The 57,671-nt window shown below is 41.3% G+C and carries 38 protein-coding genes (1 of these 38 running past the window's edge); 21 read left to right on the top strand and 17 right to left on the bottom strand.

The features are described 5' to 3' along the window. The 17 genes from AB8M93_RS05845 to AB8M93_RS05765 all read left to right on the top strand — a co-directional run. Positions 1-876: the 3' portion of a glycoside hydrolase family 88/105 protein gene (locus AB8M93_RS05845; protein WP_373056639.1), read on the top strand. The gene continues 378 nt to the left of window position 1, outside the view; the window shows 876 of its 1,254 coding nt (coding positions 379-1,254); the start codon falls outside the window, past its left edge; its stop codon occupies positions 874-876. A gap of 15 nt (positions 877-891) precedes the next feature. Then, positions 892-2,514, top strand: a complete 1,623-nt coding sequence (locus AB8M93_RS05840; RefSeq protein ID WP_373056638.1) for a glycoside hydrolase family 43 protein — start codon at positions 892-894, stop codon at positions 2,512-2,514. Positions 2,515-2,530: 16 nt separating this feature from the next. Continuing rightward, a complete protein-coding gene (locus AB8M93_RS05835; protein ID WP_373056637.1) occupies positions 2,531-5,335 on the top strand; it encodes a right-handed parallel beta-helix repeat-containing protein in 2,805 nt (934 codons plus the stop codon). Positions 5,336-5,378: 43 nt separating this feature from the next. Then, entirely contained in the window at positions 5,379-7,283 is a 1,905-nt protein-coding gene (locus AB8M93_RS05830; protein WP_373056636.1) for a pectinesterase family protein, read from the top strand. Beyond that, positions 7,280-8,053 carry a rhamnogalacturonan acetylesterase gene (locus AB8M93_RS05825; RefSeq protein WP_373056635.1) on the top strand — a complete coding sequence of 258 codons (774 nt, stop codon included), beginning with the start codon at positions 7,280-7,282 and terminating at the stop codon, positions 8,051-8,053. Before AB8M93_RS05830 ends, AB8M93_RS05825 begins: the two co-directional genes overlap by 4 nt. A 6-nt stretch (positions 8,054-8,059) precedes the next feature. Then, a complete protein-coding gene (gene pelA, locus AB8M93_RS05820) occupies positions 8,060-9,163 on the top strand; it encodes a pectate lyase (protein ID WP_373056634.1) in 1,104 nt (367 codons plus the stop codon). A gap of 216 nt (positions 9,164-9,379) precedes the next feature. Beyond that, positions 9,380-9,715: a cupin domain-containing protein gene (locus AB8M93_RS05815; protein WP_373056633.1), complete on the top strand. Its 336-nt coding sequence runs from the start codon at positions 9,380-9,382 to the stop codon at positions 9,713-9,715. Positions 9,716-9,724: 9 nt separating this feature from the next. Continuing rightward, positions 9,725-10,636, top strand: a complete 912-nt coding sequence (locus AB8M93_RS05810) for an alpha/beta hydrolase (protein ID WP_373056632.1) — start codon at positions 9,725-9,727, stop codon at positions 10,634-10,636. A 60-nt stretch (positions 10,637-10,696) separates the two neighbouring features. Continuing rightward, complete coding sequence (gene uxuA, locus AB8M93_RS05805) at positions 10,697-11,893, top strand: mannonate dehydratase (protein ID WP_373056631.1); 1,197 nt, start codon at positions 10,697-10,699, stop codon at positions 11,891-11,893. Positions 11,894-11,903: 10 nt separating this feature from the next. Then, the gene (locus AB8M93_RS05800) at positions 11,904-12,710 is read left to right on the top strand and encodes an SDR family oxidoreductase (RefSeq protein ID WP_373056630.1); all 807 of its coding nucleotides are present in this window, start codon (positions 11,904-11,906) and stop codon (positions 12,708-12,710) included. Between the two features lie 13 nt (positions 12,711-12,723). After that, on the top strand, positions 12,724-13,962 hold the full coding sequence (locus AB8M93_RS05795) for a tagaturonate epimerase family protein (protein WP_373056629.1): 1,239 nt from the start codon (positions 12,724-12,726) through the stop codon (positions 13,960-13,962). A gap of 24 nt (positions 13,963-13,986) precedes the next feature. Further along, positions 13,987-14,991, top strand: coding sequence for a class 1 fructose-bisphosphatase (gene fbp, locus AB8M93_RS05790; RefSeq protein ID WP_373056628.1), 1,005 nt, complete (start codon positions 13,987-13,989; stop codon positions 14,989-14,991). A gap of 173 nt (positions 14,992-15,164) precedes the next feature. After that, positions 15,165-16,190 carry a sugar kinase gene (locus tag AB8M93_RS05785; protein WP_373056627.1) on the top strand — a complete coding sequence of 342 codons (1,026 nt, stop codon included), beginning with the start codon at positions 15,165-15,167 and terminating at the stop codon, positions 16,188-16,190. A gap of 161 nt (positions 16,191-16,351) precedes the next feature. Next, complete coding sequence (locus tag AB8M93_RS05780) at positions 16,352-17,026, top strand: bifunctional 4-hydroxy-2-oxoglutarate aldolase/2-dehydro-3-deoxy-phosphogluconate aldolase (RefSeq protein WP_373056626.1); 675 nt, start codon at positions 16,352-16,354, stop codon at positions 17,024-17,026. A 410-nt stretch (positions 17,027-17,436) separates the two neighbouring features. Beyond that, a complete protein-coding gene (locus AB8M93_RS05775; protein WP_373056625.1) occupies positions 17,437-17,799 on the top strand; it encodes a hypothetical protein in 363 nt (120 codons plus the stop codon). A gap of 267 nt (positions 17,800-18,066) precedes the next feature. Then, positions 18,067-18,426: a hypothetical protein gene (locus AB8M93_RS05770; protein WP_373056624.1), complete on the top strand. Its 360-nt coding sequence runs from the start codon at positions 18,067-18,069 to the stop codon at positions 18,424-18,426. Positions 18,427-18,656: 230 nt separating this feature from the next. Further along, positions 18,657-20,120 (top strand): aldehyde dehydrogenase family protein, encoded by a 1,464-nt coding sequence (locus tag AB8M93_RS05765; protein WP_373056623.1) that lies wholly within the window; start codon positions 18,657-18,659, stop codon positions 20,118-20,120. A gap of 47 nt (positions 20,121-20,167) precedes the next feature. On the opposite strand, the gene AB8M93_RS05760 is transcribed toward AB8M93_RS05765, so the two are convergent. The 11 genes from AB8M93_RS05760 to tamL all read right to left on the bottom strand — a co-directional run bounded on the left by AB8M93_RS05760 (position 20,168) and on the right by tamL (position 33,927). Next, positions 20,168-21,148, bottom strand: coding sequence for a YpdA family putative bacillithiol disulfide reductase (locus AB8M93_RS05760; protein WP_373056622.1), 981 nt, complete (start codon positions 21,146-21,148; stop codon positions 20,168-20,170). Continuing rightward, on the bottom strand, positions 21,135-21,797 hold the full coding sequence (gene rpe, locus AB8M93_RS05755) for a ribulose-phosphate 3-epimerase (protein WP_373056621.1): 663 nt from the start codon (positions 21,795-21,797) through the stop codon (positions 21,135-21,137). The genes AB8M93_RS05760 and rpe overlap by 14 nt, the downstream gene beginning before the upstream one ends. Positions 21,798-21,839: 42 nt before the next feature. Next, a complete protein-coding gene (locus AB8M93_RS05750) occupies positions 21,840-22,250 on the bottom strand; it encodes a BLUF domain-containing protein (RefSeq protein ID WP_373056620.1) in 411 nt (136 codons plus the stop codon). An 86-nt stretch (positions 22,251-22,336) separates the two neighbouring features. Beyond that, positions 22,337-23,770: a phytoene desaturase family protein gene (locus AB8M93_RS05745; RefSeq protein WP_373056619.1), complete on the bottom strand. Its 1,434-nt coding sequence runs from the start codon at positions 23,768-23,770 to the stop codon at positions 22,337-22,339. Continuing rightward, the gene (locus tag AB8M93_RS05740) at positions 23,770-24,639 is read right to left on the bottom strand and encodes an SDR family oxidoreductase (RefSeq protein WP_373056618.1); all 870 of its coding nucleotides are present in this window, start codon (positions 24,637-24,639) and stop codon (positions 23,770-23,772) included. The genes AB8M93_RS05745 and AB8M93_RS05740 overlap by 1 nt, the downstream gene beginning before the upstream one ends. 221 nt (positions 24,640-24,860) lie before the next feature. Beyond that, a complete protein-coding gene (locus AB8M93_RS05735) occupies positions 24,861-25,724 on the bottom strand; it encodes a sigma-70 family RNA polymerase sigma factor (protein WP_072552879.1) in 864 nt (287 codons plus the stop codon). Between the two features lie 712 nt (positions 25,725-26,436). Further along, the gene (locus tag AB8M93_RS05730; RefSeq protein ID WP_373056617.1) at positions 26,437-28,677 is read right to left on the bottom strand and encodes a polyribonucleotide nucleotidyltransferase; all 2,241 of its coding nucleotides are present in this window, start codon (positions 28,675-28,677) and stop codon (positions 26,437-26,439) included. 231 nt (positions 28,678-28,908) lie between these two features. Then, positions 28,909-29,178: a 30S ribosomal protein S15 gene (rpsO, locus tag AB8M93_RS05725; RefSeq protein WP_373056616.1), complete on the bottom strand. Its 270-nt coding sequence runs from the start codon at positions 29,176-29,178 to the stop codon at positions 28,909-28,911. 104 nt (positions 29,179-29,282) lie between these two features. Beyond that, positions 29,283-30,140: an acetyl-CoA carboxylase, carboxyltransferase subunit beta gene (accD, locus tag AB8M93_RS05720; RefSeq protein WP_373056615.1), complete on the bottom strand. Its 858-nt coding sequence runs from the start codon at positions 30,138-30,140 to the stop codon at positions 29,283-29,285. 104 nt (positions 30,141-30,244) lie between these two features. Further along, positions 30,245-31,312 carry a class II fructose-bisphosphate aldolase gene (fbaA, locus tag AB8M93_RS05715; RefSeq protein ID WP_373056614.1) on the bottom strand — a complete coding sequence of 356 codons (1,068 nt, stop codon included), beginning with the start codon at positions 31,310-31,312 and terminating at the stop codon, positions 30,245-30,247. Positions 31,313-31,356: 44 nt separating this feature from the next. Next, on the bottom strand, positions 31,357-33,927 hold the full coding sequence (tamL, locus tag AB8M93_RS05710; protein WP_373056613.1) for a translocation and assembly module lipoprotein TamL: 2,571 nt from the start codon (positions 33,925-33,927) through the stop codon (positions 31,357-31,359). Between the two features lie 37 nt (positions 33,928-33,964). On the opposite strand from tamL, the gene AB8M93_RS05705 reads away from it, so the two are divergent. After that, positions 33,965-34,708, top strand: coding sequence for an RNA methyltransferase (locus AB8M93_RS05705; protein WP_373056612.1), 744 nt, complete (start codon positions 33,965-33,967; stop codon positions 34,706-34,708). Here the strand turns inward: AB8M93_RS05705 and porT are convergent. Further along, a complete protein-coding gene (porT, locus tag AB8M93_RS05700; protein WP_373056611.1) occupies positions 34,695-35,402 on the bottom strand; it encodes a type IX secretion/gliding motility protein PorT/SprT in 708 nt (235 codons plus the stop codon). The two genes, AB8M93_RS05705 and porT, sit on opposite strands and share 14 nt — an antisense overlap. Positions 35,403-35,483: 81 nt before the next feature. Continuing rightward, on the bottom strand, positions 35,484-36,212 hold the full coding sequence (ubiE, locus tag AB8M93_RS05695) for a bifunctional demethylmenaquinone methyltransferase/2-methoxy-6-polyprenyl-1,4-benzoquinol methylase UbiE (protein WP_373056610.1): 729 nt from the start codon (positions 36,210-36,212) through the stop codon (positions 35,484-35,486). Positions 36,213-36,350: 138 nt separating this feature from the next. On the opposite strand from ubiE, the gene trkA reads away from it, so the two are divergent. Beyond that, positions 36,351-37,700 carry a Trk system potassium transporter TrkA gene (gene trkA, locus AB8M93_RS05690; protein WP_373056609.1) on the top strand — a complete coding sequence of 450 codons (1,350 nt, stop codon included), beginning with the start codon at positions 36,351-36,353 and terminating at the stop codon, positions 37,698-37,700. Continuing rightward, complete coding sequence (locus tag AB8M93_RS05685) at positions 37,700-39,196, top strand: TrkH family potassium uptake protein (RefSeq protein ID WP_373056608.1); 1,497 nt, start codon at positions 37,700-37,702, stop codon at positions 39,194-39,196. Before trkA ends, AB8M93_RS05685 begins: the two co-directional genes overlap by 1 nt. A gap of 292 nt (positions 39,197-39,488) precedes the next feature. Here the strand turns inward: AB8M93_RS05685 and AB8M93_RS05680 are convergent, their stop codons facing one another. Further along, on the bottom strand, positions 39,489-40,682 hold the full coding sequence (locus AB8M93_RS05680) for a pyridoxal phosphate-dependent aminotransferase (protein ID WP_373056607.1): 1,194 nt from the start codon (positions 40,680-40,682) through the stop codon (positions 39,489-39,491). 23 nt (positions 40,683-40,705) lie between these two features. Next, positions 40,706-41,812: a fatty acid desaturase family protein gene (locus tag AB8M93_RS05675; RefSeq protein ID WP_373056700.1), complete on the bottom strand. Its 1,107-nt coding sequence runs from the start codon at positions 41,810-41,812 to the stop codon at positions 40,706-40,708. A gap of 106 nt (positions 41,813-41,918) precedes the next feature. On the opposite strand from AB8M93_RS05675, the gene rsmG reads away from it, so the two are divergent. Next, positions 41,919-42,548 (top strand): 16S rRNA (guanine(527)-N(7))-methyltransferase RsmG, encoded by a 630-nt coding sequence (gene rsmG, locus AB8M93_RS05670; protein ID WP_373056606.1) that lies wholly within the window; start codon positions 41,919-41,921, stop codon positions 42,546-42,548. 36 nt (positions 42,549-42,584) lie between these two features. On the opposite strand, the gene AB8M93_RS05665 is transcribed toward rsmG, so the two are convergent. Together AB8M93_RS05665 and AB8M93_RS05660 are read right to left on the bottom strand one after the other, a co-directional pair. Continuing rightward, positions 42,585-49,547, bottom strand: a complete 6,963-nt coding sequence (locus AB8M93_RS05665) for a DUF8693 domain-containing protein (protein WP_373056605.1) — start codon at positions 49,545-49,547, stop codon at positions 42,585-42,587. A 135-nt stretch (positions 49,548-49,682) separates the two neighbouring features. Beyond that, positions 49,683-57,671, bottom strand: a 7,989-nt coding sequence (locus AB8M93_RS05660; protein ID WP_373056604.1) for a DUF8693 domain-containing protein, incomplete at its 5' end; no start/stop codon positions are given.

Raw genomic sequence — 57,671 nt, 5'->3', positions numbered from 1 at the left:
CTGGATATGCTAAATTCCGGGAATGTATTATTGTTTCTTTATCCAAAAACAAAAGAAGGAAGATTTCTGGAAGCTTTAAGGTTGCTAAGAAGCCAGATAGATACTCAACCTCGCACTAAAGAAGGTGGATTTTGGCATAAAGAGCGTTATACCCAGCAAATGTGGCTGGATGGCTTGTATATGGCTGAACCCTTTTATGCGCATTACACCCAAATGTTCAGCGAAGGGGAAAAGGCTAAAGAAGCTTATAATGATATTGTGCATCAATTTGACCTTATCCAGGAACATACAAAAGATGAAAAAACCGGACTGCTCTATCATGGCTGGGATTCCAGCAAACAACAAAAATGGGCAGATAAGGAAACCGGGACTTCTCCTAATTTCTGGTCCCGCGCAATGGGCTGGTATGGAATGGCTATGGTAGATGTGCTGGATTATCTTCCGGAAGATCATGAAGGTCGTGAAAAAATTGTAGACTATTTAAATGAATTTGCTGAAGCCATTACTAAAGTTCAGGATGAGGAATCCGGCCTTTGGTACCAGGTTTTGGACCAGGGGGACCGGGAAGGCAACTACCTGGAAGCTTCAGGTTCTTCCATGTTTACCTACACGCTTGCTAAGGCTGCCAAAAAAGGCTATATCCCTCAAAAATACATGGAGGTAGCTGAAAAAGGATATGAAGGGATTCTCAATAATCTTATTACTGTTGAAGATAACGGAGTGGTAAACCTTAACCAGGTTTGCGCAGTCGCCGGACTCGGGGGCGATCCCTACCGTGACGCTTCCTACGAATATTATGTAAATGAAAAGATAAGGAGCAACGATCCTAAGGGAACAGGCCCTTTTATCCTGGCCAGTCTGCAACTCAACAGATAGGAAGAAACAATAGGAATGAGAAGCTTTTTGATCATCTTTTTTTCAATGTTCGCGCTGGATAATTGCGCTCAGGAAAAATATATTTCTGAAGTATGGGTGGCAGATAATGAAGATGGCACTTATACCAATCCTATTCTGTACGCCGATTATTCCGATCCTGACGTGACAAGAGTTGGAGATGATTATTATATGACTGCTTCTAGTTTTAACGCGGCGCCGGGTTTGCCCATTTTGCATTCCAAAGACATGGTGAACTGGGAGCTTATCAATTATGCCCTCCCCAAACAGGTGCCGGAAGAAACCTTTAAAATTCCGCAGCATGGTAATGGCGTTTGGGCGCCAAGTATCCGCTCCCATAATAATGAGCTTTACATTTACTGGGGCGATCCCGACCACGGAATTTATATGGTAAAGACAAACGATCCTTACGGAAACTGGGAAGAGCCGGTACTGGTAATGGAAGGCAAAGGGCTTATAGATCCTTCTCCGCTTTGGGATGATGACGGCAAAGCTTACCTGGTGCATGCCTATGCCGGTAGCCGGGCGGGAGTAAAAAGTTTACTATCTGTAAATAAAATGAATGCTGAAGGCACCAAAGTCCTGGATGCCGGGCGCCATATTTTTGACGGGCATGACGACCAGCCCACCATAGAAGGTGCAAAATTTTATAAAAGAAACGGCTATTACTACATTTTTGCCCCTGCCGGCGGAGTGCCAACCGGCTGGCAGCTGGTACTAAGGTCAAAAAATATTTATGGGCCTTATGAAGAAAAAATTGTCCTGGAACAGGGCAGTACTAGTATTAATGGTCCGCACCAGGGCGCCTGGGTGCAAACTCCGGGGGGAGAGGACTGGTTTTACCATTTTCAGGATGTGGAAGCCTATGGCCGTATTGTGCATTTACAGCCAATGGCCTGGAAAAACGACTGGCCGGTAATGGGCGAAGATAAAGACGGCAACGGCGTTGGTGAGCCGGTAAAAACTCATCAAAAACCGGATGTAGGAAAAAGTTATACTGTAGTTACTCCGGTGGAATCTACCGAATTTGAAGGCGATAGCCTGGGATTACAATGGCAGTGGAACGCGAATCCTGAAATGGTTTGGCATGCAAAACTGCCGGGGAACGATTATCTCAGGTTGTTTTCCATTAAAACTCCTGAAGATGCTCCTAACCTCTGGATGGCTCCTAATTTGTTACTACAGAAGTTTCCTGCGCCAAATTTCACTGTCACCACAAAAATCAGCCTTTTTCCGCAGGAAGCTGAAGAAGGCAAACGTGCCGGGCTAATTATAATGGGAATGGATTATGCCACTCTCACATTAACACATGATGAAGACGGATTCATCATTAAGCAAACGCAGGCTATGGATGCCATAGATGGCAAAGAGGAAGTTGCAATCGCAGAAAAGAGGATTGATTCCAATGAAATCGTTTTTCGTGTTAAAGTGAATGCGCCAGATGCCATGTGCAGGTTTAGCTACAGCGAAGACGGGAAAAACTTTACAGAAATCGGTGAACAATTCCAGGCGCAGCCGGGTAAATGGATTGGAGCCAAGGTGGGCTTGTTTAGCGTGAGTACCCGGGAAGCCAAAAGGGGCGGTTATGCCGATGTGCAGTATTTCAGGATTACCAAATAATATTTAAAAGCAACGAATGAAAACATTCACTAAAATATTCCTGTCGGTTTTTACGCTTTTGTGCTTCGGAATTCTGACCGCGCAGGAGAATACCGATTGGCTTTATGAGGATATCGAATTTGGCATGCCCAGGATACAGGAGCCGCAATTTTCGGATTATGAAGTGAATATTCTCGATTTTGGCGCGGTGGGCGACGGACTTCAGAAAAACACTGAAGTTTTTAAAAAAGCCATTGCCGATGTTGCCGAAAATGGCGGCGGGAAAGTAATTGTGCCAAGAGGGATGTGGCTTACCGGGCCTATCCACTTCCGCAGCAATATTAATTTGCATCTTGAGGACGGGGCGCTTATCATTTTCAGCAAAGACATGAGCGATTATGAGCTTACCAAAACCAGTTTTGAGGGTTTAAATACGGTGCGCAACGAATCGCCCATTAATGCTATAGAAGTTGAAAATATTGCCATTACCGGAAAAGGCGTGATCGATGGCAGCGGCGGCGCCTGGCGGCCGGTTAAGAAAGGAAAAATGACGGCTTCCCAATGGGACGATCTGGTAGAATCCGGCGGGGTTTTATCTGAGGACGAAAAAATGTGGTTTCCTTCAGAAAGCTCAAAAAAGGGCTATAACAACACCTCCAATTTTAATGTTCCCGACCAGGTTTCAGAGGAAGAACTGCAGTCGGTCAAAGATTTCCTGCGGCCAGTGATGGTGAGCATTGTGAACAGTAAAAAGATTTTGCTGGACGGGCCTACTTTTCAGAATTCGCCCGCCTGGAACATCCATCCGCTAATGAGCGAGGATATTACCCTTCGCAATCTCACTGTCAGGAACCCCTGGTATTCGCAAAACGGCGATGGGCTTGATCTGGAATCCTGCAAAAATGTGGTGATCTATAACAATTCTTTTGATGTGGGCGATGACGCTATCTGCTTTAAATCGGGTAAAAACGAGGATGGGCGCAAACGGGGAATGCCTACCGAAAATGTTATTGTAAAGAACAATATTGTTTACCACGGGCATGGCGGCTTTGTAGTTGGCAGCGAGATGTCCGGAGGGGTGAAAAATGTGCATGTCTCCAATTGCACTTTTATGGGGACCGATGTGGGCCTTAGGTTTAAAAGCACCAGGGGTCGCGGGGGCGTGGTGGAAAATATCTATATTTCTGATATTGATATGATCAACATTCCTACGGAAGCCATCAGGTTTAACCTTTTTTACCAGGGAAATTCTCCAATTTTAGAGGAAGATGAAGATGAGGCAGATGAAGAGCGTGATGAAACTATTGTTCCTGTTACTGAAGAAACCCCTTCCTTTCGTAATATTTATATGAAGAACATAACGGCTACAAGCTCTAATACTGCAGCTTTTTTTATGGGGTTGCCGGAAATGAAGCTGGAAAATGTTCAGCTTAAAAATTCCATTTTTGAAACTGAAGAAGGGATCACGATAATTGATGCAAACAATATTGACCTCGAAAATGTAAAAATCCTTCAGAAGAACGGCCCGGCACTGGTTATCTATAATGCTGCAGACGTTCAGTTGAAGGAAATTGAATATCAGAAAAATAAAAAAGGCGCTTCGGTGCAGGTTTTAGGAAAAAGTAAAAACATAGATTTTTCAGAAAGTAAAATATCGAAAGAAGATATTCAGCAAAAAACTGCTGCTGTCCAGTCAAAAAATAAGGCGGTTAACTTTGTTGAAGTTAGTACTGCCAGCCAGTTGGTTGAAGCAATTGATGCTGCAAAACCAGGTGATTCTATTTTTGTCCATTCCGGGAATTATGCGCTAAAAGAGCGGCTTTACATAAATGATTCCGGTACTGCTTCAAAAAAAATTTATCTCATTGGTGATACTTCAGGGGAAAGGCCCATGCTGGATTTTTCAGCAATGGAAGAAAACTCTTCCCACCAGGGAATTGTGCTTAAAGCCGATAACTGGCATATTAAAGGACTTCAATTCTACAAAGCCGGCGATAACGGGCTGCACGTGAGAGGAAATAATAACCTTATTGAATTTTGCAGTTTTTCAGAATGTGCCGATACCGGCCTTCAGCTGGATGACGGGGCTTCAAATAACACCATTTTGAATTGTGATTCTTTTTTTAACGCCGATTCCAAACTGGAAAACGCAGATGGTTTCGCGGTAAAAATGGATGTTGGCTCGGGGAATAAATTTATTGGCTGCCGCGCCTGGAACAACCTGGACGATGGCTGGGACGGTTACCTTCGGGAAGCCGATAATATCAAAACCACCTACGAAAATTGCTGGGCTTTCAATAACGGTTATTTAAAGGACGGCACTAAAGGAAAAGGCGATGGAAACGGTTTTAAAACCGGCGGAAGCGATGATAAAACCCGAAAGCATAATGCCTCCTATTACCGCTGCATAGCTGTAAATAATGTTAGCGATGGGTTTGATCATAACAGTAATCGCGGGACGGTATCCATAATTAACTGCTCTGCCACCGGGAATGGCCGTAATCTTGCTTTCGCGGAAAAAAACGGGCTCGAAAAAATCACTATTATCAACAGCCTGGTTTTGGGAGAGTTAGGGAAATACAATGCCCAAATAGAAGAAGTGAAAAATAACAGCTGGCAGATGGATTTTACTGTTTCAAAGAATGATTTTGTTTCAATGGATACTTCAGAATTGGCGGCACCAAGAAAAAGCGATGGCAGCCTGCCGGATATCAATTTTATGCGTCCTGCGGAAGGAAGTAAGCTGGTAAACGCGGGCATCAGGCTGGAAAAATCTTACTCAGGAAAAGCACCGGACCTTGGGGCGCTGGAATCTGAACCAATGGAGTATTATCAGCCATGATTAAAAATTAAAAAGCCGGGTAAAAAATGAATTCAGCATTAAAATGAACTTAAAGAACCATTTAATTATACTGGTGATAATTAGCTTTTTCGCTATTCCTATTCGTGCCCAGGAGCACGAAATAAAACCCTACACCATCCAGGGAACTTATGAGAAGCTAAAAAAGGATTACCCGTTTATTAGTCCGGTGCAGCCGCTTTCTTCTGAAGATATTATTGCTGAAGAAGACGTGATTTATAAAAAAACACCTGAAAAAGATTTAAAGGCCGATGTTTATATGCCGAAGGCCGAGAATGGCCAAAAATTTCCTGCCGTTTTGCTTATCCATGGTGGCGGTTGGCTTACCGGAAGCAAGGAAAATGAGCGCGTAATGGCGCAGCACCTGGCAGATAAGGGTTATGTGGCCGTAACCGCTGCTTACCGCCTGGGAACTGAAGCTACTTACCCTACAGGTGTTCTTGATTTAAAGGACGCGGTGAAATGGATGCGGCAAAATGCGGCAGAATATCATATAAACCCTGATAAAATCGCGGTTTTGGGAGCTTCAGCAGGAGCGCAACTGGCCACATTGTTGGGCGTAACACCTGATGCTGAAATGTATAATACAGAAAATAATAATTATTCAGATAAAATTCAGGCTATAGTGAATATTGATGGAATAGTTTCTTTTATCCATCCCGAAGCAGAAGAAGGCTGGATGGCGGCCACCTGGTTTGGCGGTTCCAAAACCGAAAAACCAGAATTTTGGAAAGAGGCTTCCCCGTTGGAATATGTAGATGAAAATACCCCACCAACCTTGTTCATCAACAGTTCCTATCCCAGGTTTCACGCAGGAAGGGACGATATGACCAAAATTTTGGGGAAAAATAATATTTATTATGAAGTCCATACGCTGGAGAATTCGCCGCATTCCTTCTGGCTGATGCATCCCTGGTTTGAAGAAACGCTAAATTTAACAACGTCTTTTTTAGATAAGGTTTTGCAGAATTCCTCTTCGGCTAAAAAAGCTTACCGGGAGATCACTGTGGCACAGGATGGTTCCGGCGATTTCAGGAAAATCCAGGAGGCCGTCAATTCTACCCGCGACCTTGGACCCGGCGAAGTGATCATTTACATAAAAAATGGGACCTACAACGAAAAAATGGAAATCCCCAGCTGGAAACATCAATTGTCACTAATAGGGGAAAATAAGGATAAGACCATTATTGTCAATAGTGATTACTCCGGAAAGGTAAATCCGCAAACCGGGAAAGAACATTCCACTTTTACCTCTTACACGGTATTGGTACGCGGCGATGACATTAAAATTGAAAATCTAACTATAAAAAATGCTTCCTGCGGCGAAGGCCAGGCGGTGGCGCTGCATGTGGAAGGTGATCGGTTTGTGATTAAAAATTGCAATATTTTAGGCTGTCAGGACACCATTTACACGGCTACGGAAGGGAGCCGGCAACTTTATCTTGACTGTTATATAGAAGGCACGACCGACTTTATTTTTGGCGAAGCAACGGCTGTTTTTAAGAATTGCACAATTAAAAGTCTGCGTAATTCTTACGTTACGGCGGCGGCCACTCCCCAAAACCAGGAATTTGGGTATGTGTTCATCAATTGCAAATTGATTGCTGCGGAAGGGGTGAATGAAGTTTACCTGGGCAGGCCCTGGCGCCCTTATGCTAAAACGGTCTTTATCAATACACAATTAGGAGAACATATTGTGCCGGAAGGCTGGAATCCATGGAAAGGAGATGAAATGTTTCCAAATAAAGAAAGGACTGCTTATTATGCTGAATATAACAACTCCGGACCGGGCGCTTCTCCAAATACCCGTGTAGAATGGTCCCATCAGTTAAATGATAAGGAAGTAGAGAAATATACGCTAAAGAACATTTTCAGCAGTAAAAAGGACTGGTACTGGGCTTCAGTAAATAATAAAACCGATTTAAAATGAAAAATCTTATTCTTTGCTTTTTCATCCTTTGTTCTGTGGCAGTTTCAGTACAGCAAAAACCAACCTTATATCTTATAGGCGATTCCACCATGTCTGATAAAAAGGATCCTGAAAAAAATCCTGAACATGGCTGGGGGCAAATGCTGCCGGAGTTAATGACTTCAGATATAAATATTGAGAATCACGCTGTAAATGGCCGCAGTACGCGGAATTTTATTACTGAAGGCCGCTGGCAGGAAGTCAAAGAAAAACTGAAACCCGGAGATTTTGTATTTATTCAGTTTGGGCATAATGACCAGAAAGTGAAGGACCCGGAGCGGTACACCAATCCGTTGACACAGTATCGTGCAAATCTGGAAAAATTTGTAAAAGAAGCCAGGGAAAAAGGAGCCACTCCAATTTTAATGAGCTCCATTGTGCGAAGGAATTTTAATGAAGAAGGAACGCTTGTGGATACCCACGGGGAATATCCTTCAGTGACCCGTATGGTCGCCAAAGACCTTGAAGTGCCTTTTATCGATATGCAGCTGTTAACCGAGCAGCTGGAAATCGCTTATGGCCCTGAAGATTCGAAAAAGCTTCATCTTCACCTGGAGCCCGGAGAAGATCCCTACGAACCGGACGGCCGCCATGATGATACTCATTTATCTGAAAAAGGAGCAACTATAGTGGCAAGTCTTGCCCTTCAGGAAATTGCAAAGCAGGGCCTGGCTTTAACGGAATTTATAAAACCTGAAATTTTAAAGAGAGATTTAATAAAGAAATATTAAGAAGAAATGGGAAAGAAGATCAAATTTAACCGGCACCTAAAAATTACCATTTTAGGTATGGCATTTCTGTTTGGAATACTACAGCCGTTAGTAGCACAGGAAGGTGAAAATTTATGGGAAAAGGCACAGCACCAGGATAAAGAATGGTATGCTTCTGCCGAGGCACAGCGTATTGCAGACAATGTTTTGCTCTACCAGCATGATAATGGCGGCTGGTATAAGAATATAGACATGGCAGATGAGCTTAATTCTGCTCAAAAAGACAGCCTTAGAAAATTAAAATCTGAAAATGTGGGCACCACCATAGATAATGGTGCCACGCATACCCAGTTAAGGTATCTGTCCAAAGTTTTTGAAGCCACAGGTGAAGAAAAATATAAAAATGCTTTCCTGGATGGGGTGGATTATTTGTTGAAAGCGCAGTATGACAATGGAGGATGGCCTCAATTTTATCCAATTAAAGAGGGCTACTATGAGCATATCACATACAACGATGGGGCGATGATAGGCGTGATGGAGCTTCTGAGGAATATCGCCAAAAATAATAAACCTTACACATTTGTGGATGCCAGCCGCAGGAAGAAAGCGCAAAGAGCTATAGATAAAGGCCTTGAAGTGATTTTGGCCACCCAGGTAAAAGTAGATGGAGAACTTACCATCTGGTGCGCGCAGCATGATAAGGACGATTTTAGCCCGGCAAAAGCAAGGGCTTATGAGCTTCCGTCGCTTAGCGGAAAGGAAAGTGCGGGAATTGTAGAATATTTGCTGAAGCTGGAAAATCCTTCCAGTGAGGTGAAAAAATCAATAAGAAGTGCAGTGCAGTGGTTTGAAGCGCATAAGGTAATGGGAGAAAAAGTGGTTTGGGTAAAAGATACTACTTATGTTGAAGGTTTTGACCGGGTAGTGCTAAAGGATGCTGAAGGCGGGCCTTTGTGGGGAAGGTTTAATGATATTGAAACAGGAACCCCAATTTTTGTAGGACGTGACGGGATTATAAAAAAGCATCTTGCTGATATTGAGCAGGAGCGTCGTGTGGGTTATAATTACATAGACAATTACGCCGAAGAATTACTGAAAAAAGATTACCCGGAATGGGAGAAGAAGTATTGAAGACCATAGACCGACCGCTTCGCTGAAAGACATAAGAATAAAGACTAAAGACCGCCAGGCTGAAAGAAAAAAGACCAAAGACCGCTTTGCCGAAAGAGAAGAGAGAATAGATACTGGCCCAATAAAGATTCGTAAGCCTGGATTTTTTTGGTTCGTTTTTTCATGAATGAAAAAAATGAACAGATGTAATTAAACAAACAGTTCAAAAAGTAAAATATGCTACAGGGAAAAACTTTTTTAAAAGAAAAACAATCGGCATGGGAAGAAGCCGGAGAAGGCATTACCAGAAAGATTACAGGTCATAACAGCCAAATGATGATGGTAAAGGTGAAATTTGAAAAAGGCGCGACCGGGTATGTACATGATCATTTTCACACGCAATCTTCGTATGTTGCTTCCGGAAAGTTTAAAATCACCATAGACGGGAAGTCGGAAATCCTGGAAACAGGAGATACATTTTTCGTGCAGCCAAACTTAAAACATGGTGCAGAATGCCTGGAAGCAGGAGTTTTAATTGATGTCTTTAGTCCGGTGAGAGAAGATTTTCTGTAAGAGAGCGATATGAAAAAAGCAATTCTGGCATTTATATTCATTTTTACGGCAGGCTTTGCCATGGCGCAGGAGTTTACCAAAATATGGCCCACAGGAAAAATGCCAAATTCCAAAGGTATGCAGCTGGAACAGATTGAGGAAAACCAACGCATCACGCAGGTTTCGGAGCCTGGGTTTTATACTTTTCTTCCCGCCCCCGAAGAGAATAAAGGCGCTGCGGTTTTAATCCTGCCTTCCGGTGGTTATCATCACTTAACTTATAACTGGGGCGGTTTCCAGGTGGCAAAATGGTTTAACACGCTGGGCATTTCAGCTTTTGTGCTTAATTACCGGTTGCCCACATCTCCAGATTTAGAAGTCAGTTATAAAGGTCCTATCCAGGACGCGCAGCGAACCATGAAAATAATAAGGGCCAATGCTGAAAAATATAAAATTGATCCGGAGAAAATGGGAATTTTTGCAACTTCGGCTGGAGGACACCTGGCCAGCACTTTAGGAACACATTCCGAAGATTTTTCAGTTATTGAAAATGATACATTGAATGGATATTCTTTCAGGCCGGATTTCCTTGTTTTGGTTTCTCCTGTAATCAGTTTTGGGAAATATGCTCATGAAGGGAGCCGGGATAATTTTCTTGGTGAATCCCCTTCCGAAGAACTATTAAATAAATATTCCAATGAATTGCAGGTAACCAGCGATACCCCGCCTGCGTTTTTGGTACATGCGCAAAATGATAATGTGGTAAACCCTTTAAATAGTATTATGTTTTATGAAGCCATGATAGAAAATGGGGTAAAAGGGAGCCTGCATATTTTTCCGAAGGGGCAGCACGCAATAGGAATTGGCAATGATTCAAATTTGACAGAACTGTGGAAAGAATTATGTGAAGAATGGCTTAAAGAGGAGCAGGTAATCAAGTGAATTTACAGGACTCTTAAAAACAATTAGTAACTTATAGTTTTTGAAAACAGAAAGAATTTTATGAAAAATATATTTGAACAAAGCTGGAGGTGGTATGGGCCACAGGATCCAGTTAGCTTGAGCACCATTAAACAAGCCGGTGCAAATGGCGTAGTGACCGCCTTACATCATCTTCCCGTAGGTGAGGTGTGGACGGTTGAAGAAATAGAAAAACGCAAAAAGCTGTTGGAAGACAGCAATAAAGAGCATCCTTTCCCGCTGCACTGGAACGTAGTGGAAAGCCTACCCGTGCATGAGCACATTAAACAGGCGCGGCCGGACAGGGAAAAATATATAGAAAATTATAAGCAAAGCCTTCGTAACCTTGGAAAATGCGGGATTACCCGGGTTTGCTACAATTTTATGCCGGTGCTGGACTGGTTGCGTACCAACGTGAGGTATGAGCTGGAAGACGGCAGTACGGCGCTTCTTCATAACCTGGAAGATCTTATTGTTTTCGACTTGTTTATTCTGAAGCGTGAAAATGCTGAAGCAGATTATGATGCGGAAATGGTTGAAAAGGCCAAAGCAAAGCATGCTGAAATGAAGGAGGAAGAATTAGAGGTGCTGAAGGCAAGTTTATTAATGGCACTTCCAGGCGATAAAAAAGGTTTTACCCTTGAAAAGCTAAGAAATGGCCTGAAAGATTATGAAGGGATTTCAGCAGAAAAATTACGGGAAAATTTAGTAGAATTTTTAAAAGAAGTGGTGCCCGTAGCTGAAGAAGCCGGGGTGGTAATGGCGATTCATCCAGACGATCCGCCATGGCCGGTACTTGGGCTGCCTAGGGTGGTGAGCAAAGCTTCAGATTTGGAATATATTTTCACCGAGGTGCCGCAGAATGCGAACGGACTCACCTTTTGCAGTGGAAGTCTGGGTGCTTCAGCAAAGAATAATATGCCTGAAATTATTGAAAAATTCTTTGAACGGATTCATTTTGTGCATTTACGATCTGTTCAGCTGGAGGAAAATTCAAGATTCTATGAAGCCAATCATCTGGAAGGAAGCGCTGGAATGTACAAACTGGTAAGGAATTTTTATGAACTTCAGAAGAAAAATAACGGAAAGCCTTTACCCATGCGGCCAGACCATGGCCATGAAATGCTGGACGACCAGGGGAAACCTTTTTACCCTGGTTATTCCGCAGTAGGCAGATTGAGAGGTTTAGCCGAATTACGCGGACTCGAATTTGGAATTTTAAACACGTTGGAAAAATAATCATATAAGAATGGGAAATTTAAAGGATAAAGTAGCCGTAGTCACCGGTGGGAATGGAGTTTTAGGGGGTGCAATAGCTATGGGGCTGGCAAAAAACGGTGTGAAAGTCGGCATCATGGGCAGGAGCGAAGATACCGTGCAGGAAAAAGTACAGGAGATCAAGCAGGCCGGCGGAAAAGCTGTAGCATTGGTTGCAGATGTCCTGGATAAAGAAAAGCTTACCGCTGCCAGGGAAGCCATAGAAAAGGAATTCGGTACAGTGGATATCCTGGTGAATGCAGCGGGAGGAAACATGAAAGGCGCCACCATCACTCCGGAACAAAGCATTTTTGATCTTGACATTTCAGATTTTGATAAGGTTAGTCAGCTTAATTTCAAAGGGACGGTGCTACCCACAATTATTTTTGGAAAAGGAATGGTGGAAAAGAAGAAGGGCAGTATCATTAATATTTCTTCTATGGCCGCGCAAAGTGCTTTAACCAGAGTAATGGGCTATTCGGCCGCCAAAGCTGCCGTAGATAATTTTACGAAATGGCTGGCTGTGGAAATGGCGCAAAAATACGGCGATGGCATACGTGTAAACGCCATTGCTCCCGGCTTCTTTATTGGGGAGCAAAACAGGAGTTTGTTGCTGAATGAAGATGAAAGCCTTACCTCAAGAGGGCAAACAATAATTAATCAAACTCCCATGAACCGCTTTGGAGAACCTGAAGAATTACAGGGCGTCGCAAACTGGCTGGCAGGGGATGAGTCTTCTTTTGTTACCGGGGTTGTAGTGCCGGTAGACGGAGGATTTGGCGCTTTTAGCGGAGTATAAAAATTAGAGTATTATGGCAAGATTAGGAAAATATTCGTTCGGCACCGGAGACCGGTTTGGAAAAGAAGGAAAAGCGCAGCTTAGGGCAGTGCTTAAAATGCAGGAAAAAGGAATCAATGTTATTCCTGTGTGGAATAAATCCAACCGGGAACACTTAACCGTGGGCACTAAAGCCCCCGAAGTTAGAAAAGAGGCTGATGCAGCAGTTAAAGCACTGGAATATAAAGGGGATTATCTTGTAGATGCCGATCATATTGGTTTAAAAACAGTAGAGCCTTATCTGCCGGTAAGTGATTTTTTTACCATAGACGTTGCCGACTTTATTGGAAAAAAAGCTTCGGAAAAAGAAGAACAGCAATTTCTGCAGTTTTTTGAAAAATATCTGGGAGATTTTAAAATCCCCGGGATAGAACACAAAATAGAAATATCCAAAATGCAGCTTCAGGAAATGCTGGACAATTTCCTGCTGGCCATGCAAAAAGCCGGAGAAGTTTACCGACTTATCGCTTCAGAAAAAACAGAAGAATTTTCTACTGAAGTTTCCATAGATGAGGTGGAAAATCCTCAAACTCCTGTAGAACTGTTTTTTATTCTTGCCGCTTTGGCTTTTTATGAAGTTCCGGTAAATACCATCGCGCCCAAGTTTACCGGCGAATTCAATAAAGGGGTGGATTACCGCGGAGATCTTCAGCAGTTTGAAAAAGAATTTGAAGAAGATCTTTTAGTGCTGAAGTATGCCGTGAAAGAGTTCGGCCTTCCGCAGAACCTTAAACTCAGCGTGCATAGTGGCAGCGATAAATTTTCTATTTATCCCGTAATGCAGAAGCTTATCAAAAAACATGATGCCGGGCTTCATCTTAAAACCGCAGGCACCACCTGGCTGGAAGAATTAATTGGCCTTGCCGAAAGTGAAGGCGATGCTTTTAAATTTGCAAAAGCAATATATGCGGAAGCTTTAGAGCGTTATGATGAGCTTACCAGGGATTATGCTGAAGTACTTTCTATAGATAAAGGTAATTTGCCTTCCGCAGACGGTTTTTCCAGCGGAAAAGAATTTGCAGATGCCTTGCGCCACGATCAAAAATCAGATTCTTATAATCCCAATTTCAGGCAATTATTGCACTGCGCCTATAAATTGGCTGCTGAAAAAGACAATTTTCAGGGATTATTGGATAAACATCGCACCAAAATAGAAGAAAACGTCACTTACAATCTTTATGAACGCCATCTAAAGAATATTTTTCCTTCTTAACCAGGCATCTTAAAAGCAAAATCTATGGACAGACACATTACACTTGGAGAATTTATCATTGAAAATCAGAAGGATTTTCCATACGCCAAGGGGGAATTAAGCGCTTTGCTGAGCTCCATAAGGCTGGCTGGAAAAGTGGTTAATCAGCAAATCAACAAGGCCGGCCTGGCTGAAATTCTTGGTAAAGCCGGTAAAGAAAATGTGCAGGGTGAGGCCCAGGCCAAGCTGGATGTTATGGCAAACGAAGTATTTATTAGCACCTTGCGAAACCGTGGGGAGATTTGTGGCCTGGCTTCGGAAGAACTGGAAGATTATCTCGCTTTTGAAGATGATATTCATAAAGAAGCAAAATACATTGTCCTTATAGATCCGTTGGATGGATCTTCCAATATTGATGTGGATATTACCGTAGGCACGATTTTTAGTATTTACAGGAGAATTTCTGAAACCGGAACCACCGTGACCATGGAAGATTTTCTGCAACCCGGAAAAAACCAGGTTGCCGCAGGTTATTTAATCTACGGGACTTCTACTATTCTGGTGTACACAACCGGAAATGGTGTAAACGGATTTACTTTCGACCCGGGAATTGGTTCCTTTTTTCTTTCCCATCCACAAATTAAATTTCCTGAGAAAGGAAATATTTACTCCGTAAATGAGGGAAATTATGTGCATTTTCCTGCCGGTGTTAAAAAATATATCAAGTGGGTGCAGCAGATAGATGAACAGGATAAGCGTCCTTTTACCTCCAGATATACTGGTTCGCTGGTGGCCGATTTCCACAGGAATATGCTATTGGGTGGAATATACCTGTATCCCCAGGGTACTACTTCCCCCAACGGAAAACTTCGATTGCTTTATGAATGTAATCCTATGGCTTTTTTAACGGAACAGGCCGGCGGAAAAGCTTCAGACGGGTATAGGAGAATAATGGATTTAGAGCCCAAAGAGCTTCATGAAAGGGTTCCTTTTTTCTGCGGAAATAAGGATATGGTGGAGAAGGCTGAAGATTTTATGAAAGAAGGATAAAAGCAGCACGATTGAAAAATCTAAGTATGTGTAAGCATTAGCCTATGTTCCTAGCTCATACAAATGAACAGGAATTTGCAGTAAACCCGTATTGGAGGTATAACAATAAAAATATGGATATATTAGTAGCAGATTCATCTAAGTCTTAGTTTTAAAATATATCCAAAAATTTAATGCAGGAACAGGAAAAAGATAAAGGAAAAACGGTCACTTATGGAGAAGTGATTATGCGATTATCCCCGTCAGAAAACTGCAAATTACAGCAATCCAATAAAATAGATTTCTTTTTTGGCGGGACTGAAATGAATGTTGCCGCTTCGCTTTCCTATTTCGGTTTGAAAACACAGCAGGTGAGCAATGTCTCGAATGATCTCGTTGGAGATGCCGCTTTAGCTGCGATGAAGCAGTTTGGGATAGATGTTTCTGCAGTAAACAAGGTCGACCATCCTTTAGGATTATATTTTTTGGAAGTCGGCTCTTCCATGCGCCCCGGAAAAATTGCGTATAATCGTTTGCACGGTGCTTTTGCCAATATTAAACCGGAACAGGTGGATTGGGAAAGTGTTCTCGCCAATTGCAGTTATCTGCACTGGACAGGGATTTCTCCGGCCATTTCAGAAGGTGCTTATTTAACCTTAAAAGAAGGCCTTGAAATCGCAAATCAAAAAGGAATTACAATTACGGCAGATCCTGCCTATCGCAGCAACCTTTGGAAATATGGAAAAGACGGCCACGAAGTTCTAAAGGAACTCACCGGTCTTTCCACCATTTTTATTGGCGGGGTAAACGAGATCAATGAAATCTTGGGAACCGACTTTTCTTTTGAAGAAGAAGGTTTTATTGCCGCTGCCAAAAAGCTGATGGAGGAATGCCCTAATATTGAGAAAGTCTTCGATAAAGTAAGAACAGGAGTAAGCGCTTCCTGGCAGAAGATATACGGTAGGGCCTGGACCGGGAAAGAATATCTTACAACCGAAGAACTGGAAATTACCAGCGTGGTAGACAGGATCGGAACCGGAGATGCCTATGCGGCAGGCCTTATTTATGGGTTGCAAAACTTTGATGATAAAAAAGCCTTAGGCTTTGCCAATGCGGCATGTGCTTTAAAACATACTATTTTAGGGGATGCAAACCTGGTAAGTGTAGCAGAAGTGCTGGAAGTACTTGAGGGCAGTACCGGGGGCAGGATCAAAAGATAAGATTGAGAAAAGACCTGCAAGGTTTTTAAAACCTTGTAGGTCTTACAATAAAATACAGAGCCTGAAAAATTTGAAACGCAATCGTGCGGAATTGCTGAATTGAGAAAGTGGTTTTTCTGAGATAAGCTTAAAGTTTGAAATTGTTTTTTAAAAGATAGTTAATGGCAATATTTACTAGAATAGAAGTAGCCCAGGCTACCAAAGAAACCGGTTTAGTACCGGTGTTTTATCACAAAGACCTGGAAATTTGTAAAAAAATAGTAAAGGCCTGTTATGATGGTGGAGCCCGGGTATTTGAATTTACCAACCGGGGGGATTTTGCCCATGAAGTTTTTGGGGAACTCAATAAGTATGTTACTCAAAATCTGGAAGGGATGATATTGGGCGTAGGTTCTATCCTGGATGCCGGCACCACGGCATTATACCTTCAGTTGGGCGCGAATTTTATTGTTTCTCCTGTTGTTAATGCGGAAATGGCCAAAACCTGTAACCGCAGGAAAGTTTCGTGGATGCCGGGTTGTGGGTCGGTTACGGAGATTTCTTATGCGGAAGAACTGGGTGCTGAAGTGGTAAAGATCTTCCCGGGCAGCCAGGTGGGAGGGCCTGCTTTTGTAAAGGCGGTAAAAGGTCCGCTGCCATGGGCCAGTATCATGCCCACGGGCGGAGTAAGCCCTACGCAAGAAAACCTGAAAGAATGGTTTGATGCCGGAGTGCATTGTGTGGGGATTGGTTCTAAACTTTTTCAGAAGAAGAACGATGGAACGTATGACTTTAAAGGAATTGGTGAAAAAGTAAAAGCGACTATAGCAATTATTAAGAGCTTTGGGAGAAGCTAGGTTAATTAGTAATTTCACCTTCGGCACTTCATTTAACGTACTTTTCCGGGACTGCAAAAATTTCATAACAAAGCGGCACAAGCTGAGGTGGATTTGCGGGCAAAATTGGGATAACAAAATAGAAGATGAAAGAAAAAAGTTGTTCAGGGCTGCAGAGGTTATAGCCACCATACATTCCGCATAGCTTTCCGCAGAAAAAAAAGGAACAGAAACTGAAATTCCTGAAATATAATAAGACTGAATTATTCTTCATTTTAAATTCCTTCGGTATTTAAATTAAAAGTAATTTCACCATAAATCAGAAGTTTTTTTTACGAATTTATTAATGATTGAAGTTAAACCTTGCTTAAAATGTTTTTCAATGTGTAGGGAAGCAATATTTTTACCATCATAACAAAAAAGCAAATTATATGGCTTCATATTTAAATAAAGACGAAATAGCAGCATCATTAAAAGTGCTGGTAAAGCAATATGTGGAAGATTGTGAAAACTGCGGGCAATTATCTTCTGAATTTATTAATCTTATAAAACACAATTTTCTTGCAGAATATGTGGTTTATGATAAGGAAGCAAAAAAGGTAGAAGTAGGGATTGAAGTCCCGGATTCCACATCGGTCTATCCAGAATTAAAGGTTTACCAATTCTCCCTGAATTCTGCAGAAGAATGGGTAGCAAATTCCTGCAAAGAAGAAAGCAGCGACCTGGAATTCTATGGCAGGCTGCTTAATAATAATAAGGTTACAAACTCTGCAGATGTAGTCCTTTTGCAATAGTTCTTTAAATAATCTTAAGGAAAAGCGGCTTATAATATATAGGCCGCTTTTTATTTGCAATTTAAATCCTTTTAAGAAAATATACTCCTACTCTTATTAGCAGGAAGAGAATAAAAAGGACTTTAAATTAGAAAATTATAAAAAAGCAATATCAAAACAAGTAGTTTTTAATAACCTCATAAATAATTGTTTTATAGTGATTTGCGCTATTTTTTAAGAGAATTTTTTATTAATTTCTGCTCTCTAACTAATCAAAATTTATAAGATATGCTAGCGTATTTAGAAGAAGGGGAGATTAAAGAATCTTTAAAAAACCTTATTAAGAATTACATTAAGGAATGTGAGGAAAGCAACGAACTTTCTCAGAATTTTATCGAGCTTGTTAAACATAATTTTCTGGCTAAATATGTTTATTATAACCCTGAAAAGAAGATGGTTGAAATAGGAATAAATCGGTCTAAATCCAGAAAATCCTATCCTAAAATACAGGTTTATAATTTTCCTTTGGAACGCGCTCCGGATTGGCTGGGGGAAAAATTTAAAACCGCAAGAGGTGATTTGGAATTTTATGCCAGTCTTATAAAAAGAAATAATTTTTCAGCTTCCGGGGAGGTATTTGTTATGTAAACTCCTTTTAACCGGAATCCGGTAAATAATTAATTTCAAAATTAAATCCAAAGGCTTCACATTTCTCAAGTTCTAATTCGTAATTAATTCTGGAAGTAAGAAGCCCTCTTTTAAGACATAATAGGGGTTTTATACTTAAATTAATAGCGAATTAAGAAGGGGTTTGGTTTTATTTAATGCTTGTTTGTTGGGAGGGTAGGTAGATTTCTCTAACTTGAAAATAAAAAGTTATGGAGAAATACAAAAATCTAGATTTACAATTTATTGGAGGCGAATGGGTAAAAGGAAGCTCTAGCAAAGAAGTGGAAAATCATAATCCATATAATAATTCGGTAATTAATAAAACAATTGGGGCAAGCCAAAATGATGTGGACGCTGCACATGAAGCTGCAAAAAAAGCTGCAAAGAGCTGGGGTAAAGAGCTGCCCCAAAAAAGGGCTGAAATAATTCAAAAAGCAGTGCAGATTTTAAAGCAGCGGAAAGACGAGGTAGTGGAATGGCTAATTAAAGAAGCCGGAAGTACACGTGTAAAAGCAGAAGTGGAGGTACAGATCACGCTTGGAATTATGAATGAATCTGCTTCTTTTCCTACCCGCATGCATGGGTTTATTTTCGATTCCCTAACCCCGGGTAAAGAAAGCCGTGCCTATCGTAAACCATTGGGGGTTATTGGAATTATTAGTCCCTGGAATTTTCCGCTAAACTTATCAATGAGGTCTATCGCCCCTGCTATAGCTACAGGAAATGCCATTGTTTTAAAACCAGCTTCACAAACCCCTGTAACCGGCGCACTACTGGCAGCAAAGATTTTTGAAGAGGCAGGGCTGCCAAAAGGTGTATTTAATGTGGTGGTTGGAAGAGGATCAGAAATTGGTGATTATTTTGTGAAGCATCCAATCTCTAAATTAATTTCCTTTACAGGATCTACGCCTGTTGGGCGCAATATTGGAAAACTGGCAGGGGAAACTGTAAAACGGGTTTCTCTTGAACTCGGAGGGAACAATGTTTTTGTGGTTCTTGATGATGCCAATATTGATAATGCGGTAAATGCTGCCTTATTTGGTAAATTTATGCATCAGGGACAAATTTGTATGTCCACAAATCGCTTTTTGGTAGATGAAAAAGTGGCTGATGAATTTGTAGAAAAATTTGTAAAAAAAGCCAAAGATCTAAAAAGCGGAGATCCATCGGAAGAAGGCACTGTTATAGGTCCGCTAATTGATCATGACCAGGTGGAAAGGATTACGAAAGATTTTAACGAAAGTGTAAAACAGGGAGCAATTATAAGGACTGGTGGTAAAAGCGAAGGAAATGTTCTGGAGCCTACCATTCTGGACAATGTTAAAGACAATATGCCCATAGCTGATAAAGAAATCTTTGGCCCGGTAGCGCCAGTGATTAGATTTTCTTCTGAAGAAGAAGCCTTAGAAATTGCCAATTCCAAAGATTATGGTTTAAGTGGAGCAGTGTTTACTAAAAACACAGAACGCGGGGTGGCTTTTGCCAAGAAAATAGAAACCGGGATGATTCATATTAATGACCAAACGGTTAACGATGAACCTAATGCCCCTTTTGGAGGAGAAAAAGGTTCAGGAATAGGCCGTTTTAATGGGGATTTTATTTTAGAAGAATTTACCCGCCTGCAGTGGATTACCGTACAACATGAACCGCGGGATTACGCTCCTTTCGCATAAGATCAAATATTACATAAATGAAATTAGGCGTCAGTTTTTACTGATGCCTAATTTTTTGTGGTTATATGTTCCATGATCATCTTTGCATGAATCCTGGAATTTTCAATAAACCATTTATGGGTGTCCACACCTCCACAAATCACTCCTGCCAGGTAAACATTATTTACATTAGTTTCCATGGTTTGTGGATTGTACTGCGGGATTTTCCTTCCATCATCAGACATTTTAATTCCAATGTCTTCCAGGAACTTAAAATTAGGGCGGTAACCTGTCATTAACAGTACAAAATCGTTTTCCATGCTTTGTTTCCCCTGCGGTGTCTCTATCACCACTTCGTCTTTCCGAATTTCAAGAAGCCTGGCATTAAAATGAGCCTTGATACTACCCTCATTTATCCTGTTATCAATATCTGGCCTCACCCAATATTTAACCCGCCGTCCAATTTCAGGCTTTCTTACAATCATGGTCACTTCCCCGCCTTTGCGAAATATTTCGAGTGCAGCATCTACAGCAGAGTTACTGGCACCCACCACAACCGTTTTACGAGTGGCAAAATAATGAGGGTCATTGTAGTAATGATATACTTTTGGCAGCTCCTCTCCGGGGATGTTCAGGTAATTTGGAATGTCATAAAAGCCAGTGGCAACTATAACATTATGTGCTAAATAGGTTCCTTTTTCAGAAGTAACCTGCAAAAGTTTATTCTCTTTTTTTTCTACGGTATTAACCTTTTCAAATAAATTGATGTCCAATTGATTTGAAGTGGTAATTCTTCTGTAATATTCCAGTGCTTCCGCTTTCTTTGGTTTTGGATTATTACTGATAAAGGGGATATTATCCAGTTCCAGCTTTTCTGAAGTAGAGAAAAAAGTCATGTTGGTGGGATAATGATAAAGAGAATTTACCAGGCATCCTTTTTCCAGGATAAGGTAATCTAAATTTTTCTTTTCAGCTTCCAGGCCGCAGGCAATGCCAATAGGGCCGCCGCCAATAATAATGATATCGTAGATTTTTTCAGGAGTTGGCAAGTTGCTTGAGGTTTTTAATGGTTTCTAATTGATTTTTAGATTTAAATACAAAACTGCCTGCCACAAGCACGTCTGCCCCCGCCTGTGCCAGTTGTAAAGCATTTTCATCTGTTACCCCGCCGTCCACTTCAATAAGAGTGCCAGCATTGTTTTGAGATATTAGATCCTTAAGTTGTTTTATTTTATGAAAAGTGTTCTCAATAAAGTTTTGTCCTCCAAATCCGGGATTCACGCTCATGAGCAGGACAATATCAATATCACAAATCACATCCTTCAACAAGCTTACATTGGTATGAGGATTTATAGCCACCCCTGTTTTCATTCCTTCAGCTTTAATTAGCTGAAGACTCCTGTGAAGATGGGTGCAGGTCTCAAAATGCACGGTAAGGTGAGCTGCACCAAGTTTTGCAAATCGCTTTATATATCGGTCCGGCTCAATAATCATAAGATGAACGTCTAGCGGTTTGGTGGCATGTTGGGAAATAGCTTCAAGAACCGGCATTCCATAAGAGATATTGGGAACAAAAACACCATCCATGATGTCTATGTGAAACCAATCTGCATCACTGTTGTTCACCAGTTCAATATCCCGCTGTAAATTTCCGAAATCGGCAGCAAGAAGTGAAGGGGCGATCAATTTTTTTGTCATAGCTTTTGTTGTATTTCAACAACAAAAGTAACAAGAATAAAACTATCTATTAGAAAATATGAGTGCGTTCAACATGTTCTCTACAACTTTTTGTGAAGTGGCGTCCAGATTTTGGATACTATCCAGGTAGAATTTAAGTGCCTCTTCATTAAATTTTGTTCTTTCCGATACAAAATCGACCTCATATTCGGTAAAGGCTTCTTTTTTGATCTCTTTTTCGAATATTTTAATTAAGCTGTGGTGTCTTTTATCTTTTCTTATATTTTGAAAAAGGTCAGTTAAAATATCATGTTTTCCCTCCAGGACCTGGAAAAAATTACCTTCAGAATATAACAAAATGCCTGTAATTTGATGGCTGTTATTCCAATTTTTACTCCAGTTAAGCACTTCTTCAATATCCTCATCATTTAACTCCGGATTCGCGGTACTTACATAACATATGGCATGACTCATTTCAAAAACTTTATGGTTAGTCGTTCCGAAAATATAAAATTTTAGGAATTGTTCAAAAGGAAAAGTTCTATTTCATATTAATAGAGTTAGTAATATTTTCTAAAGTGGTCATGAAGAACCTTTTGTGAAGCACTGTAACCTCCCATTCCATGCACTCCGCCGCCGGGAGGTGTGGAAGATGAACAAATATAAACCCTTGGATCTGGAGTGGAATAGGGGGAGAGTCTGGTAACCGGCCTGTTGAACAGCTGGGTAATATCCTGGCTACCCCCGTTAATATCTCCGCCCACAAGGTTTGGATTAAAGTTTTCTAAAGCCCGAGTATTCATAGTAGATTTTGCCAGGATGCAATCTTTAAATCCAGGAGCGGCCTTTTCTATTTGCATTTCAATTTCTCTGGTGTAATCTCTTAGATTCCCATTTGGAACGTGACAATAAGCCCACGCCGTATGTTGATTGCCCGGAGCCCTAGTGGAATCAAAGATGGAATGCTGGGCAAGTAAAACATACGGATTTTTATTGGTACTGTGGTGATGTGTGGAATTTTCAGACCTTTCCAGTTCTTCCTGGCTGAACCCAAGGTGTACGGTGCCAGATTTCCTGCATTTTGGATTGGTCCAAGGGATGGGTTCACTCAGGGCCCAGTCCATTTTAAAAACTCCCGCGCCGTATTGATAGTTCTCCATTCTTCTCCGGTAAAGGGATGTAAATTTAGTTCCTTCTATTTCAAGGAGCTGTTTTGGTGTTAAATCAAACAGGTAGGCCTTTGCCTCTGGTAGATCCTTTATACTGGTCACTTTTTGATCTAAGTAGATCTCGCCATTTAAAGATTTATAGTAAGAAAGCATGGCTTCAATAAATTTGCCGGCACCTCCCTTAGGAAATGGCCAGCCATATTTATGGGCCATAGCTGTTAATACCAGACCAAAAGAAGAAGATGCAACGGCGGTTAATGGAAGGGTAGAGTGTGCTGCTGAACCATAGAAAAACACTTTTGTTTTTTCGTTTTTGAAATAATGATTAACCAGGTTATGGGCAGATGTAAAAGCCTTTATCCCAAATTTAGATAATTTAAGGGGATGCTTCGGCCACTTCAACGGGCCTAGCAGGTTGTTTTCAATTTTTGACCAGTCGTTTACAATGGGCTCAAAAAGATCTTTATATGCCTGTGCGTCTTCAGGAAATTGTGCTGCGGTCTTATCAAGATCATTGTAGCAGGAAAATGCAGAGCCGTCTGCAAATGGATGGGAATAGGGAATCTTGGGAAATATCCATTCCAGGCCATGGTTGTCCAGTGGCAATTCTCTTAGAAAAGGTGAAGCGTAGCCCAGCGGGAGAATTGCAGATCCAATGTCATGTTTAAAGCCCGGCAGGGTTACCTCTAGAGTTTTTGTGGCCCCTCCCGGAATGGACGCCTGTTCAAAAACAGCAGTTCTTAAACCTTTCTGCTGAAGTTGAATTGCTGCCGATAAACCATTTGATCCACTACCAATTATAATCGCGTCATAAGTACTATTCATTAAGGCAGCTGATTTTTATCCAGGTTACTCAAATATTCTTTAAAGGTTGTGGTGCCGTATGATTCACCAATCATGTCCCTGGTAGTAATGTACTTGAAATAATCCAGTTTGTCATGAAAATCCTCGAAGAATTTTGGCATGGCAAGCCCTGCATCTGCAACTATTTCCGGAATTTTAATGATGTTGCCGCCAATGGCTTCTTTTATCATTTCTGCCATTTCGAGCCGGGTATGTATTTTTGGCCCGCCAACTTCAATTAATTCCGGTCCGGAATCTACATAACGTATTACCACTTTGGCTAAATCTTTATGGTGTATGCTATTGGTTTTAGCGCTGCCATCTCCCACTACCGGGATCACATTACGTTTCGCCATAATGGCCAGATCATGAATTCCGGAGAAGAAACCTACCGGTCTAATAATAGTGTGCGGGATAGAAGACGCCCTTAGTTCCTGTTCAAAAAGCTTATGTGCATTGGCTACGGTATAGTCTTTATTGCTGTCTGCTCCTTTAATGGAAATGTAAACAAAGCGTTTTATATTATTCTTTTTGGCATCCTGGAGAAGGTTTTTGTTAGACTGATAATCTATCTCATAGAAGGATTCTTTGTTTGGCGTAAAAAGGCTTACACTATTGCCCAATGCCGAAACTACTGTATCTATTCCTGCTGAAATATTTTCAATTTTAGCAGGTTCTTTGCTGGCATCGGCCTGCCATATATCATTGCAGTATGGGGCAAGTTTTTTTGCTCCTTCATCAGATCTGGTAAGTACTCTAAGTTCATATCCCTTCTCGCTCATGAATTTTACAATTTCAAAGCCCAGGGCACCGGATGCCCCTGCGACTAAAATTTTCTTCCTTTCTTCCATATTGGCAATTTTAGAGGAAAAAATACATAGAAATTGTAGAAAAAATAAACAGAATGAAGTTGATTAACACATGTTTAGCTTGTGTTGAAGTTACAAAAAGGAATATGCTTAAAAGAAAAAACCCCGGTCATCACTCCGGGGTCATTCATCAATCAAAAAACGAACAGTTATTTTCATACCGGTCATCACTCCGGCACTAAACTGTTGTCATCTTAAATATCTTATCCTAAGTATGTTTTAAGAATCTTACTTCTGGAAGTATGTTTTAATCTTCTTATGGCTTTTTCTTTAATTTGCCTAACCCTTTCACGTGTAAGATCAAAAGTCTCGCCAATCTCTTCCAAAGTCATAGGATGTTGATCTCCCAGGCCAAAATAAAGTCGAATTACATCGGCTTCACGCGGAGTTAAAGTTTCCAAAGCCCTCTCAATCTCGGTTCTAAGGGACTCATGTAGTAATTCTTTGTCAGGATTTGGAGATTCCCCACTACGCAATACATCGTAAAGGTTGGAATCTTCACCTTCCACTAAAGGAGCATCCATAGATACATGACGACCGGAATTTTTCATAGATTCCTTAACGTCATTAATGGTCATGTCCAGTTCTTTGGCGATTTCTTCCGCACTCGGTGGGCGTTCGTGAGATTGCTCTAAGAAAGCAAAAGTTTTATTGATCTTGTTAATAGAACCAATCTTGTTCAACGGTAAACGCACAATTCGGGATTGCTCGGCAAGGGCCTGCAATATCGATTGGCGAATCCACCATACCGCGTAAGAAATGAATTTAAAACCTCGTGTTTCGTCAAAACGTTTCGCAGCTTTAATCAGTCCTAAATTACCTTCATTAATAAGGTCGGGCAGTGTTAATCCCTGATTTTGATATTGTTTTGCAACCGAAACCACAAAACGTAAATTCGCTTTGGTCAATTTTTCCAAAGCACGGTTATCACCCGCCTTTATTCGCTGAGCCAATTCCACCTCTTCATCGGCAGTAATTAAATCAACTTTACCAATTTCTTGCAAATACTTATCCAGCGAGGCAGTTTCACGATTTGTAACCTGCTTCGTAATTTTAAGTTGTCTCATCTATCTTCTCCTTGGATTTTAATATGAATAGCTCTTGTATTTGTTTATACGTAAGGAGTAGTCGTAATGTTACAAAAAAACTTAAAAATTTTTTATTGGCGTTGCCCTTCGGGCCGGGCTTTTCGCTACAAGTCCTCGCTGCCTGCAGCAGCTGTGGGCTTTTCGCTGCAATCCCTAACGCAAAGATTTTAAAGTTGAAAGTGAAAAGATTTAAAAATAGACCCTAGACTATAGTTCGGAGTTCATAGTTGGGGAATGGGATATTGCTGTTTGGTGAAAATTGTTATTTCCAGGCCTTATTCAAATGTCTTTTGAATGTCCGAAGTTTTAGTTCGGAGTAAGGGGAATGCCGGTTTTCTGCAGGCGAAATCTGCCATTTGAAATCTCTCAAAATATAAAAATATCCATTCAAAATTCAACATTTAGAATAAATCCGCTCCCCAACACTTTAAGAAGTGGGCGAAGGCCGGGATGATTGAAGTAAACAATAGTTTTTAGTTCGGAATTCGGGAAAAGCCGGTTTTGCCAGCTGGGAATTACCATTTTAGTGGTCTCATTCAAAATTCAAAATTTCTAATCCAAAATTTTATAAAGGTTTCCTCTGTGCTGAAAATTGCCGTTTCGGCTTGTCTTTCAAAATTCAACATTTTTAAATAAAAATGCCCCTAAATTTCTTCAGAGGCATATAATACTACACTATAAAATCCGGAAATTAATCGTCTTTTCTACGATCTCTTCCACGATCATTTCTTCCGCCACGGTTGTCCCTGGAGCCTCTGTTGTCACGACCCCTGTCGTTACGGTCATTATCTCTTGGGGGCCTGGCCTGGTATCCTTCCGGTTTATCAAGAAGTGCCTTACGGGAAACCTTCTCTTTTCTTGTTTTTGGATCTATACCAAAATATTTCACATCTATAACATCACCAATATTTAAAACATCTGTAACATTATCTGTACGTTCCCACGCAAGTTCAGAAATATGCAGTAAAACTTCGTTACCAGGGGCATCTAAATATTCCACCACTGCACCAAAATCCAATACTTTTATCACTTTCACTTCGTAAACGCTACCTTTTTCAGGTTTAAAAGTAATAGATTCGATTTTAGCAAGTACCTTATCAATGCCTTCCTGTTGTGTTCCAAGAATTTCAACAATTCCTTCTTCAGTAACAGGATCTTCGTTAATAACGATCTCTGTTTTAGTTTCTTTTTGTAGCTCCTGAATAACTTTTCCTCCCGGTCCAATTAAAGCTCCAATAAATTCATTAGGAATTCTTCTGGTGATAATTTTTGGAGAATGTGCTTTTACATTTTCGTTTGGCTGCGCAATGGTGTCAGTCAGTTTTTCAAGAATATGAAGTCTTCCTTCGCGGGCTTGTTTTAAAGCTTTTACTAAAATTTCATAGGAAAGACCTTTAATTTTAATATCCATCTGGCAGGCAGTAATCCCGTCTGCGGTTCCGGTTACTTTAAAGTCCATATCCCCAAGGTGATCTTCATCTCCAAGAATATCAGAAAGTACAGCGAAATCTTCCCCCTGGGAAATTAATCCCATCGCGATACCTGAAACAGGTTTTTTAAGCTGCACCCCAGAATCCATCAATGCCATTGTCCCCGCACAAACGGTAGCCATAGAAGACGATCCATTAGATTCCAAAACTTCAGAAACCACACGTACAGTATAAGGACAATCTGCAGGGATCATTCCTTTAAGCGCTCTTTGTGCCAGATTTCCATGGCCAATCTCGCGTCTTGAAGTACCTCTTATTGGGTAAGCTTCTCCGGTTGAAAATGGAGGAAAGTTATAATGTAAATAAAAGGTCTCTTCTCCCTGTTGGGTAGGTAAATCTACCTGGTTTGCTTCTCTTGAAGTTCCCAAAGTAACTGTTGCCAGCGCCTGTGTTTCTCCTCTTGTAAATATTGCTGAGCCATGAGTGGAAGGTAAATAATCTACCTCACACCATATTGGACGAATTTCGTTAGTCTTTCTTCCGTCCAGCCGGATTCCCTCTTTTAAGGTAAGGTCTCTCACGGCAGCCTTATGGGCCTTGTTAAAATAATTGCTAACAAGCGCAAGGTTTTCTTCCAGTTCTTCTTCAGTAAACAAGGCTTTTACTTCTTCTTTTAATTCTGAAAAAGCTTCAGAACGTTCTTTCTTCCCAAGCCCCTGTTTGGCGATATCATAAGCCTTTTGGTAAGTGGCCTCATGAACTTTTTTCTCAAGACTTTCGTCTTCTCTTGCAGTTTCGTATTCCCGGGTTTCTTTTTTACCAAATGCTTCGGCAAGCCTAACCTGTGCCTCACATTGTTTTTTAATTGCCTCGTGCGCAAATTTAATGGCCTCAGCCATTTCTTCTTCTGAACACTCATCAAACTGGCCCTCAACCATCATCACAGAATCTGCAGAAGCTCCCACCATAATATCCATATCTGCTTCTTTCAAAGCTTCACGGCTAGGGTTCAGTATAAATTCTCCATTTATTCTGGCTACTCTTGCTTCAGAAATAGGTGTTTCAAAAGGAATGTCAGATAATTGAATGGCTGCAGAAGCGGCAAGTCCTGCCAGTGCATCTGGCATCACCTCGTCGTCATGAGACATCAACTGGATCATCACCTGTGTTTCAAATTTGTAATCTTTAGGGAAAAGCGGGCGCAATACGCGGTCTACCAGTCTCATCACTAAAATTTCCTCGCTGCTTGGGCGAGCTTCCCTCTTAAAGTAACCACCCGGGAAAAGTCCTGCTGCCGCAAATTTTTCACGATAATCTAAGGTTAAAGGAAAGAAATCCATAGTGGTGGGAGTATAAGAAGATACCACGGTACAAAGTAGCATGGCATTTCCCATTTGTACAACAACCGACCCATGGGCCTGTTTTGCCAGTTTTCCGGTTTCGATGGAGATTTCTCTTCCGTCTCCAAGATCGATAACCTCTTTAAATGTCTTTGGAATCATAATGTTTTTTGAATTCTATATTATCCGGGATAAAGCCGGGATAATGTTAAACAATGGTCTCCGCCTTGCCCGGGCGGCCGGGATGTGATGTGTTGTTGTGTTGTGAAGTTAAGATAGACCAATGAAAAACTACCTCCTTACTTTCGCGATGAGGTGACAATTTGTAAATGTAAAAATGATGTTAGTATCACTTTCAATATATAAAAAAGGGGCGAAAAACGCCCCTGAAATTTATTTTCTTAATCCTAATTCCTGAATGATCGCACGATATCTCATGATATCTTTCTTCATCAGGTAATCAAGTAAACTTCTTCTTTTACCTACAAGCATAACAAGTGAACGCTCAGAATTATAATCTTTACGATTTCTCTTTAGGTGCTCAGAAAGGTGAGCTATACGGTAAGTGAATAGGGCAATTTGACCTTCGGCAGAACCCGTATCATTTTTACTCTGACCGTGTTTTTCGAAGATTTCTTCTTTTTTCTCTTTACTTAAATACATTCCAATATTAATTTTAATGATTTTTATGTATTGATAGTTTTTCTATCAGGCGGCAAATATACTACTTTAAAAATTATTACCTATAGATTACTGCAATTTTTAAATTAAGCTCTTACAGGCTGATTTTGAATAAGATCCAGGTAAAGGTTAATATGGTCTTTAAGCTCTGATCTTTTTACGATAAAATCCAGGAAACCATGTTCTTTTAAAAACTCGGCAGTCTGGAAGTCTTTAGGAAGGTCTTTTCCTGTAGTGTCTTTTACCACCCGCGGGCCGGCAAAACCAATTAGTGCGCCAGGTTCAGAAATATTAATGTCTCCCAGCATTGCAAAAGAAGCAGTGGTTCCTCCGGTGGTTGGATCTGTAGCTAAAGAGATATAAGGTATTTTCGCATCAGCCAGTTGTGCCAGCCTTACTGAAGTTTTAGCCATTTGCATTAAGGATAGTGCGGCTTCCATCATTCTTGCTCCCCCAGATTTTGAAATAATCATAAATGGAATTTTATGTTTAAGGGAATAGCCTGCGGCACGTGCAATTTTTTCCCCAACAACAGATCCCATAGAGCCTCCAATAAACCTAAAGTCCATACAGGCAATTACCAGGTCTTTGCCTTTGGATTTTCCAACTGCTGTGCGAACGGCGTCATTAAGGCCGGTTTTCTCCTGAGCGGCTTTTAATCTTTCAGAGTATTTTTTGGTGTCGGTAAACTCCAGCGGGTCTTTAGAGGTAATATTTTTGTCCAGTTCCTCAAATTCATTGTTGTCAAAGAGGATCTTAAAATATTCATTACTTCCAATCCTTACGTGGTATCCGTCCTCAGGACTTACATAGAAATTGCTTTCCAGTTGCTCTGCATCTACAATTTTTCCTGTAGGGGATTTATACCATAAACCTTTTGGTACGTCTTTTTTCTCTTCAGTTGGAGTTTGAATCCCTTTTTGTGTTCTCTTAAACCAAGCCATAGCTTTTAATTTTAATCTTCCGGGGCTGCATCGTCAACCGGAAAGTTTGGTCAAAAAAATAGCTGAAGTAGCTTTTAGTACTTCAGCTATTGTTAAAATTCTAGTTATAAAGTATTGATATTGTTTAAATCTTCGAAGGCTTTTTTAAGACGGGCCTTAAAAGTCAATTCTCCTTCTCTTACCCAAACTCTTGGATCGTAATGTTTCTTATTAGGTACATCTGCTCCTTCAGGATTTCCTATTTGTGCGGCAAGATAATCTTTCTTCTTGCCCATATAATCTCGAATTCCTTCAAGATAAGCATATTGAAGATCGGTGTCTATATTCATTTTAATTACCCCATATCCAATTCCCTCACGAATTTCTTCAACCGTAGAACCACTTCCGCCATGGAAAACAAAATCGATATGATTTTCTTTTAACCCATATTTTTCAGAAACAAATTCCTGTGAATTTTTAAGGATAACAGGAGTTAGTTTTACATTTCCTGGCTTGTATACTCCGTGAACATTTCCAAAGGCAGCTGCAATAGTAAATTGCGGGCTCACTTTGCTTAGTTCTTCATAAGCATAAGCTACTTCCTCAGGCTGGGTGTATAATTTGGAAGAATCTATCCCTGTATTATCCACGCCGTCTTCTTCGCCACCGGTAACGCCCAGTTCAATTTCCAGCGTCATGCCCATTTTGCTCATTCTTTCCAGATACTTTTTACAAAGCTTAATATTTTCTTCAATAGGCTCTTCAGAAAGGTCAATCATGTGCGAGCTGTAAAGGGGCTTTCCAAAATGCTCATAATGTTTTTCGCTGGCATCCAACAGCCCGTCAATCCAGGGCAATAATTTTTTTGCGCAGTGGTCTGTATGCAGGATTACGGTTGCCCCGTAAGCTTTTGCCAGTTCATGAATATGTTTTGCGCCGGCTACGGCACCTGCAACTGCAGCTTTCTGATTTTCATTAGAAAGGCCTTTCCCGGCGTTAAATTGGGCACCTCCATTGGAAAACTGAATGATTACAGGAGCATTTAATTCTGCCGCGGTTTCCATTACCGCATTGGCACTACTGGAACCAATAATGTTCACAGCAGGAAGGGCAAAGCCTTTTTCCTTAGCATATTTAAAGATTTCCTGAACTTCTTTTCCCGTGGCTACGCCTGGTTTAATGTTATGACTCATAATTTTAGTTAATTAGGCTTACAAAAATAAGAAAATAAGTTGGCTTAAAAAGGATAATTGATGCCTACATTGTAAACGGCATGATTGAAGTTATAGTTTTTAAACCACCTGTTACCTGCAGGAAGCGCGGGATTATAGGTTTTAAAGCCTATATCGAACCTTAAAACAAAGAAACTAAAGTCGTATCTAAGGCCAAATCCGCTGCCTACAGCTATTTCATCAAGGTCTGCCAGAGAGGTGAAGGTGGAAGCTTCATCTTCAACAATATCCAGTACATTCCAAATGTTCCCCACGTCTACAAAAAATGCGCTGTTCAATGCGCCAAATAGATTATAGCGGTATTCAAAATTAAAGGCCAGCTTCATATTAGCTTCATTAAATTCGCTTCTGCCACCGCTGCCGCCCGGCCCCAGGTCGTAAGCCTGCCATGCGCGGTTATCGTTAGGGCCTCCCGCAAAAAAACTGCGGGTAAAGGGGATGCTGTTGGCATTCCCGTAAGGAATGGCAATCCCTCCAAAAGCCCTCAAAGCAAAAATATTATCATGGCCTAAATCCCAGTGTTTTATAAAATCTACTTCCGGCTTTACATATTGCGAAAAAGCCACGCCCAGCATTTCGTAATTTCCATTCTCGTTTTTTGCAGCTCCTGTTATTCCTGCCACAGCCGAGAGAACATTGCCCGCGGTTTCTATTTTAAAGCGTAAACGGGAAAATTCTTCATCATATAAATTTTCCTTGGTGTTCCATAAATAGGTGAAGTTGCTGGCAAATATAAGGTTGTTCTCTGTTAATCTTCTTTTTCGTTCCCTGATGTTAATTACGTTTTGCCGCTGGTTATTGGTTAGGCCACTGGTGGTATTATCGTTATTGTTCACGGCCTCAATAAAATTCTCAGCCCCGGTGGGGATGGTCAGTTGTCCGCTGGTGTTTAAAAACAAAGGATCGGTAACCACGTTTGGCGATTGTACAATCTCATTCAACTCACTGTAGGAGTTGCGGTAAACGTTAAAGTAGTTGGCGGTATTCAGGTTACGGACGTATTGTACATTTATAAGATCCAGCCGGTTAGAAACCTGCCGGGAAGGGGTCCATTTATAATTAAGGGTAGAAGAAAAATTTTGCTTATCCAGCCCTATATTATTCTGGGTGCTTAAACCAAGGTTAAGGGTGGTGAATGGCGCCATATATTTAGGGATGAGCTTTTCGGTTTCAAAGGGAAGAAAAATTCGGGGGAAGATGAGATTTACATCTGCCCCAATTTCAGAAATGTCAAAAAAACGGTCTTCATCCCTGCTTGCCGCAGCATCTGTGGAGGAGCCTATGCTTCCACGTGCAGAAATTTCAAGATTCTCGGCACCGCCAAAAATATTCCTTATAAGCAGGGAACCTCCAAAACCTATCCCGAATTTTTGAATGTTGCTTTGGGAAATGTCAAAATCAAAACCCAGGGAATATTTTTGCTGTGGGGTTAAAAAGATATTTGCCACAAGAGCAGTATTGGTGGAATCTGCTGGATCTGGGGTGTACTGGATATTTGGGTATTTAAAGACTCTAAGGGAATTCAGCCGGCTATAGGTACGTGTCCTGGCAAGGTCACTGTAAATTCGCCCCGGCCGGATAAATACAGCGTCTATAATGGCTTTTGGCTTATATTCCATTTCACCAAAACTGTAGATGGTAAAATTACCAACCTGGGCACTGTCCGTTACTGGTTCATTTCGGTTGGCGTAGGTGTAGTCTGTAAAAACATTAACCTTGCTTATTTCATGTATTTTAAAGGGCACCCGGTAAGTGGAATCCCCCTGGCTGACCTGCTGATTATTGATAATTATTGTAGTGTTAACCTTGTGGTTCGTATCTATGGTATCGGCATCAAAACTAAGGTATTCCTGTTCAAAATTATAGACGCCATTGTTCCTGAAAAGCTGGGTAAGCCGGTCCCTTTCAGCATTAAAATCTAAAGTCCTGTACTGCTGGTTTTTTTTTATTTCAGATTCGGCACGATGGGTTTCATAGATTGAATCCAGCACCGGGGAATCTATATCGGTTTTAACAGAATCTACAATATAAGGTTTGTGGGTAGTTACATAATATTCAACCTGGGCCCTTTTTTCTTTTTTTTCCGAAGGGATAATATTATAATCGGTTTCCACATTAAACCAGCCATTGTTCCAGTACCAGGACTGAAGACGGTTAACAGATTTTTGGGTTTCCTCTTCATTTACAATTACAGGTGCTTCCCCAGTCCTTTTTAACCATTGATTAAATTCTACCCGGGAGTTAATATATTTGTCCAGCTGTTTTCTGGATAAAACTGCTTTTAATCTCTCCCTAGTTTGGGCATCCTGCAGTAAATTTGTGGTTAAGATAGAATCTATGTTGGGACGGGCAAGATTATAAAAATGAAGCTGAAGAGGTACTCCCAGAAATCTGGAATTTGGCTCCTGGTATAGCTGGTTGTAGATCCTGTTTTCTTTTATTTCCTCACCATTTAAAAATATACTGTTTTTGGTAAGTAGAGCTTCACCGGGTTCCACGCGTTTTACAGCATTACAGGAAACAAAGAGGTATAAGGTTAGTAAAAATAATGATATTTTTGCTGGGAGCTGTTTCAAATAGAGTTCATTAAAGTCTCAAAAATACATCTTTTGTATGGTTAGTAAAAACCAAATAAAGTTAATTAAAAGCCTCTCTCAAAAAAAGCAGAGACGGGCACACTCCCTCTTTGTAGCTGAAGGTAAAAAGACCATTTTAGAACTTTTAAATTCAAGCCTGGAACTAAACATGCTCTATTCTGAAGATGCCATTTTTGAGGTTTCTCCTGATAAATTTCTGAAATTGGAAAAAGGAGAATTAAAGAAAATTAGTTTCCTTAAAACCCCACAGAGTGCGCTTGCTTTATTCCGGATTCCTGAGCTTCCCATTCCCAATTATAATGGGGTGGTCCTGGTACTGGACGGGGTAAGGGACCCAGGGAACCTGGGAACAATTATCAGGCTTTGTGACTGGTTTGGAATAGCACAGCTGGTGTGTAGTGAAGATACGGTGGATTGTTATAACCCAAAAGTAGTACAGGCAACTATGGGGTCTATTGCCAGGATAAAAATTTCTTATGTAGATTTAAATGAATATCTAAGCGCGAGGCCGCAGGATCTCCCGGTTTTTGGAACTTTTATGAATGGTAAAAATATTTATGCAAATCCACTTCCGCAGAGGGCTATCCTTATTATGGGGAATGAAGCCAATGGAATTTCACCTGAGGTGGAAAATCTGGTAACAAAAAGGCTGGGCATCCCGCAATTTGGAAAGGACGCTTCTACCGAAAGTTTAAATGTGGCCACTGCGACTGCAATTTGCCTGAGTGAATTTAAGAGAACAGTATTTACTGAAAAGTGAAATTTAGGAAAATTGCCCTCGAACTCATTTTTTCCACATTTCCTGTATAGATGCTGTTGGGACTTTCATCCCGCACCAATTCGTCATTTATGGCAAATACGCCTCTTATGCTGGGTGTGAGTTTGAAATAATAAAGGTAAAGGTCTATTCCAAAGCCAAGTTCGTAGTAATAGGTGTTGGTCTTCATCCTAAACTGTCCCACGCTGTTATCATCAGGGTTGTTTTCGTTGCTGGAAAGATTTACTGAAGTGGAAAGTCCCCCAACTACAAAAGGCTTAAAATTATTTAACCGGTTTGCTGAGAATTTTAAAAGCAAGGGAATGTGAACATAAGTAGCGTTAATTTCCCTGAAGGTGGCGGCATCTGCTTTTATGGCCTGGAATCCTCGGGAATTAAAACTCACGCCCGGTTCCAGTCTTAAGTCCAGGTTGTTATTTAGCCTTAAATTTCCTACAAGACCCACGTTAAAACCAATTCGTCTTTCTACCCTAAAGTCCTGCCCGGTAACCGGGCTGGGGTTGTATTCTTTATAGTCAAAATTAAAATCGTAGCTGTTAAATCCCAGGAAGTATCCCCATGACCAGCGCTGTTGATCAAAATTTTCATTATTCAGCACCTGCTCTCCTGAAAATAACTGCGCCTGTGAAAATTGGCAGCAGCATAAGAAAAAAGTGATAATAAAAAGGTTTTTCATCTATATCTATATAAATTTTTTACCGCATAAAGACTTTTAAAATGCCGGTTATTAAATTTCCAGCATGTCTAAAGACAGGGATTATTTTGATGCAGCATAAATAGTGGCCACCCCAAAAGTTTGCGGTTTGTCTTCTACGTTTATAAACCCGTTTTTTTCTAAAATATTGTTGAAGGCTTTCCCATAAGGAAAACTGGCGGCGCTTTTACTTAAATAGGAGTAGGCATCCCTGTCTTTGGAAAATAATTTCCCAATAAGTGGTAAAACCATATTACTGTATAATTTATATCCCTGTTTAAAAGGAAATTTCTCGGGTACTGAAGTTTCCAGTACTACAAAAATTCCTCCAGGGGAAAGCACTCGGTAAATTTCAGCTAAGCCTTTATCCAGATTTTCAAAATTACGGACTCCAAAGGCAACGGTAATGGCATCAAAAGAATTATCTTCAAAAGGCAGTGCTTCAGAATCTCCCTGTACCATTTCAATTTTCTTTTGCAGATTTTTTTTAGCTATTTTCTTTCGCCCAACAGAAAGCATACCTTCAGATAAATCCAGGCCTACAATTTTATTAGCCCCGGTATTTGTCATTTTTATAGCCAGGTCTCCGGTGCCGGTGGCAATATCTAAAATGGTTTCTGGGTTATTGTTTTCTACAAGAGCCACTACTTTTCTTCTCCATTTCTCATCTGTTCCCAGGGAGATTACCCGGTTTAGGCCGTCATAATTTCCAGAAATTTTATCAAACATCTGCTCTACCTGCTTCTTTTTATTGAGGGTGGAGCCTTTATATGGAGTAATTTTCTTACTCATTTCAAATTTTTTTTCAAAGATACATGTTATAGGCTAACTGCCTTCTTTCCAAAGGATTTTTTGTTCGTGGAAGCCCATGTTTTTAGTTAGTTTAAAATAAGTTACCTTTGCTAATTCTTTACAATTTCAAGTTGTTATATGAAAATAATTATCGCTGGAGCAGGTGAAGTAGGCTTTCATCTGGCAAAATTACTCTCGTATGAATCTCAGGATATTACCTTGCTAGATACCAACCGGGACAATCTCCAGTATGCAGATACTCATTTGGATATAAGAACAATTAAAGGAGATGCCACTTCTATAGCAATACTTAAAGATGCTCATGTAAAATATGCCGATATGGTGATTGGGGTAACTTCAAGTGAGGCTACAAATATTACCGTATGTGTCCTGGCGAAACAGTTAGGAGCAAAGCGCACCATCGCGCGTATCTCCAATACCGAATTTCTTGATAATAAGGAAGAAATAGGTTTTGTGAAATTTGGAATAGATGAACTTATCTCTCCCGAAGCCCTGGCGGCGAGGGAAATTGAGCTGTTGCTTAATCAATCTGCTTTTAATGACAGCTACGAGTTTGAAAATGGAGCGCTAACCATGATAGGCTTGAACCTCTCCCGGAATGCCCTATTTGTGGGAAAAACAGTAAAGGAGGCTGCTGAAATTTTTCCGGAACTAAATTTTGTTCCCATTGCCATTCAGCGGTTTGGCACCCAGTATACTTTAATCCCAAGAGGCGATACGCAGTTTAAGGAAGGAGACCAGGTTTATTTTGTGACCCTGGAAAGTGGGGTGGAAGAACTTTACAAGTTAACAGGAAAAGTAAAACAGGATATCAAAAATGTGATGATTCTTGGAGGCAGCAAAATTGGGCGTAAAACCGCTATGGACCTTACGCGGAACAATTTTAATGTAAAGCTGGTGGAAACCAATAAGGAAAAAGCTTACGACCTTGCAGATGAACTGCCACGCACCCTTATTATTAATGGGGATGGCAGGAATGTGGAGCTGCTGGAAGAGGAAAACATCCATGATATGGATGCTTTTATTGCAGTTACGGGAAATTCAGAAACCAATATCATGTCCTGCCTGGTGGCCAAATCAAAAAGTGTAAAAAAGACTATTTCTTTGGTGGAGAATATGGATTATTTTCAGCTAAGCCATTCTATAGGTATAGATACCCTTATCAATAAAAAACTGCTGGCAGCAAACAATATTTTTAGGTATATACGCAAAGGCGAAGTGGTTGCCATGACGAAGCTGAACAACATGAATGCTGAGCTTCTGGAATTTATAGTTAAACCAAATTCCCAGGTAACCAACAAAAAAATAAAAGATATCGAATTTCCCAGGTCTGCAATTATTGGCGGCATAATAAGAAATGGAGAAGGCATTATTGCCCTGGGGGAATTCCTGATAAAATCTGGAGACCGTATTGTTGTTTGCTGTCTCCCGCGTTCTATTAATAAGGTGGAAAAACTTTTCCTGTAATGCCAAGATTAAACTACCAGATCATCCTGCATGTAATGGGCTTGCTGTTGTTGTGCAATGGCGGGTTTATGCTTACTGCCGTACTTATAAGCTGGTTTTATGAAGATGGCGCGACCATGCAAATTTCCATTGCGGCCTTAGTAACCTTATTTGTAGGAACGCTTTTAATGTTTAGCACCCGCGGCCACCGCAAAGAAGTAAAGAAGCGGGAAGGGTATATAATTGTAACCTTTGGATGGATCTTCATGGCTTTAAGCGGAACTTTACCGTATGTAATAAGTGGTTCTATTCCGGGTTTTACCAATGCTTTTTTTGAAACCATGTCTGGCTACACTACCACCGGGGCTTCTATTCTTAACGATATAGAAGTAGTGCCAGAAGGGATTCTTTTCTGGCGAAGCCTTACCCACTGGATAGGCGGAATGGGAATTATAGTGCTGGCTATAGCCATCCTGCCATTACTGGGGATAGGAGGGATGCAGCTTTTTGCCGCCGAAGCACCCGGCCCTAGTGCAGATAAACTGAAGCCGCGTATTACCGATACCGCAAAAAGGCTATGGCTCATTTATGTGAGCTATACTGCAGCAGAAACTATATTGTTAAGTGCTGCTGGAATGAGCTTTTTTGATGCGATTAACCATGCTATGAGTACCTTAAGTACTGGCGGTTTTTCTACAAAAAATGCGAGTATGGCCTATTGGAATGATGAGCCAATTATTCAATATATCATCATCCTGTTTATGTTTTTAGCCGGGAGTAATTTTGTGCTCAGTTATTTTAGTTTTAAAGGCAGGATACAGCGGGTATTGCATGATGATGAATTTAAATGGTATTTTATTTTTATTGCGGTTTTTACTATAATTTCTTCTGTTATTGTTTACCTGGAGGCAAATGTAGAACTGTCCTCCATAGATCATCCCATGGTCTGGGGTGAGGCTGAAAGTGCGTTCCGCCATTCACTTTTCCAGGTTTTAACGGTTATTACCACTACTGGATTTGTTTCGGCAGATTATACCATGTGGACCCCATTTCTCACCATTTTCTTCTTCGGAATGTTCTTCCTGGGTGGTTCTGCCGGATCTACGGCGGGTGGAGTAAAGGTAATGCGGCACATTATCATGATTAGGAACGGGATAATTGAATTTAAAAGAACCCTTCACCCCAATGCCATACTGCCGGTAAGGTTTAATAAAAAATCTGTTAGTAAAGAAATCGTATTTAATATCTTAGGATTTTTTATACTTTATATGCTTGCTTTTATTATAGGGTCTGTAGTACTTGCTGCGCTGGATCTTGATTTTGAGACCGCTATTGGCGGTGCGGCGTCTTCTTTAGGGAACATAGGGCCAGCTTTTGGTGCTTTAAGCCCCGTGAATAATTTTGATTTGCTGCCTGCTTTTGGAAAATGGTGGTGCGCATTCCTTATGCTTATTGGCCGACTGGAGCTGTTTACAGTGCTTATTATTCTTACTCCGTTCTTCTGGAGAAACCGGTAGTTTTCTTAGGTAAGGTGGGAAAGAGGAAAAGAATTAAAGAGAAAGAAATAAAATAGAGGAAATTCTTTATTAAGAAAACAATTCATTGCTCCTCTCTAAAATAGATAAAGCCTAGGGAGGCGATGTAAATCCTTTTTCATTTCAGCAGATTTAAAAAAATTTTTAAGGCTGAAATACCTTTGGCTGCGCTCCAGGAGTCAATAAATTGTAGATATTCCGAAAGAATTTAAAAAAATAAACCTCACAGGTCTTTGAGAAATGTGAGGTTTATAACTATCAGGTTTTCTACTTTTTATGCTTCAGAAAGCGCTGCTTTAATCCTTTTCATGGCTTCTTCAATTTTAGATTCGCTGGCTGCATAAGAAATTCTTATACAATCTGCATTTCCAAAAGCATCGCCGGTGACTGTGGCCACAAGGGCTTCTTCTAAAAGGAACATGGAAAAATCTGTGGCATTTTCAATTTTATGACCTTTAATCGTTTTTCCGAAGAAAGCCGAAATATTAGGAAATACATAAAAGGCTCCTTGTGGTTCCGGTGTTATAAAGCCGTCTATTTCGTTCAGCAGGTCAATGATCAGTTTTCTTCTTGATTTAAATTTATCAACCATATAACTAATCTCGCTCACGGGAGCTTCAAGCGCGGTAATGGTGGCACGCTGTGCAATACAGTTTGCACCACTGGTGATCTGGCCCTGTAATTTGTTGCAGGCACGGGCAATCCAGGCAGGAGCACCAATATAACCAATACGCCACCCCGTCATGGCAAAAGCTTTAGCTACTCCGTTTACGGTAACCGTACGATCGTACATATCTTCAAATCCGGCCATGGAAGCATGTCCTCCTACATAATTAATATGCTCATAAATTTCGTCGCTCACCACTATAATATCAGGATATTTTGCCAGTACATCGGCAAGGCCTCTAAGTTCTTCTTTAGTGTAAACCATTCCGCTGGGGTTACAGGGCGAGCTGTACCAAATCATTTTTGTTTTTGGCGTAATCGCTTTTTCCAGCTGCTCCGGTGTTATTTTAAAATCGGTTTCCACCGTTGTAGGTACTTCAACAGGAACCCCTTCTGCCAGTTTTACAATTTCAGCATAACTCACCCAATAAGGGCAGGGTAAGAGCACTTCATCTCCTGGATTCAGCAAAACCATGGCCACATTGGCTAAAGACTGCTTGGCTCCTGTGGAAACCACAACCTGGGAATGGTTGTAGGTAAGGTTGTTATCCCTTTTGAATTTTGTAATAACGGCATCTTTTAATTCCACATAACCATCTACCGGGGTATAGGAATTGTAATTTTCATTAATAGCCTTAATAGCAGCTTCTTTAATAAAATCTGGAGTGTTAAAGTCTGGTTCTCCAAGGCTAAGGCCAATTATATCCTTTCCTTCGGCTCGTAATTCACGCGCTTTTGCAGCCATTGCCAAAGTTTGGGACGTTGCCAGATTGTTAATCCTGTTTGATAATTGTTCTTGCATTTTAATTAATTAATAATGATTATTTAACTGGAAATTGCAGGTTTTGAACCCATCTCTTTAAGATATTCAAAATGGGCCTTTATAGCTGCGCGTGTGGTTTTGTATTCGTTATAAGGCAGATTGCATTCTATAGCAGTCTGTTTCACAATTTTAGAAATTTTGGTGTAATGTATATGACTTATATTCGGAAAAATATGGTGTTCTACCTGGTGGTTAAGTCCGCCGGTGAACCAATTTACAATCCTGTTTTTAGTAGAGAAATTCACCGTGGTAAAAAGCTGGTGGATAGCCCAGGTATTCTTCATAGACCCCGTATCATCTGGCAGCGGCATTTCTGTTTCTTTTACCACGTGGGCCAGCTGAAATACCATACTTAAAATGAGTCCGGCGGTATAATGCATTATAAAGAAACCAAGAAGGATTTTCCACCAGGCGATTGAAAGGATAATCATAGGCAATACAATCCAAATCGCGGTGTAAATAAGTTTAGTTACCGCAATAATACTCCATTGGGTAACGGGATTTGGCAATTTTCCATAAGCGAGTTTGCGTTTAAGGTATCGCTTTGTTTGTTTAAAATCTACCGTCAAGGCCCAATTAAAAGTGAGCAGGCCGTAAAGAAATACAGAATAATAATGCTGAAATTTATGAAAGCGTTCCCATTTGGCATGTTTTGAAAACCGTATTACCCTTCCTGCATCCAGGTCTTCATCATGCCCGTGAATATTAGTATAGGTATGGTGAAGCACATTGTGCTGGACCTGCCAGTTATAAACATTTCCGGCGAGAATGTAAATGGTACCTCCCATAAAATTATTCACCCATTTTTTTGAAGAATAAGAGCCGTGGTTCCCGTCATGCATTATGTTCATGCCCACTCCGGCCATTCCAGCACCCATAACTATGGTAAGCAGTAACATCCACCACTGGGAAATTTCCAGGGTCATAATTAGAAAATAAGGGGTAAGGAAAATGGTAAACATCACCGCTGTTTTGAGATGAAGTTTCCAGTTGCCGGTTTTTTTAATGTTGTTTTCTTTAAAATAAGAATTCACCCTTTTGTTGAGGGTCCTGAAAAATTTTGCTGAATCGATCCGTGAGAATCTTATGTTATTTTGGGTGAAATCCATTGTTTGTACTTTGATCTTCAAAGGTAGAATATTATATAGTTCAAAAGAATATAATGAGCAACTTTTAGGCCGTGTTTATGTATTTTTGCTTTTAAAATTAAAGACTTTGGAATTATTACATAAATATTTTCCTGATCTCAGCAAAGATCAGGTTGAAAAATTTAAAAGACTGGAAGAGCTTTACAAAGACTGGAACCTGAAAATTAACGTGGTTTCCCGGAAGGATATTGATGAGCTTTACCTTAGGCATGTACTGCATTCCCTGGGGATTGCAAAGGTGCAAAGCTTTTATCCTGGAGCAGATATTCTTGATGTGGGAACAGGTGGTGGCTTTCCCGGAATTCCGCTCGCAATTTTATTCCCTGAAACCAATTTTCATCTTGTGGATTCTATAGGAAAAAAAATAAAAGTAGTGGAAGAAGTATCCACAGGCCTCGACCTTCAGAATGTAAAAATTACCAATGCAAGGGTTGAAGAAGTAGGCGGCAAATACGATTTTATTGTGAGCAGGGCTGTGGCATCAATGCCTACTTTTGTTCACTGGACCAAAGGGAAAATTGCCAAAAAGAGCAGTCACGAGCTAAAAAATGGCATATTGTATTTAAAAGGAGGGGACCTTTCAGAAGAACTCCAGCCTTATAAGACGGTAAGTATCTATGAACTGTCTGGTTATTTTGAAGAAGATTTTTTTGATACCAAAAAAGTGGTTCACCTGCCTTTAAAGTTTAAAGGTTAAAAAAGAGAGGCTGCCTTTTGAAGCAGCCTCTATTTTTTAATTGTTTATGATCATCTTCTTATTGATGAGTTTATTTTCAGAATAAATTTTCACCACATAAACCGCAGTACTCACAGGGCGGCTTACGGTGAGATGGATTTCCTGTTGTACGGGAAGGTCCTTAAAACTTTCAATGAGTTTGCCGTTAATGCTATAGATGCGGATTTCATCTATTTTTGTTTCTGCGGGATTGTTAATAATGATCTCTTTGGTATCCATCATATAATCTGCGGAAAGCTCTTTGATAAAATCTTTTGGTTCACCAGGCGGAACTTCAACCGGAGTATCTGTATCGGGATTGCCGGATTCTTCTTCAGTGCCTTCTGATCCTTCTTCAGGAGTTCCAACATTATCCTGTTCTTGTCCTTCAGAGTTATCTTCTTCATTTTCTTCAGCATTATCAGGATCCTGGGTTTCTTCTTCTGTGCTTTCTTTGGGTTTTTCAAAAACCAGTTCAAACAGGCTGGTATGGTAGCCGGGCTCAATTGAGGATTTATATTTTGCGGCCCTCAGGTCGTGGTAAGTACTGTCTGCCTTATTCCTGAGGTAAATTTCCATACTTTCCGGAACATTTTCCAGTTCAGCGATTTCTATCTCAATGTCTCCTTCCTGGTCTATAGCAAGGCCAATAGGGAGCACCTGCCCTGGATTAAAATCCGGCACCGCCTGGATTACATACTCCCCGTTATTAATTAACCAGAACATATCCTCAATATTATAATCAATCATAGGGGCATCATATCCAAGGTCGAATCCATTAGAAGTAAGATCATCAGCTGCTACCAGGATTTGCCGGTGATATCCCATTGGAGATGAAAAGTTAAGCCTGATTTTATAACGTTCGTCTTTTTTGTATTGCGCTTTGTTCCCTTTTGTAAGGTGTAGCGGTTTTAAGAATTGGGAGTCTTCATTGGATTCCTTTACAGAAATCCGCTGCCCGTTCTTAAAAAGGATGTCTCCGCCCTCAATTTCATATTCTTCAGCTATTGCTTTATCAATAATGGTGTTCACAAAGAATCCTTGCGCAACAGGGATATATTTTTTAGGACGTTTATCCCCCTGATCCCCAGTAGCATTAATTCGTGAATCTGTAGAGATTGCCGGAACTCCGTCCACTAAATTAAAAGTAGCATATCCCCCCACATAATCGGCCAGGTTATGGCTGTCCCTTTTACCAAAATGGTCCCAGAAATAGAGCGCTCCATTAAAAATGTTTCTGCTGTTTGTTCCTCCCGGAACATCCTTAAGGTTGTCCCTTATAAACTGTTCGGCATCTATAGCTGAAGGATAGGGATTTCCTACGAGCCTGTTTTCATTTTCTGAAACTTTTATCTTTATTTCCCCATTATTGGGTTTTCCTGTAAAGACATAGTTTTGCCGTTGGGAAATTTCCACGTCTCCTGAAGTCCCCTTCATGGTATAGCCTTCTCCGGCTGCCAAATGGCCTTCGTGCCCTATATAATCCCATTCTCCATAGGAATCGGCAGTTCCTTCGAATTTGTATAGCCAATAGGTGCTTATTCTTTTTGCTCCGGAATAGCTTTTGTCTGCAAAGGTATAATCCTGGCCAAAGGATAGCCTGATGGGGTTTTTTGAATTAGTGCCGTCCCGCAATACTTCAGCAATGGTAAAACCTGAGTTATTGCTGGTCCCCCGAATACTAACGGGAGATGTCCAGTAATTATAATTGAAACTGTTAGCAGTTCCCTGCTGATCCCTTTCAAGATATCCTGTACTGGCATTTTCCAGTACGCTTCCCTCTTCCTGTACCAGCTGGGACTCCCCAACCAAATCGATGACGCCATTGAGTTTCAGGTAATGGGAAATCTTTAGGTTTTTTCCCGAATTAAATTCATTTTGGGACTGGTTGGGATTGGCCATAGTTAATTTATTGCTTTCTGAAAGTAACCCCAACAGGTCAATATCCTTATCTCCTGAATTTATAGTATGGGAAATACTGGCGATATTCCATTTAATGGTCTCGCCGTTAATACCGTTACTGTTTGGCGGGTCCCATACCTGAGGCCTCTTCCAGGTATTGTTGCTGTACCAGTATCCTGTACGGGAAGAAATATAGGGGAGTGGAGCAGTTCTTTCCTCACTGGTGGTAATATTTACCATTCTTCCTTTCACTGCCAAAGAAGCTTTGTTTGGAGTGTAGCCGTTTTCTATTTTTTCAAGTTGATAGTATCCATTTAAATTTTCCCATTTAAGACCTTCAGGAACATCAAGGGGAATTATTTCTCCTCTTATATTAGCCCCGTTTTGCTGTAGTTTCTGGTTCATCATAAAGTGCAACTGATTTTCAGATAAAGCAGTATCCCAGATTCTTACCTCCTGAATCCAACCATGAAAGTAGTTAGAAGGCTCTTCAGGAGAATCGGAGTTGTGCATTGCACCCATTATAAACGGATAGTTATTGGACGCTGGTGCAGCCGTGGAGCCGTTGTTTCCCACCTTAATTCCGTCAACATACAAATATTTGCCGTCTCCTCTGGATATTACAGCCAGGTGGTACCACCTGCCGCTGCCAATAGGATCTGAAGAAGCCAAAACATTACCATTCCAACGGAATTTAGGTGTTCTGTTGTCTATAATCAGATCATAACCACTGCTGCTAAAATCTTTGGTGTTGCGCTTCGATAATACTGTTTTTATACCCGAATCAGCTTCAGCAGACAATTTAATCCAGGCTTCCAGAGAAAAATTTGCGCTGTGATTAAAGGTATCGCCAAATATGATATAATCGTCTTTTCCATCAAAATCTATCGTATTACAGTTGCTAAGGGTGATTTTTACATCATCAGATTTTCCGCAGTCAACCGTCCACCTCAAGGTATAAGTTCCCTGAGAACCGGTGAATATGCTGGCAGGATTTGTGGCATCTGCAAAGCTTCCACCTGCAGGTCCATTTACAATACTCCATTCCCCGGTAAATTCTTCTGAATTTTCCGCAGGAAGGCTTGCTTCAAGCTGGGTTGTTGTGATTCCACAGCTAAGTACCTGGTCTGGGCCGGCATCAGCAATCAGTTCTTCCGGCTGAGTAATTGTAACGCTAATCCAGGTTTCACAGCCGTTAGCGTCTAATACCCGCACATCATGTTCCCCTGCTTCCAGATTAGTAGCCGTTGGCCCGGTTTGTCCATTATCCCACACATAGATGTAAGGATCTCCTGAAGTTGCTCTTGTACCGCCTTCTGCTGCAACAGTAGCACTTCCATCGGTACCTCCAAAACAGGTGACATTTGTTTGCTCCACAAGCTTAAGTTCAAGGGGATTAGAAGGCTGGTTTATTTCCCTGGTCATAAAATGACTTTCTCCATCAGAATCCCTTACCTCAATATTGTAAGTGCCTCCCGGAAGCCCTTCAATAGTATTATTGTAGTATTCCTTTCCATTTAGGAAATAACGGTATGGCGAAACGCCCCCTGATGCCCTTATAGTAATCTTACCGTCTTCAGAGCCATTACATAAAAGCTCGTTTGCAAATGCTACCGCATACAATGGGGAAAAAACAGTAGCTTCATTATTGGTGGAGTAACACTTGGGTTTATTCCCCTCGCCGCATTCATCGTTTTTCTTATTGCTGAAGGTGAACCGTATCCCTTCAATTTTTACAATATTTCCACAGGAATAGTCAATTTTAAAGGTTTGGGCCCTGTCGGGTATAGCCTGTTTTTCATAAAAGCAACCCAGTTCCTTAAAATTTTGTATTTCTCCTGTTTCTATATCTTCAATGGAATATATAAATTCAACACTTAGGGAATAACGATCGGGATTAGAGGGAATATAGATATAAATAAACTTATCATCAGAACTTCCGCAGTTTTCAGCAGTGATGGGTGTACCGCTGTCATCTCCAATATAATAATCTTCTGCTTTCAAGTCATTAGAGCCACAATCTGTGCTAAAACAGCCTCCTACATATTGAATTATGGTTTTTGTGAGGCTTAGGCCATTGGCATCGGTTATTTTAACGCTTATTTCTTTCTCTCCAATGGTTTGATAATATATTTTAGGAGTTTGTAATCCAGTATAGTTGGGGATGGAAGCATCACCTTTAAACGTCCATTCGTACTTATAGGGAGCAGTACCTCCCCTGGCACTTCCATCAACAATGGTAAATGAAGAAGTTCTGATTATATTATTGGTACTTTCACAAATTGAAGTAGGTAATATTTCTGCATCAAGGCTGTCTACCACCACAACAGATTTAGTTGCAGTACAACCATTTTGATCCGTCACTGTAACAGAATAAGTGCCTGCAGCAAGGTTTTTCGCGGTTTGGCCCGTCTGCCCGTCAGACCATTTAAAGGAATAATTCGGGCTTCCGCCGGTAACCTGTACTGTCGCACTACCTGTAGCAGAGCCATAAGAAGTGGTTTCTGTAGTTAAAAAACCACTAATCTCTAATTTTGCGGGAGAGGAAACGGTCACAATTCTTTCCTTTTCGCAACCGTTCCCATCTGTAATAATTACAGTGTGTTCTCCGGGAGCCAGTCCTGTGGCTGTTTGGGTGGTTTGTCCATCCTCCCACAAATAGGAATATTCGCCGGTACCACCCACTGCTTTTACCGTTGCAGTACCATTATTGGCGCCAAAACATCCAGAAGTAGAAGAAACTTCAGTAATCTCTATAAAACTATCGGGTTCAGCAATAGTTACAGAAACAGGTGCTGTTTCGCATCCATTGGCATCTATTACGGTAAGCTGATATTCTCCGGCGGGAAGATCTGTTTTATGTTCTCCATAGCCTAAGGAACCCCAGGAAAAAGTGTAAGGCGCTGTTCCTCCTGTTGCCGAGGCAGAAATTTCACCCGAAGCGAATCCTTTACAGAGAACATCTGTTTTGGTATCTATAGTTGCAACAAGGGTTTCGGGCTCGGTGATTAGCAAATCGCTGTCCAGAATTAAACTACAGGCGGGTTCGCTGCTGTCTCTCATCTGGACATTATAATTGCCCGGGCTAAGAGCAGTAAAGCTGTTGCTGGTTTGCCAGGTATTGCCGTCTATACTGTATTCAAAAGTATCGTGTCCCCCGTAGGCAAACATCACTTCAATACTGGCATCATTAGCGTCATGGCAGCTCACATTGGCAACTTCCAGCTCAGCACCAAGAGGGCTGATGGTTATGTCTTGTTCTAAAGTGGAAACATTTCCTGCATCATCCTTAAATGTCCAGGTGATGGTATGCTCCCCTGCTGCAGAATACGTAAGGGCATTAGAAGTTGTGGCGGTTATTTCTCCTGAACAATTGTCTGTTGCTACGGGAGGGGTGGCCGTATATTCACAGCCGGAAACTACGTTTTCTATGGTTGGTAATTCCGGAGCCTCTTTATCTTCCACGGTAATTTTTTGTATAACCGGGTCCGCGTTATTTCCATTTGCATCACTTACATTCCAGGTGATTTCTGTTGTTCCTACCGGGAATCTCCCCGTAAGGGCCTTGCCATCGCTCCTGCTGCCAGAAGGGCTGCCTACAGTACAATTATCTGTAGCTGCCGGGGGAGTAATGTTAATACTGGCGCCGCATTTTCCAGTATCATTTGCTACCACAATTGCTGTAGCCGAGGTTATCACTGGTATTTCTTTATCTTCAACGGTAACGGTGGCGGTAGCTGAAGATGTTTTTCCGTTGTTATCGGTCACCGTTAGCGTTACGGTGTTTGTCCCCACATCAGCACAGCTGAAATTTTCTTTGTCTAAGGAGTAGCTTTGAATTCCGCAGTTATCATCTGAGCCGTTGTTCACATCAGCGGGGGTGATGGCAGCATTTCCTGAAGCATCTAGGGAAATACTAATATTTTGGGTAATTACTGTGGGATCAATAGTATCTTCAACGGTAACGGTGGCGTTAGCTGAAGATGTTTTTCCGTTGTTATCGGTCACCGTGAGCGTTACGCTGTTTGTTCCTACGTTTGCACAGCTGAAATTTTCTTTGTCTAAGGAGTAGCTTTTAATTCCGCAGTTATCGTTGGAGCCGTTATCAACATCAGCGGGAGTAATAGAAGCATTTCCCGAAGCATCCAGTTGAATAGTGATATCCTTTGTGATTACTGTTGGGGCTGAATTATCTTCAACAATAACTTTAGCTGTGGCAGTTTCCTGGTTTTCATTATTATCGGTCACCGTCAGCATTACGGTATTTGTTCCCACATTTGCACAGCTGAAATTTTCTTTGTCTAAAGAGTAGCTTTTAATTCCGCAGTTATCGTTGGAGCCGTTATCAACATCAGCGGGATTAATGGCAGCGTTTCCTGAAGCATCCAAGGAAATACTAATATTTTGGGTAATTACTGTGGGATTGATAGTATCTTCAACGATAACAGTAGCCGTTTGGGTAGCAGAATTATCATTATTATCAGTCACTGTCAGCGTTACGGTTTTTGTCCCCACATCAGCACAGCTGAAATTTTCTTTGTCTAAAGAGTAGCTTTTAATTCCGCAGTTATCGTTTGAACCATTATCAACATCAGCGGGGGTGATGGCGGCATTTCCTGAAGCATCCAGGGAAATACTTATATTTTGGGTAATTACAGTGGGATTGATATTATCTTCAACGGTAATAATTTGAATATCGGAATCTGTAACTCCTGCAGTAGTGGAAACAATCCATGTAATCTCGGTTGACCCCAAAGGAAAGGAGAACGTATTTGGGTTAATTTCACTGCCATTTACTTCCAGTCTTAGGTTGTCATATTCCCCGGTGATGGCCGGCGAGCCTAAGGATATGCCAGTGGCAGTACAACTGCCGTTGCCGGTACTCACGGTTTTATCTGCCGGGGCGGTAATCTGAGGATTTTCCAGCTCATCTTTGGCGTAAGAGATTTCTTTTCCACCAAATTCCTTATAGGAAGGATTGATGGAAAAAAGATTTTTTGCCGGTGATACAAAACAAATGAAAAAGACTAAAAATATTGCAATTCCCGCCGCCTTCATTCGGGGAGTAATTTTGCCCATACGCATTTATATGAAATAAATAGGAAACAAAATACGTACAAAAGAAGTTAAAAGGCAAATTTAATCGATGAAATGCATGTTTTAATATTCTAGTTATCAGTAGTAAAGAAGAGTTTGCTTCAAGTAACCATACACTTATCTAATGATGATCTTCATATTTTTGATGCCTTTGTCATAAATCATTTTTACAATATAAATTCCTGAACTAAAATCTTTTACCGGGAGGTAAAATCGTTTTTCAGAAGGAAAGGCTTCAAAAGCCTCCACCAGTCTTCCCCTAAGGTCAAAGATCATCACTTCAGAAATCTCCAGGGCTTCAGGATTGTCAATTCTTAAATTGCGCGAGTCATGATTGTAAGTTATTTTAATGCCTTTTGCAGTAGTTGCATCTTCACGGGTATCTCCTCCGGCGCTTCCCTCTTCTGCTGTGTCCTCACCCGGCTCTTCTTCCTGAGCATCAGAAAACACAATATCAAACCTGGTGGTGTAATATCCCGGCGGCAGGCTGGCAGTGAACTTTTCTTCAGATAAATTATGGTAAGTTTCTGTCTCGTTGTCTCTAATGAAAACTTCAAAATTCTCAGGTAGGTTTTCCAGGCTTTCAATAGAAATTTCAAATTCCTTTTCCTCACTTATATATAGCCCCAGCGGAAGTGTTCTTTTCAATCCAAAATCTTTCACGGCCTGGATTACAAATTCGCCGTTTTTGATCATCCAGAACATATCTTCGGCGTTATAATCCATCATTGGGGCGTCATATCCCAGGTCGAAGTCATTTGTGGTCTCGACATCTGCCGTGGCCAGGATCTGCCGGTGATAGCCGGTAGGCGACACGAAATTCAGCCTTATTTTTGTCCGGGTATCTTCCGCCATCTCTTTCTGTTGCTTCCCAAAATTCTCCGGCCTTAAAAACTGGGAATTTCCGGGGTTCTCCCTTACATAGGTTCTCTGGCTGTTTTTAAATACCACCTCTCCCCCGGAAACTGTAATGTCTGTTGTCACCGTTTGATCCATAATAGTATTTACAAAAAATCCCTGCGCCACAGGTATTCCGTTCCCTGGCAGCTTGGTGCCGCTGTTTCCATTAGAATTTATCCTTCTGTCGTTGGATACCCCGGGAACACTACCTGCCAGATTAAACGCGGCGTAACCCCCAATATATTCTGCCAGGACATGGGTGTCCTCCTGCCCAAAATGGTCCCAGAAATATAAAGTTCCATTAAAGATATTCTTGCTATTACGCCCGCCATTTATATCTTTAAGATTGTCTTTTATAAATTCACTGGCGTCAATAACTGAAGGATAAGGATTTCCCACGAGGCGATTTTCGTTCTGGGAAATAGGAATTCTTATAGTTCCATTGTTAGGTTTTCCTTCAAAAATATAATTCTGAAGATCTTTTATTTTTGCTGAACCCGAAGTTCCCTTCATCGTGTAACCTGTGCCGGGTTCCAGATGAGTTGTAGCATTTATTTGCTTCCACACCCCATATTCATCTGCGGTGCCATGGAAAATATTGAGCCAGTAGGAGCTTATTCTTAAATTTCCTGAATAATTGCCATCTGCATAGGTACGCGGATATTCAAAAGAAATTGGTTTTGGATTAGAAGGGTCCGTACCATCATGCAGAACTGCTGAAATACTATATCCTGAATTTATTGGTTGATCTTTCTCACTCACCGGGGAACTCCAGTAATTATAGTTGTAACTATTTTGTGTCCCCTGCTGGTCCCGCTGAATGTAACCACTGCTTTCAGGGTCGAGAATACTTCCTTCAGATTGTATTAACTGTGATTCACCATTTAAGTCAATTATCCCGTTAAGCTTCAGATAATGAGTGATGGTAAGGCCGCTCCCGTTATGATTGTTCTCTCCCTGCATATCAAACTTTCCGTCTTCAGATAAAAGACCAAGGAGCGTGATACTATTTTTGTTATTAGGCGTGCCGGGATTATAAATATCGTTTTCAATTTTAACAATATTCCAGTCAATTTTGGTTTGATTATCTATGCCAAGGCTGTTCGGGGCATCCCAGACATCTCTCCGGCTTATAGTTTTTCCACTGATCTGTTGAGGTAGCTGCCAGGTAGATTTGCTGTACCATTCTTTGTTACTGTTATATAAGACATAGGGCAGGGGGGCAGTGTTTTCCTGAAGGCTTTGAATATTCTTCAGAATTCCGTGATTTTCAGAGTTGCTGAGGTCTTCAGTTTTGCCATTGATAAATTTTGCCGGATCTGCTATTAACTGGTAATAAGCGCTAAGGTTGTTCCATTCAAGGGTGCCGGGAATATCAACTTTCTCCTGAAGCACACTGCCGCGGATTCCATTATTCCCCACTTTTTCCAGCCGCTGGTTCATCATAAACCTCAATTGTTCCGGCGCAAGTGCCTTATTCCATATCCTTAACTCCTCAATCCAGCCGTGAAAAAGGTCTGTAGGAGTAGAAGAGGCATCTAACATAGCCCCTATGAGCATGGGAGCTTCTACATTTTTGGGTTTTGAAGCATTGCCGGTTTTCATCTCCACGCCATCTACATAAAGGAAAACCTTAGACCCGTCAAAGACCGCGGCAAGATGAAACCACCTTTCTGTAGAAATCTTTTGGCTGGTCACAATACTTTTATTATTTATTCTAAAAGATGGTTTGCCGTTGTTGATAATAAGGTCAAAGCCTCCTGCAGCGAGATTGTCGCGCTCTCTTTTAGCAATAATTGTATTAATGCCTTTAAGAGTATGCGGTTTTACCCATGCTTCAATAGAAAAGGCGTCGTCAATTTTAGTTTCATCCTGGAGGTCAACATAATCATCTTCTCCATCAAAATCCAGCTGACTACAGGATTCAGGAAATTCAACAGTAATGGTATCAGTAAAATCCGGGCAGGAATTGGAAGGCGTTACCACCCATTCCAGTTCGTAGACGGTACCCGGTTTTCCGAAGAAAAGCGTATTAGGAAGAGAAGCATCTTCAAAACTGCCTTCCTGCCCTGAAATAATATGCCATTCGCCGGTTCCCAGGTTTTCGTCCACTGGAACTGCATTCAGGTGAATGCTGGTGATGCCGCATTGTTCAGGAATTTCCGGTTCCCCGGCATCTGCAATAATCTCTTCGGGTTGCGTAATGGTGATATTAGAAGTAATGCTGGTGCAGTTTGCGGGGGTGCTCACGCTAAACGTGTAATTTCCGGTAATTAGACCGGGAACAGTAATAATTGTGTTTGTCACGTTTTCTTCGGTATAAACCATTGCTCCCTCACTGTCTAAAAGCTGAAAATTGTATTGCGGACTGCTTCCTACTAGAAAACCTCCTGAAACTTCTATAGTTGCAGTACCATCATTTGCTCCAAAACAAGTTACCGCGCTAAATTCTGTGGCAACAATTTCCAAAGGAGCCGGCTCCTCTATAATGATATTTTCTGAAGATACCGAGCAACCATTCGCATCGGTAACGGTAACAAAAAGATTGTCAGTTTCCTCTGTTTTTCCCAATCCTGTGGCAGTAGGGCCGGTTTGACCATCGCTCCATAAATAGGTGAAAGGTTCTTTCCCGCTGCTCATGCTCACCGTGGCCGTAGCATTACTGCCGGAAAAACAGGAAGGTGGAACAATCTGGATATTTTCAATTACAGGGCTTGGATTAATGGTGATATTCAATGTATCCTGAACCGGCTCACAAGGGGCATCAGGATTATCTGAATTCAATATTAATGAAATAATGCCTGTGCTTATTTCTTCTTCCGAAGGAGTATAGATTGCATCCAAAACATTTGCACCAGGGTTATAACTTCCATTCCCGCCGCTCCAGTAGCCCGTGTTAACAGAACCTGAAACTTTCCCACCAAGCTGAATTTCTGTATTTTCAGCACAAACCGTAAGGTCATCTCCGGCATCAACTTCGGTTTGAGGGATAATGTTTACTTCTGTAGTTGCGGTTTGGGGCGCACAACCGTAAAAATCGGTTACCTTTAAAGTATAAATCCCCGCGTTTTCTGAAGTTAATCCTCCCAGCACAGGATTTTCTTCCGTAGAAATTACATTACCTTCAGGGTCGCTCCATTCAAACTCAATAGGCTCCCGCCCGCCTTTAATATTGGCATAAAGCTCAAGGTTATCACCTTCGCAAATGGCAGAATTATTAGATGGATCTATGCTAAAAATAATTGGCTCCAATGTTCCGAAGGAAATATCATCAAGCCCAAAATCATTCCCGTTTCTTATAGTTTCGAGGTTTATTATTTCGAGCGTGGCGCTGGTGGCGTTTCCTGAATTCCAGAACGGATTGCTATAAAATTTCACCCATTGCCCCACCGGCACATCGCGCAAATCGGCCACAGTTCCGGTAACCTGGCCGTTCACCCTAAACTGCAGTCTTGCCGGAGTCTTTGGGTTAACATTCATTCCCCAGGCATTAAAATAATAATTGGTATTAGGCTGAATATCTTCTATGGTCTGTCTCCAGATTACTTTCCCGGAACCCGGATGGCCGTTAACGATCATAAAATTGCCATTTCTCGAGGTGTGGTCCCTACCACTAAAATCGCCATGATAATCGCTGGCATTGGTATCTACCGCGTAATCTCCTTCAGGATAAAGGTCACCATTATTGGTTCTATTGCGATATTCGGTATAAAAGCCGGTTGCACCATTTTCAAAATCACCGTTTACAATAAGTTCCCGGGAAACGTTTATAGAGCCTGTTCCAACACAGCCAAATCCATCAGTCACGGTTAAGGTGTAGGTGGAAGCTATTTCAACATCTAAAGTTCTTCCGGAACCTAAAACCTCCCCTCCGGATTCCCATAAGTAAGATTTGTATTCGTTATCTGAAGATAATTCAATAAATTTTGAATCGCCACAATAATTTGCAGTTATAGAAGGATTTGGAGGCTGTCTTACAATAACTTTTACTGAAGCACTACCAGGGCAACCGGTATCAGGATCGGTATAAGTAGCTGTGTAAATTGTAGTTTTATTGGGGGTTATGTCTTCAGGATTTTGTTGGTTGGAAGTCCAGTCATTGGTATCTGCCGTCCATTGTACCTGGGGTTCTCCCGCGCCATCTCCGGTAATATTAACATTGTCTACAGCCCAATACCAATCCTGGTTGGCACCATCATATCTAAACCTTATTTGTACCCCACGCTGACTAATGAGATTGGATAAAGAATAAGTACGGTTGGCAAAATCATCGGCTTCCCCTTCAGAAGAACGATATTCATCCAGCGTTGTCCAGTTGCGCCAGCTGCCGTTACTTCTTTGGGTCCTGTATTCAAGATATCCCCTATCATCGCTTCCCCAGCCACCGCCGCCACCATCCCTGTACACGTGCCAGAAAGATAGTTCAAGGGAGTTGTAGCCCTCGGTGCTAAAAACAGGGCTTATAAGGGAAACATTATTAAAGGAGCCGTTGGTCTGGTTACTGTTCACCAGATAAAAACGGCTGTTATCGTTAGAATGAAAATTCACGGTTTCTTCTACGCAGCCAAACCACAATTCTTCCCACCATTCACATTCATCTATATAAGCAACTTCTCCGTTATCAGCGAGATTCCAACTGCGGTTGTTGTTATTCTGTTCCGTGGTCCAGCCCTGGGCACCATTGTTAAAATTACTGTTCGAAATTTCTGACGGCAGGGAAATATCTGAAGGAAAGGATGTTTCTGAAAAAAGATCGATACTTTCCCCCACGCAAATTTCTATTTCTTCTGAAGAGGTAGTCCCGTCCTTTTTTGCTGCAGAAACTTCCGTATCCGGGGCAGGTGTAACAGTCACGGTAACATTATAAACCTGTGGATTTTCGCAGTTATTGGAGCTTAATGTATACTGATAAGTAACCCCAAGAGGCTGGTTTGTAGTATTCTCCAGCACTTCATTTATACTCCCGGTACCGTTTGCAGCAGGATTGCTTATGCCTTCTACTGCAGGCCTGGTCCAATTAAAAACGGTGCCCGAGGTTTCACTCGTTGGAGTGTAATTGAATTCTGTACCACTACATACAGAACCTGCAGCGGTGGTGCTGCTTAAGAGGGGAGCGGGGGTTACCGTTGTTTTTACTTCCGCAGAATTGATGCAACCTGAAGGACTGATAAGCGTGACTTCATAGATAACTTCAATAGGATTGGTAGTGGTGTTCACTAAAACTTCTGAAATGTTTCCGGTATCATTATTTGCAGGGGTGGAAATTCCGCTTATGGCCTTTCTACTCCAGTTAAACTGTGTATCTGCCACATCACTGGAGAATTCATAATTAAATTCGGTTCCCGAACAAAAGCCGGCTACCTGTGTAGCACTGCTAAGCTGTGGCGTGGGATTTTCTGTTACTGTAACCGGTTTTATAACCGAGCATCCTTTGTTGGTGGCCCCCATGATATAATAAGTGCCAGGCCCCGCTTCGTCTGGATTTTGTAATTGCCTGGTGGCCGACTGGTCTTCCCAGTAAGTAAAAGTTAATCCCGGGGTAGAACCCTCTGTGATGGCAGGAGTTGTTAAATCTACGATGGCGGGTGAGCATGCAGGTTCAGGATCAGTGATAAATAGCTCCGGCAATGGATTCACCGTAACTGTTACCGGAATTGGCGTTCCTGTGCAGCCATTTGCCTCCGGCGTCACCTTATATATAATTTTAGCAGGGGAGCCGGTAGTATTCCTTAAGGTTTGTTCTAATTTATCTCCACTGCCATCGCTGCCGCCAGTAATGCTGCCTGACGGAATAATTTCTGAAACCGTCCAGTTATAGGAAGTCCCCGCTACGGCACCTGTAAAAGTTATGCTGGTAGTCTCCCCGGAACATAGCGCCTGGCTCGCGGGAGAAATTGAAATATTCGGGGTAGGGTTTACGCTAATGCTAAAAATCTCAGGTTCTCCTGTACAGCCGTTCGCTTTAGGAGTGACCCTTATTTCAGCAGTTACAGGACTCGCGCTGTTGTTAAAAGGAGTGAAAGAAGGAATTTCCGTAACCGAACTTTTATTGGAAAGGCCTATAGATGCGCCACCTTCCACATCAAATTTTGTCCCGGCAACAAGGCCGATAAGCGCAATAGCCGTTGTGGCTACTCCGTTACAGAAGGTAAAATCTTCAAGCGGTTCTACCTTTGCTTCTGGTTTAACTTCAATAGTAAAACTCTCCGGGATTCCCTCACATCCGTTCGCAGAAGGCGTAACGCTAATAGTGGCAAAAATACTTTCATTGGTAGTATTGGTGGCAGTAAAGGAATTAATCTTGCCGTTCCCATTGGCTTTCAGGCCAATGTTGGTGTTATCATTTGTCCAGCTTTTGCTGGTTCCGCTAACAGCAGCGCCGGGAAATTTTATCTCTTCCACAGTTTCCCCTGCACAAATCGAAATATCTGAAGGTTTGGTGATCGTGGGAGTAGGGTTTACGGTTATTGTGAATGTTTTAGAAACTCCCTCGCAGTTGTTTGCCACGGGAGTAACGGTGACTTCTGCAATTACAATTTCACTGGAATTATTAACGGCTGAAAAGGAAGCAATATTACCACTTCCACTTGCCGCAAGCCCGATCGAAGCCTGGCTGTTTGTCCATTTGTACTGGGTGCCTGCAACATTGCTGGCGGTAAAATTAATACCGGAAATATTTTCTCCATTACAAACGTTAATATTATCAACTTTATTTACAGTGGGCTCAGGGATAATGACTTTCTGATTTACGGTAATGCTGTTTCCGGAAGGATCTTCGAAGGTCCAGGGCACAATATACTCCCCGAAAGTCTCATACTGAAGCGGCGCTGTGGTAGTGGCTGTAATTTCTCCGGAACAGTTATCTGTAGTGGTTGGAATTTCAATTTCCATCCCGCAACTCCAGGTAATGTCCGTCAAATTAGGCATTTCAGGATCAATATTGTCTTCAACCGTAACCGTAGCCGATTTTTTTGCTGAATTTCCATTGACATCAGTCACGCTAAGTTCTACGGAATTGCTGCCAATATCGTCACAGTCAAAACCGGTCTTATCCAGGGAAAGATTATCAATAGCGCAATTATCTGAAGAACCATTGTCGATTTCCTCTGCTGAAATAATTGCCTGTCCGTTAGCATCCAGTTCAACGATGATATTTTGAGTTTTTACGGTAGGCTTTATATTATCCTGAACAGTGACTATAGCCGA

Origin of the sequence: Autumnicola aciditolerans (genome assembly GCF_041679265.1) — a bacterium.
Lineage (GTDB): Bacteria > Bacteroidota > Bacteroidia > Flavobacteriales > Flavobacteriaceae > Autumnicola.
The sequence above is the reverse complement of the archived record's forward strand: the minus strand, read 5'-3'. Positions and strand labels throughout refer to the sequence as shown.

Excerpts from the sequence above, each read along its gene's own strand:
- AB8M93_RS05840 (WP_373056638.1), top strand. The coding sequence starts at position 892 with ATGAGAAGCTTTTTGATCATCTTTTTTTCAATGTTCGCGCTGGATAAT.
- AB8M93_RS05835 (WP_373056637.1), top strand. The coding sequence starts at position 2,531 with ATGAAAACATTCACTAAAATATTCCTGTCGGTTTTTACGCTTTTGTGC.
- AB8M93_RS05830 (WP_373056636.1), top strand. The coding sequence starts at position 5,379 with ATGAACTTAAAGAACCATTTAATTATACTGGTGATAATTAGCTTTTTC.
- AB8M93_RS05825 (WP_373056635.1), top strand. The coding sequence starts at position 7,280 with ATGAAAAATCTTATTCTTTGCTTTTTCATCCTTTGTTCTGTGGCAGTT.
- pelA (WP_373056634.1), top strand. The coding sequence starts at position 8,060 with ATGGGAAAGAAGATCAAATTTAACCGGCACCTAAAAATTACCATTTTA.
- AB8M93_RS05815 (WP_373056633.1), top strand. The coding sequence starts at position 9,380 with ATGCTACAGGGAAAAACTTTTTTAAAAGAAAAACAATCGGCATGGGAA.
- AB8M93_RS05810 (WP_373056632.1), top strand. The coding sequence starts at position 9,725 with ATGAAAAAAGCAATTCTGGCATTTATATTCATTTTTACGGCAGGCTTT.
- uxuA (WP_373056631.1), top strand. The coding sequence starts at position 10,697 with ATGAAAAATATATTTGAACAAAGCTGGAGGTGGTATGGGCCACAGGAT.
- AB8M93_RS05800 (WP_373056630.1), top strand. The coding sequence starts at position 11,904 with ATGGGAAATTTAAAGGATAAAGTAGCCGTAGTCACCGGTGGGAATGGA.
- AB8M93_RS05795 (WP_373056629.1), top strand. The coding sequence starts at position 12,724 with ATGGCAAGATTAGGAAAATATTCGTTCGGCACCGGAGACCGGTTTGGA.
- fbp (WP_373056628.1), top strand. The coding sequence starts at position 13,987 with ATGGACAGACACATTACACTTGGAGAATTTATCATTGAAAATCAGAAG.
- AB8M93_RS05785 (WP_373056627.1), top strand. The coding sequence starts at position 15,165 with ATGCAGGAACAGGAAAAAGATAAAGGAAAAACGGTCACTTATGGAGAA.
- AB8M93_RS05780 (WP_373056626.1), top strand. The coding sequence starts at position 16,352 with ATGGCAATATTTACTAGAATAGAAGTAGCCCAGGCTACCAAAGAAACC.
- AB8M93_RS05775 (WP_373056625.1), top strand. The coding sequence starts at position 17,437 with ATGGCTTCATATTTAAATAAAGACGAAATAGCAGCATCATTAAAAGTG.
- AB8M93_RS05770 (WP_373056624.1), top strand. The coding sequence starts at position 18,067 with ATGCTAGCGTATTTAGAAGAAGGGGAGATTAAAGAATCTTTAAAAAAC.
- AB8M93_RS05765 (WP_373056623.1), top strand. The coding sequence starts at position 18,657 with ATGGAGAAATACAAAAATCTAGATTTACAATTTATTGGAGGCGAATGG.
- rpe (WP_373056621.1), bottom strand. The coding sequence starts at position 21,797 with ATGACAAAAAAATTGATCGCCCCTTCACTTCTTGCTGCCGATTTCGGA.
- AB8M93_RS05750 (WP_373056620.1), bottom strand. The coding sequence starts at position 22,250 with ATGAGTCATGCCATATGTTATGTAAGTACCGCGAATCCGGAGTTAAAT.
- AB8M93_RS05745 (WP_373056619.1), bottom strand. The coding sequence starts at position 23,770 with ATGAATAGTACTTATGACGCGATTATAATTGGTAGTGGATCAAATGGT.
- AB8M93_RS05740 (WP_373056618.1), bottom strand. The coding sequence starts at position 24,639 with ATGGAAGAAAGGAAGAAAATTTTAGTCGCAGGGGCATCCGGTGCCCTG.
- AB8M93_RS05735 (WP_072552879.1), bottom strand. The coding sequence starts at position 25,724 with ATGAGACAACTTAAAATTACGAAGCAGGTTACAAATCGTGAAACTGCC.
- AB8M93_RS05730 (WP_373056617.1), bottom strand. The coding sequence starts at position 28,677 with ATGATTCCAAAGACATTTAAAGAGGTTATCGATCTTGGAGACGGAAGA.
- rpsO (WP_373056616.1), bottom strand. The coding sequence starts at position 29,178 with ATGTATTTAAGTAAAGAGAAAAAAGAAGAAATCTTCGAAAAACACGGT.
- accD (WP_373056615.1), bottom strand. The coding sequence starts at position 30,140 with ATGGCTTGGTTTAAGAGAACACAAAAAGGGATTCAAACTCCAACTGAA.
- fbaA (WP_373056614.1), bottom strand. The coding sequence starts at position 31,312 with ATGAGTCATAACATTAAACCAGGCGTAGCCACGGGAAAAGAAGTTCAG.
- AB8M93_RS05705 (WP_373056612.1), top strand. The coding sequence starts at position 33,965 with ATGGTTAGTAAAAACCAAATAAAGTTAATTAAAAGCCTCTCTCAAAAA.
- porT (WP_373056611.1), bottom strand. The coding sequence starts at position 35,402 with ATGAAAAACCTTTTTATTATCACTTTTTTCTTATGCTGCTGCCAATTT.
- ubiE (WP_373056610.1), bottom strand. The coding sequence starts at position 36,212 with ATGAGTAAGAAAATTACTCCATATAAAGGCTCCACCCTCAATAAAAAG.
- trkA (WP_373056609.1), top strand. The coding sequence starts at position 36,351 with ATGAAAATAATTATCGCTGGAGCAGGTGAAGTAGGCTTTCATCTGGCA.
- AB8M93_RS05685 (WP_373056608.1), top strand. The coding sequence starts at position 37,700 with ATGCCAAGATTAAACTACCAGATCATCCTGCATGTAATGGGCTTGCTG.
- AB8M93_RS05680 (WP_373056607.1), bottom strand. The coding sequence starts at position 40,682 with ATGCAAGAACAATTATCAAACAGGATTAACAATCTGGCAACGTCCCAA.
- AB8M93_RS05675 (WP_373056700.1), bottom strand. The coding sequence starts at position 41,812 with ATGGATTTCACCCAAAATAACATAAGATTCTCACGGATCGATTCAGCA.
- AB8M93_RS05665 (WP_373056605.1), bottom strand. The coding sequence starts at position 49,547 with ATGGGCAAAATTACTCCCCGAATGAAGGCGGCGGGAATTGCAATATTT.